General features: G+C 45.3%; 46 protein-coding genes (2 of these 46 cut by a window edge). 35 read left to right on the plus strand and 11 right to left on the minus strand.

Annotated elements, in window-relative coordinates; all coding sequences use genetic code 11:
• The 3 genes from ACSX1A_RS02530 to ACSX1A_RS02540 form a co-directional block, all read left to right on the plus strand.
• Window positions 1-45: the final stretch of an ATP-binding protein gene (locus ACSX1A_RS02530; protein ID WP_439882038.1), read on the plus strand. It extends 1,347 nt beyond the left edge of the window; only the last 45 of its 1,392 coding nucleotides appear in the window; its start codon lies off the left edge, out of view; its stop codon occupies window positions 43-45.
• Window positions 46-176: 131 nt separating this feature from the next.
• Complete coding sequence (locus ACSX1A_RS02535; protein ID WP_439882039.1) at window positions 177-1,739, plus strand: SulP family inorganic anion transporter; 1,563 nt, start codon at window positions 177-179, stop codon at window positions 1,737-1,739.
• A gap of 95 nt (window positions 1,740-1,834) precedes the next feature.
• Window positions 1,835-2,482: a carbonic anhydrase gene (locus ACSX1A_RS02540; protein WP_439882040.1), complete on the plus strand. Its 648-nt coding sequence runs from the start codon at window positions 1,835-1,837 to the stop codon at window positions 2,480-2,482.
• 187 nt (window positions 2,483-2,669) lie between these two features.
• Here the strand turns inward: ACSX1A_RS02540 and ACSX1A_RS02545 are convergent, their stop codons facing one another.
• Entirely contained in the window at window positions 2,670-3,461 is a 792-nt protein-coding gene (locus tag ACSX1A_RS02545) for an SWFGD domain-containing protein (RefSeq protein WP_439882041.1), read from the minus strand.
• Between the two features lie 509 nt (window positions 3,462-3,970).
• Between ACSX1A_RS02545 and ACSX1A_RS02550 the strand changes: the two genes are divergently transcribed.
• Window positions 3,971-4,372 (plus strand): hypothetical protein, encoded by a 402-nt coding sequence (locus ACSX1A_RS02550; RefSeq protein WP_439882042.1) that lies wholly within the window; start codon window positions 3,971-3,973, stop codon window positions 4,370-4,372.
• A 56-nt stretch (window positions 4,373-4,428) separates the two neighbouring features.
• On the opposite strand, the gene ACSX1A_RS02555 is transcribed toward ACSX1A_RS02550, so the two are convergent.
• The gene (locus ACSX1A_RS02555) at window positions 4,429-6,867 is read right to left on the minus strand and encodes a DNA topoisomerase 3 (protein ID WP_439882043.1); all 2,439 of its coding nucleotides are present in this window, start codon (window positions 6,865-6,867) and stop codon (window positions 4,429-4,431) included.
• A 315-nt stretch (window positions 6,868-7,182) separates the two neighbouring features.
• On the opposite strand from ACSX1A_RS02555, the gene ACSX1A_RS02560 reads away from it, so the two are divergent.
• The 4 genes from ACSX1A_RS02560 (at window position 7,183) to ACSX1A_RS02575 (ending at window position 9,821) form a co-directional block, all read left to right on the plus strand.
• Window positions 7,183-8,013 (plus strand): metallophosphoesterase family protein, encoded by an 831-nt coding sequence (locus tag ACSX1A_RS02560; RefSeq protein WP_439882044.1) that lies wholly within the window; start codon window positions 7,183-7,185, stop codon window positions 8,011-8,013.
• 10 nt (window positions 8,014-8,023) lie between these two features.
• Window positions 8,024-8,632 carry a hypothetical protein gene (locus tag ACSX1A_RS02565; RefSeq protein WP_439882045.1) on the plus strand — a complete coding sequence of 203 codons (609 nt, stop codon included), beginning with the start codon at window positions 8,024-8,026 and terminating at the stop codon, window positions 8,630-8,632.
• 52 nt (window positions 8,633-8,684) lie between these two features.
• The gene (locus ACSX1A_RS02570; protein WP_439882046.1) at window positions 8,685-8,906 is read left to right on the plus strand and encodes a DUF2905 domain-containing protein; all 222 of its coding nucleotides are present in this window, start codon (window positions 8,685-8,687) and stop codon (window positions 8,904-8,906) included.
• Between the two features lie 150 nt (window positions 8,907-9,056).
• Window positions 9,057-9,821 (plus strand): YdcF family protein, encoded by a 765-nt coding sequence (locus tag ACSX1A_RS02575; protein ID WP_439882047.1) that lies wholly within the window; start codon window positions 9,057-9,059, stop codon window positions 9,819-9,821.
• A 3-nt stretch (window positions 9,822-9,824) separates the two neighbouring features.
• On the opposite strand, the gene ACSX1A_RS02580 is transcribed toward ACSX1A_RS02575, so the two are convergent.
• A complete protein-coding gene (locus ACSX1A_RS02580; RefSeq protein ID WP_439882048.1) occupies window positions 9,825-11,186 on the minus strand; it encodes an NAD-dependent succinate-semialdehyde dehydrogenase in 1,362 nt (453 codons plus the stop codon).
• Between the two features lie 179 nt (window positions 11,187-11,365).
• Here ACSX1A_RS02580 and ACSX1A_RS02585 point away from each other — a divergent pair, with 179 nt between their 5' ends.
• Both ACSX1A_RS02585 and ACSX1A_RS02590 read left to right on the plus strand, forming a co-directional pair.
• Complete coding sequence (locus tag ACSX1A_RS02585; RefSeq protein ID WP_439882049.1) at window positions 11,366-11,917, plus strand: RNA polymerase sigma factor; 552 nt, start codon at window positions 11,366-11,368, stop codon at window positions 11,915-11,917.
• Complete coding sequence (locus ACSX1A_RS02590; RefSeq protein WP_439882050.1) at window positions 11,910-12,758, plus strand: anti-sigma factor; 849 nt, start codon at window positions 11,910-11,912, stop codon at window positions 12,756-12,758. The genes ACSX1A_RS02585 and ACSX1A_RS02590 overlap by 8 nt, the downstream gene beginning before the upstream one ends.
• Before the next feature lie 106 nt (window positions 12,759-12,864).
• Here the strand turns inward: ACSX1A_RS02590 and ACSX1A_RS02595 are convergent, their stop codons facing one another.
• Window positions 12,865-12,993: a hypothetical protein gene (locus ACSX1A_RS02595; RefSeq protein ID WP_439882051.1), complete on the minus strand. Its 129-nt coding sequence runs from the start codon at window positions 12,991-12,993 to the stop codon at window positions 12,865-12,867.
• An 18-nt stretch (window positions 12,994-13,011) separates the two neighbouring features.
• Here ACSX1A_RS02595 and ACSX1A_RS02600 point away from each other — a divergent pair, with 18 nt between their 5' ends.
• The 3 genes from ACSX1A_RS02600 (at window position 13,012) to ACSX1A_RS02610 (ending at window position 15,151) form a co-directional block, all read left to right on the plus strand.
• On the plus strand, window positions 13,012-13,347 hold the full coding sequence (locus ACSX1A_RS02600; RefSeq protein ID WP_439882052.1) for an arsenosugar biosynthesis-associated peroxidase-like protein: 336 nt from the start codon (window positions 13,012-13,014) through the stop codon (window positions 13,345-13,347).
• A gap of 3 nt (window positions 13,348-13,350) precedes the next feature.
• Complete coding sequence (gene arsS, locus ACSX1A_RS02605; RefSeq protein WP_439882053.1) at window positions 13,351-14,418, plus strand: arsenosugar biosynthesis radical SAM (seleno)protein ArsS; 1,068 nt, start codon at window positions 13,351-13,353, stop codon at window positions 14,416-14,418.
• A 115-nt stretch (window positions 14,419-14,533) separates the two neighbouring features.
• Complete coding sequence (locus ACSX1A_RS02610; RefSeq protein WP_439882054.1) at window positions 14,534-15,151, plus strand: TIGR04282 family arsenosugar biosynthesis glycosyltransferase; 618 nt, start codon at window positions 14,534-14,536, stop codon at window positions 15,149-15,151.
• 11 nt (window positions 15,152-15,162) lie between these two features.
• Here ACSX1A_RS02610 and ACSX1A_RS02615 read toward each other — a convergent pair whose 3' ends face one another.
• A complete protein-coding gene (locus tag ACSX1A_RS02615; RefSeq protein ID WP_439882055.1) occupies window positions 15,163-16,323 on the minus strand; it encodes a L,D-transpeptidase family protein in 1,161 nt (386 codons plus the stop codon).
• Between the two features lie 190 nt (window positions 16,324-16,513).
• Here ACSX1A_RS02615 and ACSX1A_RS02620 point away from each other — a divergent pair, with 190 nt between their 5' ends.
• A complete protein-coding gene (locus tag ACSX1A_RS02620) occupies window positions 16,514-17,197 on the plus strand; it encodes a DUF2461 domain-containing protein (protein WP_439882056.1) in 684 nt (227 codons plus the stop codon).
• 4 nt (window positions 17,198-17,201) lie between these two features.
• Here ACSX1A_RS02620 and ACSX1A_RS02625 read toward each other — a convergent pair whose 3' ends face one another.
• Window positions 17,202-18,539, minus strand: a complete 1,338-nt coding sequence (locus ACSX1A_RS02625) for a hypothetical protein (RefSeq protein ID WP_439882057.1) — start codon at window positions 18,537-18,539, stop codon at window positions 17,202-17,204.
• 112 nt (window positions 18,540-18,651) lie between these two features.
• Window positions 18,652-19,344, minus strand: a complete 693-nt coding sequence (locus tag ACSX1A_RS02630) for a glycosyltransferase family 2 protein (RefSeq protein ID WP_439882058.1) — start codon at window positions 19,342-19,344, stop codon at window positions 18,652-18,654.
• Window positions 19,345-19,495: 151 nt separating this feature from the next.
• Here ACSX1A_RS02630 and ACSX1A_RS02635 point away from each other — a divergent pair, with 151 nt between their 5' ends.
• Complete coding sequence (locus ACSX1A_RS02635) at window positions 19,496-19,987, plus strand: peroxiredoxin (RefSeq protein ID WP_439882059.1); 492 nt, start codon at window positions 19,496-19,498, stop codon at window positions 19,985-19,987.
• A 70-nt stretch (window positions 19,988-20,057) separates the two neighbouring features.
• Here ACSX1A_RS02635 and ACSX1A_RS02640 read toward each other — a convergent pair whose 3' ends face one another.
• A complete protein-coding gene (locus tag ACSX1A_RS02640; RefSeq protein ID WP_439882060.1) occupies window positions 20,058-20,630 on the minus strand; it encodes a hypothetical protein in 573 nt (190 codons plus the stop codon).
• A 609-nt stretch (window positions 20,631-21,239) separates the two neighbouring features.
• Between ACSX1A_RS02640 and ACSX1A_RS02645 the strand changes: the two genes are divergently transcribed.
• The 16 genes from ACSX1A_RS02645 to ACSX1A_RS02720 all read left to right on the plus strand — a co-directional run bounded on the left by ACSX1A_RS02645 (window position 21,240) and on the right by ACSX1A_RS02720 (window position 46,662).
• Window positions 21,240-21,776, plus strand: a complete 537-nt coding sequence (locus ACSX1A_RS02645) for a TetR/AcrR family transcriptional regulator (protein WP_439882061.1) — start codon at window positions 21,240-21,242, stop codon at window positions 21,774-21,776.
• 689 nt (window positions 21,777-22,465) lie between these two features.
• Entirely contained in the window at window positions 22,466-23,386 is a 921-nt protein-coding gene (locus ACSX1A_RS02650; protein ID WP_439882062.1) for a lytic transglycosylase domain-containing protein, read from the plus strand.
• A gap of 194 nt (window positions 23,387-23,580) precedes the next feature.
• Entirely contained in the window at window positions 23,581-24,990 is a 1,410-nt protein-coding gene (locus tag ACSX1A_RS02655) for a DUF1800 domain-containing protein (RefSeq protein ID WP_439882063.1), read from the plus strand.
• 27 nt (window positions 24,991-25,017) lie between these two features.
• Window positions 25,018-26,229, plus strand: a complete 1,212-nt coding sequence (locus ACSX1A_RS02660; protein WP_439882064.1) for a DUF1501 domain-containing protein — start codon at window positions 25,018-25,020, stop codon at window positions 26,227-26,229.
• Window positions 26,230-26,558: 329 nt separating this feature from the next.
• Window positions 26,559-27,815, plus strand: coding sequence for an exo-beta-N-acetylmuramidase NamZ family protein (locus tag ACSX1A_RS02665; RefSeq protein ID WP_439882065.1), 1,257 nt, complete (start codon window positions 26,559-26,561; stop codon window positions 27,813-27,815).
• A gap of 691 nt (window positions 27,816-28,506) precedes the next feature.
• Window positions 28,507-31,611 carry a SusC/RagA family TonB-linked outer membrane protein gene (locus ACSX1A_RS02670; RefSeq protein ID WP_439882066.1) on the plus strand — a complete coding sequence of 1,035 codons (3,105 nt, stop codon included), beginning with the start codon at window positions 28,507-28,509 and terminating at the stop codon, window positions 31,609-31,611.
• A gap of 12 nt (window positions 31,612-31,623) precedes the next feature.
• Window positions 31,624-33,240, plus strand: a complete 1,617-nt coding sequence (locus ACSX1A_RS02675; protein ID WP_439882067.1) for a SusD/RagB family nutrient-binding outer membrane lipoprotein — start codon at window positions 31,624-31,626, stop codon at window positions 33,238-33,240.
• Window positions 33,241-33,249: 9 nt separating this feature from the next.
• Window positions 33,250-34,053, plus strand: a complete 804-nt coding sequence (locus tag ACSX1A_RS02680) for a DUF4397 domain-containing protein (protein WP_439882068.1) — start codon at window positions 33,250-33,252, stop codon at window positions 34,051-34,053.
• An 882-nt stretch (window positions 34,054-34,935) separates the two neighbouring features.
• Window positions 34,936-37,980 (plus strand): SusC/RagA family TonB-linked outer membrane protein, encoded by a 3,045-nt coding sequence (locus ACSX1A_RS02685; RefSeq protein WP_439882069.1) that lies wholly within the window; start codon window positions 34,936-34,938, stop codon window positions 37,978-37,980.
• Window positions 37,981-38,009: 29 nt separating this feature from the next.
• Entirely contained in the window at window positions 38,010-39,503 is a 1,494-nt protein-coding gene (locus ACSX1A_RS02690; RefSeq protein WP_439882070.1) for a SusD/RagB family nutrient-binding outer membrane lipoprotein, read from the plus strand.
• 12 nt (window positions 39,504-39,515) lie between these two features.
• Window positions 39,516-40,304 (plus strand): hypothetical protein, encoded by a 789-nt coding sequence (locus ACSX1A_RS02695; protein WP_439882071.1) that lies wholly within the window; start codon window positions 39,516-39,518, stop codon window positions 40,302-40,304.
• A gap of 7 nt (window positions 40,305-40,311) precedes the next feature.
• On the plus strand, window positions 40,312-41,907 hold the full coding sequence (locus tag ACSX1A_RS02700; RefSeq protein ID WP_439882072.1) for a PKD domain-containing protein: 1,596 nt from the start codon (window positions 40,312-40,314) through the stop codon (window positions 41,905-41,907).
• A gap of 61 nt (window positions 41,908-41,968) precedes the next feature.
• Entirely contained in the window at window positions 41,969-43,012 is a 1,044-nt protein-coding gene (locus ACSX1A_RS02705) for a glycosyl hydrolase family 18 protein (RefSeq protein WP_439882073.1), read from the plus strand.
• Between the two features lie 202 nt (window positions 43,013-43,214).
• Entirely contained in the window at window positions 43,215-44,525 is a 1,311-nt protein-coding gene (locus tag ACSX1A_RS02710) for a glycoside hydrolase family 10 protein (RefSeq protein ID WP_439882074.1), read from the plus strand.
• Between the two features lie 42 nt (window positions 44,526-44,567).
• Window positions 44,568-44,783: a hypothetical protein gene (locus tag ACSX1A_RS02715; RefSeq protein WP_439882075.1), complete on the plus strand. Its 216-nt coding sequence runs from the start codon at window positions 44,568-44,570 to the stop codon at window positions 44,781-44,783.
• A gap of 46 nt (window positions 44,784-44,829) precedes the next feature.
• Window positions 44,830-46,662, plus strand: a complete 1,833-nt coding sequence (locus tag ACSX1A_RS02720; protein ID WP_439882076.1) for a glycoside hydrolase family 9 protein — start codon at window positions 44,830-44,832, stop codon at window positions 46,660-46,662.
• A 56-nt stretch (window positions 46,663-46,718) separates the two neighbouring features.
• Here ACSX1A_RS02720 and ACSX1A_RS02725 read toward each other — a convergent pair whose 3' ends face one another.
• Window positions 46,719-48,206 (minus strand): TolC family protein, encoded by a 1,488-nt coding sequence (locus ACSX1A_RS02725; protein WP_439882077.1) that lies wholly within the window; start codon window positions 48,204-48,206, stop codon window positions 46,719-46,721.
• Window positions 48,207-48,487: 281 nt separating this feature from the next.
• On the opposite strand from ACSX1A_RS02725, the gene ACSX1A_RS02730 reads away from it, so the two are divergent.
• The 4 genes from ACSX1A_RS02730 to ACSX1A_RS02745 all read left to right on the plus strand — a co-directional run bounded on the left by ACSX1A_RS02730 (window position 48,488) and on the right by ACSX1A_RS02745 (window position 55,730).
• The gene (locus ACSX1A_RS02730) at window positions 48,488-50,359 is read left to right on the plus strand and encodes an outer membrane protein assembly factor BamB family protein (RefSeq protein WP_439882078.1); all 1,872 of its coding nucleotides are present in this window, start codon (window positions 48,488-48,490) and stop codon (window positions 50,357-50,359) included.
• 56 nt (window positions 50,360-50,415) lie between these two features.
• Window positions 50,416-51,228 (plus strand): N-acetylmuramic acid 6-phosphate etherase, encoded by an 813-nt coding sequence (murQ, locus tag ACSX1A_RS02735; RefSeq protein ID WP_439882079.1) that lies wholly within the window; start codon window positions 50,416-50,418, stop codon window positions 51,226-51,228.
• Window positions 51,229-51,359: 131 nt separating this feature from the next.
• Entirely contained in the window at window positions 51,360-52,883 is a 1,524-nt protein-coding gene (locus tag ACSX1A_RS02740) for a sodium:solute symporter (RefSeq protein ID WP_439882080.1), read from the plus strand.
• Between the two features lie 18 nt (window positions 52,884-52,901).
• Window positions 52,902-55,730: an FAD-binding and (Fe-S)-binding domain-containing protein gene (locus ACSX1A_RS02745; protein WP_439882081.1), complete on the plus strand. Its 2,829-nt coding sequence runs from the start codon at window positions 52,902-52,904 to the stop codon at window positions 55,728-55,730.
• An 85-nt stretch (window positions 55,731-55,815) separates the two neighbouring features.
• Here ACSX1A_RS02745 and ACSX1A_RS02750 read toward each other — a convergent pair whose 3' ends face one another.
• Entirely contained in the window at window positions 55,816-56,559 is a 744-nt protein-coding gene (locus tag ACSX1A_RS02750; RefSeq protein WP_439882082.1) for a DeoR/GlpR family DNA-binding transcription regulator, read from the minus strand.
• Between the two features lie 196 nt (window positions 56,560-56,755).
• Window positions 56,756-57,671, minus strand: the 3' portion of a protein-coding gene (locus tag ACSX1A_RS02755; RefSeq protein WP_439882083.1) for an acyltransferase family protein. It continues 257 nt past the right edge of the window; only the last 916 of its 1,173 coding nucleotides appear in the window; the start codon falls outside the window, past its right edge; its stop codon occupies window positions 56,756-56,758.

Genomic DNA, 57,671 nt, shown 5'->3' on the forward strand with positions numbered 1-57,671 from the left:
ATCCGTATTCCACAGGCTTACACTTTTATTCCTTACCGCCCCTAATTTTAATTTGATTTTAATGTCGTTTTAATCCCAGCTTAATCTCAGGCAGGTAGCTTTGTGACATCATCAGGTAAATGAGCAACATCTTTCTTATGTAGTACAGGTGTGCTTGAATGCCCAAAAAAATCAAAATGAAAAACAGTTCTATTTATCTGGCTAACCTCAGCAAAGACATACCTGCAGGCTTAGTCGTTTTCTTTGTTGCGCTTCCGCTTTGTCTGGGAATTTCACTGGCCTCAGGTGCACCCCTTTTCTCGGGTATAGTTACCGGTATAGTGGGTGGTGTGCTGGTTGCTTGGTTGAGCGGCTCCCAGTTGAGTGTAAGTGGTCCGGCAGCCGGGCTAACAGTTATCGTTTTAAACGGTATCGAAACCCTCGGTTCCTTTGAATCTTTTCTGCTTGCGGTAGTGATTGCCGGTTTTCTGCAGCTATTGCTGGGCTTCATAAAAGCAGGTGTGATCGGGTTATACTTTCCATCTTCCGTGATACGGGGTATGCTTGCAGCAATTGGCCTCATCCTTATTTTAAAGCAGATCCCACACTTTTTAGGGGCCGATGAAGATTTCTTTGGTGAGATGCAGTTCTTTCAGCCGGATGGGCGTAATACCTTCTCGGAATTAACTTATTCGCTCTCTAAGATACAGGTTGGTGCGTTTATCATTGGCCTGGTCTCTTTAGTTGTGCTGCTTCTGTGGGATCTTCCGGCGCTTAAACGCAATAAGTTTCTGAAGCTTGTACCTGGCGCCCTGGTAGCAGTAGTGCTTGCCATTGGTATCAACTTCTTCTTCATGTCTTTCATGCCGGCACTGGCTGTTTCGTCCACGCACCTTGTTAATCTGCCTGTAATAGGTAGCTTTAGCGAACTATCCAGCGAGTTGCAGTTTCTGAGTCTTGAGCAGTTAGCTAACCCATCGCTCTATATTGTAGCTTTTACCATCGCTATTGTGGCCAGCCTCGAAACATTGCTTAGTGTAGAGGCTACTGATAAGCTGGATCCGCACAAGCGCCGCAGCGACACAAACCGGGAGCTAAAAGCACAGGGTGTGGGCAATATTGTAGCGGGCCTGCTGGGAGGTTTACCCATGACAGCCGTTATCGTACGCAGTTCTACCAATGTTGCCGCAGGTGGACAAACTAGAGTATCAGGTTTTGTACATGGCATCTTACTGGCGCTATCTGTTTTTCTGCTAGCAGGAGTGATGAATATGATTCCGCTTTCAGCACTGGCAGCTGTACTGTTAGTAGTGGGTTATAAGCTTACAAAGCCAGCCTTGTTCCGGGCTCAGTTCAAATTAGGCTTTGAGCAGTTCATACCTTTTGTGGTCACAATTCTGGCCATTTTGTTTACCGACCTGTTAATTGGTATCTGTGTAGGACTCGCTGTCGGCGTATTTTATATTCTGAAGGCCAACTATAAATCACCTTATTTCTATCACAAGGAAGAGCATAAAGACCGGGAGGTCATCCGCATAAAATTAAGTGAGCACGTGTCATTCCTCAATAAAGCAAGTATCATTTTGACGCTGGACCATTTGCCTGATAACAGCCATGTGATAATAGATGGAGAAAACTCTGCATTTATTGATTATGATGTGCTGGAATCGATACAGGAATTCAGCAAAACAGCTCACGAGCGTAACATTCAGGTAGAGCTGCTAAATGTGCAAGAAGTAGCTATCATGGATATGCATTAACTTCATTCAGAAAAGAAAAGAGGGCCTTTTATAAGTCATGTTAATTGATTCATTTTGTGCAGCGTACCTCCGTTTGTAAACCCAAGGAATATTTTATGAAAAGAATACTGGCAAATAATAAAAAGTGGGTTGAGCAGAAGCTTAGCGAAGATAAAGAATACTTCAACAAGCTGGCTTTAGGGCAGGAGCCGCGGTACCTGTTCATCGGCTGCTCAGATAGCCGCGTACCAGCAAACGAAATTTCAGGCACAGGACCTGGTGAGATGTTTGTACACCGCAACATCGCGAACATGGTGGTGCATACAGATATGAACCTGCTCTCGGTACTGCATTATGCTGTAGAGGTGCTCAAAGTAAAAGTTATCATCGTATGTGGCCATTACGGTTGCGGTGGTGTGGCTGCTGCTGCAGGTAACAAGCAGTATGGTATGATCGATAATTGGCTGCGTAATATAAAAGATGTTATCAGGCTGCATGAGCGTGAGATAATGAGTATCTACGATGAGGAGCAGCGCCTGCGCCGGCTCGTGGAGCTAAACGTGATCGAGCAGGTGCACAACCTCTCGAAAACATCCATCATTCAGAATGCCATGCGCACCGATGACCCACCAAAGCTTTACGGATTGGTGTATGACATTCAGGAAGGGCTTTTAAGAGATTTGAATGTAGACGTGCCTTCCTTCAAACGTTACGAGCACATATACAGCCTACTGGAAGAAAATAAACAGGCGACTACTACCTGATCAGCTCCCCTCTTTCCAAACATCTGAAGTCTTCTGTCTGTTTGGGGCTTCGATGTAAACCTACATTTTGTAGAAATGAAAAATCCCTGCTGAAGTATCAGCAGGGATTTTTGTGTGGAGTTCATCCACTATCTTAGGTAAAACTTACCATCGGTAACCGTAAGTATGCGGTCGACGGTAGTTGTTTCTACCACTCATAGTCTCTTCTCGAAGACGATCCGTAAGAGTAGGGAGGTCCGCTATAGGTGTTTCCGTAGGAGGAGGAGCTTCTCCCATATCTGTTGTATTCGTCCCTTTCTCTTCTCTCATCCATTCTTCTTCTGCGTTCGGCTTCATCATCACCAAACCATGACTTTATTTCATCGCCGGCACGATCAAAGAATCCCCGGTCATGTCGGTCTCTGTCATAATCCGTGCTGTAGCGGTTTCTGTCATAATCAGATGAATAACGGTCTCTGTCTGTTGAGCCGTAGCTTGAGCCGTATCCATAACCGGTAGAGCCATATGTGCTATAGTTACGGTTTGATCCGTATCTGTTATAATCGTTGTCACGATCATTGTCATTTGTAGCTCTGTCCCAGGCATTGGAAGCACGGTTCTTGGTACGTTCCCAGGTGTTTTCTATTTTGTCACCGGCCCGGTCCCAGCTGTCACGGCCATAACGGTCAGTATCATCGTCAGAACTCCAGCGTCTGTTGCTGCTGTAGTCAGATGAGCCGTAGCCACTGCCATAGTTACCACTGCCATAGTTAGAAGTGCCTGCAGAACGGCCATACGTAGAGGCATTGCCGTAGCCAGAGTTGGCATAAGAATCACGGCCGGAGCCTAGGCCACTAGACCTATAGTTATCGCTATCGTAGCTTCTGTTACGATTCGAGCTGTCAAAGTCGTTAGAGTAATAATTTCTGTGAGATCCTCTTGATTCGGATCTGTAATTGTCATTGTATGGGTTATAACCCGAGTTCTCATAGCTTCTCATAATATTATTATGGTTTAGGTTTAAAAGAATTCATTTACGCATCGCTGTTATAAGCAGCGACTAAGCAGCGACGTGTTTTTTTACGGTGTCAGTTCTGAATTGTTATCTGCGAATAAGAAAATACCCTGAAAAAAAAGCACATTAATTAACAAGCACTGCCGCCTGATTTAGCCTCCCGGGAAATTAATTAAGTTATAAAAGTGGCAACAAGAGGTGAATGATTTATAAAAATTGTACTTTAAAGTATTTATTAAATGATAGGAACAAGGGCTAAACTGCTAAAATACCCTCAAATATGTTAGTGTATATATTTAAACAGCCTTTTTGAAAAATTAAAAAGTAAATTCGATCGTTAACGAATTGTAAACTTTTTTGCTTATTTTTTTGAAGTTAACTAAATATCAATAATTTTACGACTGGTAGCAACTAGCCATTGCACCCTGGAAGTGCAATTTTTATCGGTAAAGTGTATTTCCAAAGGAATAATTCAACTTTTAGCCCATTACTACATGAATTTGAAAACAACGCTGGCTTCTTTGCTTGTTGTAAGCTTGCTTACTTCTTGTGAAGACCTGTTTGAGGATGGCAGCCTCCAACCAGATGGTTCCACGCCAAGCCTTACAGTACATGCCCCGACAAACAACCAGGCTATTACAGCCGCTCAGGGTATGCACCTCGATATTACGGTGGTTGATAAAGACCTTGTACAGGAACTTGAAGTAACCATCAAAGGCGATAATGCAGAGAAAGCGCTCCTGAACTTCAGGAAAAACCCAGCTAAGAATGTAGTGGAATTGGATACACTACTTTCCTTTACAGGAGTTGCCCCAGGCGCTTATACCTTACAATTGAAAGCAACCGACAAACGCACCAACGTGGAGGAACAGGAAATAAAGTTCACGGTGAAATAAACAAACTTGCAAGACTTAAAAGAGAGGGCGCTGCAGTTTGCAGCGCCCTCTCTTTTTTAAAACTGGTAGACAACCTGCCACTGCTCGTTAAAGATCAGGGAAGCATCAAAAGTATCGCCGGTCTTCTCTGAAGTAAAGCCTTTTATCTTTCCCGTTTTCCCTTTCTGCAAAAGCGCGGCTATTTGTTTTTCAGTTAACTGTTTCCCACCTTTTTCAAATGGTACGATTAACTGGCAGCCTTCCCTGAACCTGCTGCAGCCATAAGCTGCCTTCCCTTTTAGCAGTTTCCCCTGCTTACAGCGTGGGCATTGTTCAAAAGGGTCTGTGGCAGCGGCTTTCTCCAGTATCACCTGCTGCTGCGCATCCAGCTTTAAAACGGCATCAAAACTGTTGCCCTGCTCATCTTTGAAGCCTTTTATAAGAGGTGTTTTACCTTTCGTTAACAAGGCCTGTACCTGCTTTTCGGTAAGCTGCCTGCCTTGCTGCTCAATGGGTATCAGAAATCGACATCCCTCTTTAAAACGGATGCAGCCGAACGCTTTTGAGCCTTTCAGGATATGGCCCTCTTTACAAGTAGGGCAGCGGCCTAGTCCTTGGCTGGTCTCCTTGTCTTTGGTGGCCGGAGCAGCAGGCTTTGCTACTTTCTTTTTGGTGGCTGCAGGCCTGTCTTCTTCCTGCTGTGGCTCAATGGTAACTGTGGCCTTGTCATACTTTACCTCCTGCACCAGGCTGATCACAAATTCCTGGAGTTCCTGCAAAAAAGACTCCGCTTTAAATTCACCGCCTTCTATCTGGCGTAGTTTACGTTCCCACTGGCCCGTCATTTCAGCAGATTTCAGCGTCTGGTTCCGAATAACGCCAATCAGGTCAATGCCCATTTGCGTTGGGATGATCTTCTTTTTCTCTTTCCGGATATACTGCCTCTTATACAGTGTTTCGATGATGGCGGCACGGGTAGAGGGGCGCCCAATACCATTTTCTTTGAGTGCCTCTTTTAACTCATCGTCATCAACCTGCTTTCCTGCTGTTTCCATGGCCCGCAGCAAGGTAGCTTCGGTATACTCTTTGGGCGGGTTAGTCATCTTCTTCTCCAAAAGCGGCTCATGTGGCCCGTGCTCCCCGATGTCAAAATGCGGCAGCACCCCGGATGCCTCTTCCTCTTCTTTCGCTTCCCCGTCTTTTGCAATGCTTTCAATCTTCACATCTTCGGCACCATACAGCACCCGCCAGCCTGGCTCAAGTATCTGCTTGCCTCTTACCCGAAACGGATACCCTGCAGATTCTGCCAGCACAGTTGTGTTACTTACGATACAGTCCGGATAAAAAGCAGCTAAGAACCGCCTGGTAATAATATCATACACATCAGCTTCACGGCCATACAGGTTACCTGCTGCTGCACCTGTAGGTATGATGGCGTGGTGATCGGTTACTTTATTATTATTAAAAACTTTTTTAGTCTTTCGGATCTTGGTAGCCAGTAATGGCTCTACTTCCTGGCGGTAATTACTGAGCCCTTGCAGGATGCCCGGTATTTTGGGGTAGATATCGTCTGGCAAGAAAGTAGTATCTACCCTTGGATAGGAGACCACTTTTTTCTCGTACAGGCTTTGCACGGTCTTAAGTGTTTCATCCGCCGACATGCCAAGCTTGTTATTACACTCGATCTGGAGGGAGGTAAGGTCAAATAGCTTTGGCGCTGATTCGGTACCCTTCTTCGTGTCAACGTCTGTGATCTTGAGTTCATCCGCCTTAATGGCCTCCATGATCTTTTGGGCGTCCTCTTCTTTTTGGAACCGGCCATTGGTGCTGGAAAAAGTTGTTTCCCGGTAAATGGTTTTAAGCTCCCAAAAAGGCTGCGGTACAAAGTTGGCGATCTCGTGGTGCCTGTTCACGATCATGGCCAGGGTGGGTGTTTGTACCCTGCCTATAGAAAGCGTTTGGCGGCTGCCGTTGGCGTACTTCAATGTGAAAAGCCTGGTTGCATTAAGGCCCAGCAGCCAATCGCCGATGGCGCGGCTCTTACCCGCCTGGTACAATGAATCGAAATCGGAACCCGGTTTTAATTGTGCAAAACCCTGACGAATGGCATCTTCGGTAAGTGAAGAGATCCAGAGACGTTTAAAAGGTTTTTTATACTTGGCTTCAGTTAACACCCAGCGCTGGATAACTTCTCCTTCCTGTCCGGCATCCCCGCAATTGATCACTTCCTCCGCTCTCTCAAGCAGGGCTTTGATGATCTTGAACTGCTTCTGCACGCCAGCGTCTTTCATCAGTTTAATGCCATAGCGCTCTGGCAGCATGGGCAGGTCATACAGGCTCCATCGCTTCCACTCAGGGCGGTAATCGTCAGGTTCACGCAGCGTACAGAAGTGTCCGAAGGTCCAGGTTACCTGGTAGCCGTTTCCTTCGTAGTAGCCATCTTTCTTGGTTTTGGCTCCTAACACCATGGCAATCTCACGGGCTACACTCGGTTTCTCAGCAATGCAAACTTTCAAGTTTGTAGGGGTTTAAGTGAACTCAACAAGACTCAAATTTAAGGTTTTTAAGTATGAACTGCGAATTATAAAAGCTATAAAAAGGACTCATTTACAACTAGCAAACTAACTGATATTACCGGAATAGGAAAGGGCAGTTTGTTAGAATATGAACATCATTGTTTGGTTCTGGTGGCAATTGTGGAATGTGTGTCGTTGAAAAATTAAATTTTAGCAATAATCTTTATGAATAAAAATGATGGTACATTATTAACGTACCTCCAAGTAGTGCGAGCTATTATTAATAAATAATAGTGATAGTATACTAGATAAGATATGCTTATAAAATTACATGGAGTTAGCCGGGTACTATTTACTGCATTCATATTTCTTTCATTGGCTTTTTTTACCCAGGCCTGCGAAGAGTTTGAATACAGCCCTTATGAAGTGCGGTTAAACGAGAATGAAAAAGATATAAACCTTCGGAACATACAGCGTATTGAAGCGCTTGACATTTCACCGGAGGGTTCATACAGCTTTATCCTTACAGCGGATGTGCAAGGGTTTTATGAGGAAACAGATGCTTTGGTAAAAGACATTGCCTGGCACCACGCTGATGCAGCATTTGTTTTAGTAGGCGGTGATCTGACAGACTTTGGATTGGCGAAGGAATTCAAAATGATTCACAAAGACTTCAACAGCCTTCCGATGCCATATGTGGCGGTTATAGGCAACCATGATGCTGTAAACAATGGGCAAGAGGTGTTTTCGGCGATGTATGGTGATTATAATACTTCTTTTACCATTGGCAACAGTAAATTCATTCTTTTGAACACCAATTACATCGAGTTTGATAAAAAGGTGCCTGACCTTGACTGGCTGGAGCGGGAGCTGGCCGCTTCAGAGGGGTATGAAAATGTCTTTGTTGTATCCCATATTCCTCCGGAAAATGAGGAGTTTGGTGCTGAAAATACTACAAGATACCATAAGCTGTTAAGCCAGTATAAAGTAACGTACTCACTCCACGGCCATAATCATAATTTCAAAGCATATGCTCCTTACGACGGCACAGTACCTTATGTGCAAACAACTACAGCGGAGAAACGAGAGTACCTGCTTTTTACAGTTGAAGGAGATAAGGCGCACTATGAGCGCATTACGTTTTAGCCAGATCAAGATGAAAATTAGACTGCTGCCATTGCTGGTAGTACTTAGTATAGCCCCGTATGTAGCCTGGAGCCAGGATATACCAGATAGCACTTCCACCAGGAAGTGGTACGCCCCGGATGCGATAACGGTGCAATATGCCGGTAACATTGGCATGTTCGCCATTGCCCCAAGTTATAGTTTTGCCAGGGACAAGTTAAACCTGGAGCTTTTTTACGGTTATGTTCCAAAACTAGACGCTGATGAGGCTTTGCATATCGCTACACTAAAGGGAGTATACAAACCTTTTAATAAGGCTCGTCTGCATGAGGATATTTCACTTACACCACTTCGGGTCGGATTAGGATTGAGCTACTATTTCAGGAGCCAGTTCTCTACAAACTGGTCAAATGCTTACCCATCCAGCGACTACTACTGGTGGACGAGTAGCCTGCGCTTAACGGCAGGAGTAGGCCCGGAAGTTACTTATACTTTACCCTCAAATAATGTTTTTAAGGACGTAAGCTTCTACGGTGAAGTGAATACCTATGATTTGATCGTTACTTCGGCCGTGAAAGACCCGACTCTTTCTGCCTGGGATATCTTAAGTTTTTCAGTGGGTGTGCGTGCAGGGTTTTGATGAATTTGCTAACTTTAGTGTATAACCACAACATACATTAAGCGATAAGTTCATGCAGCCCATTGGTAAAATAATTATTTTAGTTGGGGTAGTACTGGTAGTTATAGGTCTGTTTGTTTGGCTGGCAGGCGACAAGCTTAGCTGGTTTGGGCATCTGCCTGGCGATATTCGGGTAGAGCGGAAAAATATGCGCTTTTATGCTCCGATCACCAGTATGATATTGGTGAGCATCTTGCTATCGTTGCTGCTTTGGGTATTCCGGAAATTCTTTTAGGCTCATTTCCTCACTTGCATATACTTTGTTAACTTGCTTGCTTCAAAGCTAAGCGGCACATGAAAGTCAAGCTCCATAAAGATATAATTGCTATCCTGACCATGGTGCTGGTGTTTTTACTGCTTTGGCTTTTCTTCTGATCCATAGCGCATGTTCTTCCTGTTATCCAAAACGCTTCACTTCCTGCTGATGCCCTATATCTGGGTGTTGCTACTGATGTTCCTGGCACTTTTTCTGCGCTCACAAAAATGGCGCAGAATATCCTTGATTTCCTCGCTTGTAATTCTGGTTGTACTTTCTAACCCGTTTTTATCTAATGAGGCGTGGCGTGCCTGGGAGGTAGAGCCGATGCCTGTAAAAGATGTGGTAGATTATGATGTGGCCGTTATACTTACAGGTGTTACTTCTTACCGCGAAGACGTGCCTGACAGGATCCATACTTCCAAAGGGGCTGACCGTTTTCTTCATCCCCTGATGTTATACCGCATGGGTAAGATCAAGAAGTTCTTCGTGACGGGTGGGAGTGGCTATATTTTGAAAGACAGGATTCCTGAGGCAGACCAGATAAAGAAGATACTTGTTTTGGCAGGTGTACCTGCCACAGACATTATTACAGAGAGCAGCAGCCGGAACACCCGTGAAAATGCACAACACACGGCAGATCAATTACGCAACCACCCCGAATGGAAGAAAGTCCTGTTGGTGACGTCTGCCTTCCACATGCGCCGGGCAGCAGCTTGTTTTAAAAAGGCCGGGGTAAAGGCAGACAGCTTTACAGCTGACTTTTACGGTTATGAGCGCCGCTTTACCCCGGATGAACTTATAATTCCTAATATTGCTGCCTTCAGTTCCTGGCACTTATTGATACATGAAGTATCAGGTTTCCTGATCTACAAGCTATTGGGCTACTGCTAGTTTTTATGCAACCCAAATGCTTTTCTGATTTACAAACTCCCGGATGCCCAGGTAAGATAGCTCACGGCCATAACCTGATTTTTTGATGCCGCCAAAAGGCATTTCAGGAGAGGATGCAACCAACGCATTTACAAACATAGCACCTGTCTCCACTTTTCTGGCAACGCGCAAACCCCGCGCTTTGTCTTGCGTCCAGACAGCGCCACCAAGGCCGAACCTGGAGTCGTTGGCAACTGCGATGGCTTCTTCTTCATCTTTAACGATGATCACCGCCGCAACAGGCCCAAACATTTCTTCTTCGTAAGCAGGCATTCCTGGCTTCACATTTTTCAGGATCATTGGCTTAAAATAAGCATTATCCTTTGCATCACGTCCGCCATCCAGCACTATTTCCGCACCTTTTTCAACAGAGGCTTTCACTTGTTTTTCCAGGTCCTCAGCAAGGTCTATGCGTGCCAGGGGCCCGTAATCCACATCCTGCATGGGGTCGCCTGTTTTAAGGTTTGCCATCTTTTCCTTCATTTTAGAAAGAAACGCATCAGCTATACTTTCAACAACAATAAAGCGCTTGGCAGCTATGCAACTTTGGCCGGTATTCACCATCCTTGATTTTACAGCCACTTCTGCTGCCTGTTCCAGGTCGGCATCTTCCAATACAATAAACGGGTCGCTGCCGCCTAGCTCCAGAACTGTTTTCTTTATTTCACTACCTGCTTTCTCAGCTACTTTAGAACCGGCAACTTCGCTCCCGGTCAGGGTAACTGCTTTTACCAAAGGATTTTCAATAACGGCATTCACTTCCCTGGAGCCTATCAGCAGCGTCTGGAAAACATCGTCAGGGAAGCCTGCTCTGCGCACGATCTCCTCAATAGCCAGTGCGCATTGCGGTACGTTGGAAGCGTGCTTTAAAACGCCCACATTGCCGGCCATCAGGGCAGGAGCCAGAAAGCGGTATGCCTGCCAGAAAGGAAAGTTCCAGGGCATAATGGCCAGCACAACTCCCAGCGGCTCATAGGCGATCATACTTGTAGAGGCCGTTGTTTCAATGGTATCATCAGCTAAAAAGTCAGCAGCGTTATCGGCGTAATACCTGCAGGCTTTGGCACATTTCTTTACCTCAGCTATGGCATCCTTCAAAGGCTTGCCCATCTCCAGTGTAATTATCCTGCCATACTTTTCAGCATCCTGTTCCAGTATATCAGCTTGCTTGTGCATGCAACGCGCGCGCTCCTCAAAACTGGTGTTTCGCCAGTTTTGAAAGGCTGCCTGACCCGCTTCAAGTTTTTTACTGATTTCTTCAGGGCTGTCAGAAGTAAATGATTTGATCTCTTCTCCGGTGGCTGGATTTATTGTTTTTATAGACATGCGTGTGTTTAATAGTTAAGTTGTAAATATACGGATTGCTAATAAATCAGGCTGAGGCAGGAACAGCAGCATAACTACTCAGAACATTTTTTTGATTATAAGGTTAGAGGAGATGTTACAATAAAAATTTTCTATCTTGAGCACTGGTTCATGCAGCCATAGCTGTTAACTACTTTATTTTGCGAAACAATACACTATCCATTACAGAAGAGGAACTGGTAGCCAGGCTAAAGGCTAAAGATGATTCGGCAATGTCAGTGTTGTACGACATGTACAGCGCAACATTGTTTGGGGTGGTTTTGCAGATCGTGAAAGTAGAGGAGGTTGCGGAAGATGTATTGCAGGAAGCTTTTCTGAAAATATGGAATTCCTTTCAAAGTTATGACGCTTCGAAGGGACGTTTGTTTACCTGGATGATAAACATTTGCAGGAATTTAGCCATTGATAAAATCCGGTCGAAGCAGCACCGCGTAAGTCAGAAAACTGATGACATAAGCGCTCCTTCAAGAGCAGACTATGGTTCAGAAAGTTTTAACCCCGAACATATCGGAATCCAGGAGATAACTCAGAAATTGAAGCCGGATCAAAAACAGATCATTGATCTGATGTACTTCCAGGGGATGACGCAAAGTGAGATAGCAGACGAGTTTAATATTCCTTTGGGTACGGTAAAAACAAGGGCACGAAGTGCAATTAAAAATTTAAGCAAATTGTTTAAAGGGCGTGAATAACGAAGAATACATAGCGTCTGGGATGCTTGAACTGTACGCCGCTGGCGCACTGACTCAGGAGGAACAGCAGGAAGTGGAACACATGGCTGCTAATTCGGCCGAAGTGCGTGCCGCTTTGCTGGAGGCTTGCGCTACCATGGAGGAATACGCTCATTTACATGCAGTGAAGCCCAGACCTGAATTGAAGGGAAGAGTTTTACAACAGATCACGGCGCAACAGCCTGCCATGGTGGAGGAACCTGCAGTGGTGGAGGAAGTAGAGACGCCTGTGCGCCCGATGTATGCTGACCTTGAAAAGGAAGGTTCGCCTTATAAATGGATGTTTGCTGCCAGCATCGTGCTTTTCCTGCTGTCCGGGTTTATGAGTTTCCGGTTTTATCAAAACTGGAAAGATGCAGAAAGCAGGCTAGCCGTAGCGCTTGCTTCAGAACAAACACTGGCCCAGAACTATAATACTGCTGCTTATAAAATGGAGCAACAGGAGCAGCTCCTCGGCATCATGCGAAATGACAGTTTCAGGCCCGTGAAGTTAAAAGGTGTTGCCGCCCATCCCGAAGCTGCAGTAATGGTGTACTATAACCCTGAACGCCGTCAGGTATACCTCGATGTGCTTCAGCTACCTGCACCACCTGCTGGTAAACAATATCAGCTCTGGGCACTGGACCAGGGCAAACCTGTAAATGCCGGTATGATAGCCATGGGCAAAACAAGGGAGTCGATCCTGCAGCAAATGAAAGAGATTGGCAGCGCGCAGGCATTTGCCATTACCCTGGAACCTGCCGGTGGAAGTGTGAACCCTACCATGGATCAGATGTATGTGATGGGAGAAATTAACTCCTAAGCGGTGCAACCGCTCTTATTTTAGTCCGTACCTTGTTAAAGTTGTTAACGGAATACGGTGCAACCTTATATTCCCCCTCTTCCGCAGAACCTGTTTTTATGGGTTTCTAAGTAAACTTTTCAGCCAGTTTTAGGTTGGGCTTTAGAGAAGTATCGTTGCCAGCCACATTATTTGCAGCTGCTTTCCCGGCACAATCCGGTGTTAGCTGCTTTATCGTAAGTTCTGCTAGTCTCAATATTTAAAAAACACACAAATGGAAAAATCATATTATAACCCTGCCGACTTACCTAAGTTTGGTGAGATAACTGAGTTACAGCCTGAAATGGGCCGCAAATTCTTTGATTATTATGGAGAAGTATTTAAAGAAGGCGCCCTTACGGAACGTGAGAAGTCGTTGATAGCACTTGCCGTGGCGCATGCCGTTCAGTGCCCTTATTGTATTGATGCTTACAGCACGGATTGTCTGCAAAAAGGAGCGGATGAAAACCAGATGATGGAGGCCGTGCACGTAGCCGCCGCCATCAAAGGAGGTGCTGCACTTGTACACGGCGTTCAGATGATGAACAAAGTAAAAGAGTTGACAATGTAGCCTATGGGGTCCACAACGAGATCATTATCAGCACAGCACCACGAACTTGCTGACCCATACTTTCAGTTAACCGTTTTACAGCAGCCGACAAAGCATGGAGATCAGTTTCCTGCTTTTGCCGAAAGACTACAGGAGCACGGGCTCTACCCCCTGAGGCCTACCGGCACCACGATCCTGCAGATAAATGTGGGGAAGATGTGTAACCAGACCTGTAGGCACTGCCACGTGGATGCGGGTCCGGACCGAAAGGAGATCATGACACGTGAAACCATGCAGCTTTGCCTGGATGCGTTACAGTGCTCTCCTGACATTGGAACTGTAGACCTGACCGGCGGCGCCCCTGAAATGAACCCGGAGTTCCGTTGGTTTGTGCAACAGCTTTCTAAGCTGGGGCGGCAGGTGATAGTGCGCTGCAACCTTACCATTATACTGGCCAACAAGAAGTATCATGACTTGCCTGAGTTTTTCAAAGCACACAATGTACATGTAGTCTCCTCCCTGCCTTATTTCCAGGCTTCCCGGACCGATGCGCAACGTGGTGACGGTGTGTTTGATAAATCTGTGAAAGCCCTGCAAATGTTAAACGAAGTGGGTTATGGGAGAGAAGGGTCAGAACTACTGCTTGATCTGGTGTATAACCCTTCAGGCGCCTTCCTGCCAAGTGCCCAGAAATCTTTAGAAGCTGAATTTAAGCGCAGGTTAAAGGGAGGGTATAACATAGACTTCAACAGCCTTTTCTGTATCACGAACTTACCTGTAAGCCGCTACCTCGACTACCTGGTGGAGAGTGGGAATTATGAAAGTTACATGCAGAAGCTGATTGATAGCTTCAATCCGGTGGCTGCGGCCGGGGTTATGTGCCGGAACACAATCTCTGTGGGCTGGGACGGGTACCTCTATGATTGTGACTTTAACCAGATGCTGGAGCTAAAAGTAGCGCAGCGAATGCCGCAACATATCCGTGACTTTGAAGTGACTGCCCTGGACCAACGGGATATTGTACTTAACCAGCACTGTTATGGCTGTACCGCAGGAGCAGGATCCAGCTGTGGCGGAGAAACGGTGAAGTAAGGAATAGCGTAGTCTGTATGTCAATGTGCCTGCGGGTTTATACTTATGGCACATGTTCTTTGCTATATGTCTGTACCTCGTCCATTGAAATACATATTACAAAAGGAGATAGCTTATGAACGATAAAAAGCTGCTGATGCTCTTTGTTCGCAACCCGGAGTTAGGCAAGGTAAAGACACGTTTAGCTGCTTCTGTTGGCCCAGAAGAAGCGCTCGAGATATACATGCACCTCCTGCAACACACCAGACAGGTAACTGAAAATCTGCCGCAAGATAAACTGGTTTATTATTCAAATGCAGTAGAGCAGCAGGACCTGTGGCCGAACCAGAAGTATAAAAAACGATTGCAGCCAGCCGGTGACCTTGGTGAAAAGATGTCAACTGCCTTTGCCGATGCTTTTAAAGAAGGATATACCTCTGTTGTTATTATTGGCAGCGACTGCCATCAGCTGACGCAGGAGATCATTGAGCGGGCCTTCAAAGCCCTGGAAACCCATGAGGTAGTGATTGGTCCGGCATTGGATGGCGGGTACTACCTGTTGGGAATGAACCAGCTGCACCCCGAGCTTTTTCTGAACAAGCGCTGGAGTACCGAACACGTTTTCCCGGATACGATTTATGATGTGGAGAAGCTGCACCTTTCTCATGTGGTGTTACCTGAGCTGTCGGATGTGGATTATATTGAAGACCTGGATGATGATTTTTGGGGAGATAGGGAAACCGACACGGAATAATTAATTGCATCTTACTCAGAACTGAGCGCGGAAGGTGTTACAAAGTCATACATGTCGTCTCTGAATTGTATTTGCATGTGCTCATCAACCCAGGCCGTCTGGTAAATAATAAACAAAGGCAGCGGGTCCTTTAACTTTATATAATGGTTTGGTTTGTCCTTAAACCACAGTTTATCTACTTTTTCGGTATCAAACCCAGATCCTTTCTTCAATAGGTAATACGCAAGTTCAACTGGTTTCTCTAAGCGGATACAGCCGTGGCTAAATGCCCTGTTAGGGTAATCGAACAGCTCTTTATGAGGGGTGTCGTGCATGTACTGCGGTAATTTGTTTGGGAAAAGAAACTTAACTTGTCCCAGTTCATTTTCAGGACCCGACAGCTGCACAATTCTATAGTTAAAATTTGTTTCATCAATATTCTGCCAGTCTACGCGCCATGGGTTCACGCGGATCCATCCAATACTGGTGTTTTTTTCCAGGCGCATGTTCTTTTTTGCAAGATAACCGGGGTTTCGGCGCAGTAGGGGCACTATCTCCTTGATGGCTATGGAAGTGGGAACATACCAGTAAGGGTGGAGCACAACCATATTAAGTTCGCTTCGGATCGGGAAGGTTTTCAGTTCCGGCTTCCCTATGATCACGCGCATTTGTAAAACGTCCTGGTTATTTTCTACCACATGCAACGTATAGTCAGGCAGGTTGATGAGCACATACGGCTGTGCAGCAGCTGAAAGGCTTGTATCCCAGCGAGCCAGGTTCTGATGAAGTTGTTGTAAGCGCCTCGTGAGAGGTATGTTGAGTGCCGCTACAGTGTTAGGCCCAAGCACCCCATCCGTCGTTAGTCCGTGGCGGGCCTGAAACCGCTTTACTGCGCTTTCTATAGCTGAAGCGTAAACAGGTGCTTTAGATACGGAGTCTAAGGCAAGGTCGCCGGTGAGTAACAGGTTCTCCTGTAGCAGAGGCACGAAATGGCTTGTATCGTTTGGGCGCAGGAGCAGATTTGGCGGAAAAGTATGCCAACTGTTTGCATCAATTAAAGATTGGTACCCTACGATGGCTTCTTGTAAGCGGGTTTTACTATAAGGCACATTCTGCAGTTCCTGTTGCAGATCCTGCGCGCACACTGTTCCTGCAAAAAGGAAGAGTAAAAATATGCGCAAACAGTGTATCATTGTAAAAAAGAAGTGCCTTTTTATTGTACGATTCTTTTAACCCTTCGTGCTTGCTGAGCGACAAAAATAATTACAACATTATAGCTTTCCGGATCTTTTCGGCAGAATTATAACAGAGATTATTTTAACTTTCCGGTAAGTAGAATAGTACAGTATAAGAATCTGTGAACAGGACGATCAAAAAACAGCTATGCCCACAACAATAGATAAAAGTACCTTAGAATTTCTTGCTGAACTCTCGGAACACAATACCCGTGAATGGTTTGCAGACCATAAGAAACGCTACGAATCAGCCCGTAAAAATTATATTACTTTTTTAGGAGAACTCCTGGACGAGATGCAGCATTTTGAGCCTGCAACACAAGGGCAACAAGGCAAAGACCTTGTTTTTAGAATTTACCGCGATGTACGTTTTTCAAATGATAAGCGGCCTTACAAAGATCATTTCGGTGCTTACCTGGCCGAAGGCGGCAGGAAGTCTATACTGCCAGGTTACTACCTGCACCTGGCAGGCAATGGCAAATCCTTTTTAGCTGGAGGCCTTTGGATGCCTCCCTCAGACTACCTGAAAGCTGTGCGCCAGGAAATTGATTATAATCTGGATGCACTAAAATCCATTGTGGAGGCTCCATCCTTTAAAAATAAATTTGGAGACCTGCAGGGCGAAAAACTCAAGACAACACCAAAAGGTTACGACAAAGAGAATCCTGCGATTGAATACCTGCGCTTTAAAAGCTGGAACGCCGTTATGCCGCTCTCAGATAATACGGTGTTAAGCAAAGACTTTATGAAGGTGGTACTGGATGGTTTTAAAGCAGTTAAGCCACTGAACGATTTCCTGATGGAGCCACTGAAAGAAGTGGGAGCAGAGTAACTGTTTAGTCCTGGCTTTTCAGGTTTTGCAGGTGGTGGCGTTGCCGGTATAAGTATAGCTCTGCCAGTAACCACAGCGTTACAAGCGTATACTCCAGCGTTACCAGAACAAGGTCTTCGTGGTATGCAGAAGTGCGGTAAGTGGAATAGGTTAGGATGATAAGGCCTGACCAGACTACAGCATACCTGAACTGGCTCATAGCTGTGAGGGCCAGTACGGTACAGATGTACCATGGATGCACCGTGGTGGCAAGAAACAGGTAAATAGTTAAGGCGGCTGCCATATATCCGGAAAGCCTTCGGATGGAGCCTAATTTTTTAACAGACGCCAGTATTACAAGTAGCCCAAAAGTAATAACTGAAAGAGCGGGCCCTAATACAGCAATCTGGTTATATCCTGTAAAACGGAAGCCAAGCCACCGCAACAGGTAATAAACACTGGCGTTAAATTCAAAACGCTGAAAGTAAAGCTCTATACTTTGGTAGATGTGCTGTATAACCTCCAATGAAAACAGCGGATAAAAAACTGCCAGTATAGTAAGGCAGGTTGCACTAATAAATGTAATAAACCCTATCAGTCCAAGTTTGCGGAGCACAAATGGGAGGAACATCAGGGGGATTAGTTTTGTGCCGATTGCCAAGCCCATAGTAATACCGGAAACGATCAGCCTGTGGTAGAAGAGTTGATACAGCACGAGCAACAGAAAAAATATCATGAGTGCTTCAAAGTGCAGGTTACCCGTCAGTTCAATGATCACAAGTGGGTTCAGGGCATACAGGAACAGGTGCTTTTCTGAAAGCGCTATTTTGCGGAGCAACCGGAGCAGTAAAAGTATACTGCCAACCTCCGCTAGAATGATAATTGTTCGCATCACCACCAAGCTCCCCAGTATACTATCAGGAGAAATTTTTACGGATAACCAGAAAACACCCTGCAGAACAGGCGGATAAACACTATAGTAGTTCTGGGAATTGAGCTGCCGGTAGAGCGTGTCAGTGATGCCAGCTATTTGTGGAGCAGCTGCAGAAAGGTAATAGTCAGGTAGTTGCAGGTAAGGATTGATGCCTGCAAGTAACAACCTGCCATCCCATACAAACCTAAAATAATCATCAGATAAGGCGGGTGTTGCCAAGAGGAAAAGCAGGCGAAAAATGATCGCCGCAGTAATGCCGTGCCATGTCTTTATCTTATTGTTCTGAACATACACATAGGCGGCAAATGTAAAAGTATACAGCAGGAGTAACTGCGTGAATTCCGTTCGGGGTGTAGCATAGCCAAGAGCCAGGTATGCTACTGCAGATAAAATTAATAGAGTATAGCTGGCAAGTTGGCTTCTCGACATATCTGGTACCAGAAATTACAGGTCCTGTTTTTTACTTTTAAAAACTACGATTGTCAGGTTTTATAAGCGCATGCACTTCAAACACCCTGGCGGTAAAGTTAATGTACTGCCCTTACAGGTTTTTAAAGATGGTGAAAATAATCTTATATCCTGCCAGTATGGAGCCTTTAACTGTACCCGACACTTTTGAAATACCAATGCGGCGACGGTAAGTTACAGGTACCTCCAGGTAAGGTATTTTCTTTTGGGCTGCTTTAACCTGCATTTCTACCGTCCAGCCATACGTACGGTCGCGCATATCCAGGTCCAGCAGCGTTTGGAAGTTTATAGCCCTGAACGGGCCAAGATCGGTAAAGTGGGCATTGTAGAAAAGCTTCAGTAAAGAGGTGGCCAGCCAGTTACCAAAGATCTGCTGTGGCATCATGGCCCCTGCCTCCCTCTTGCCAAGCGCCCTGGATCCGATTACCATCAGTGCCTTGCCTGCCACAATTGGCTCTACCAACTGGGGCATCTCTCCAGGGAAGTCTGAAAAGTCACCGTCAAGAAAAACAATGATATCAGGACGGTTGTGCAGCGGCTTGGCCGTTACATAGCTAATGCCTCTAAGGCAGGCGTTTCCGTAACCAGGTGCGGGCTCATCCAGCACAGTGGCGCCAGCTGCGGCAGCGGTGGCACCTGTACTATCACTGGAATTATTATTTACTACGATCACCTCCTGTACATAGCCTTCCGGGATAGCCTGAATTACCTTTGCAATTGATCTTTCTTCGTTGTACGCAGGAATAATGACGTTAATAAGGGGCATAAGCAGTTTTAGTAGGTACAAATATCCCTAAAAAGTTAATTCTAAACTATAATTGCTGTTTTTCTTTGCCTCCTAGCCGGATAAGCCCCAACTTGCAATCGAACTTTTTAAACCACTGCTGGTTTATATACAGTGTAATTGAGACAATAAGATGAGTAAAGAATCAGTGAAAGTTGGCGATAAAGTACCGGATTTTGAATTGGAGAGACAGGATGGAGGATTCTTTCGACTCTATGACCTCTTAAAGGAGAAGAACGTGGTGCTTTATTTTTATCCAAAAGACAGAACCCCAGGTTGCACAAAACAAGCGTGCGAATTCAGGGATCAGTATGAAGCCTTCAAAGAACAAGGGGCCGAAGTAGTTGGTATCAGCTCTGACAGTAAGGAATCGCACAAACGTTTTGAGCGTATTTACCATTTGCCTTTTGTGTTGCTAAGTGATAAGGGAGGACATGTGCGTAAGATATTTGGCGTACCCCGTAAACTTGGTATCTTACCCGGGCGTGTAACTTATATCATAGATAAAAAAGGAACTGTGCGTTATATCTTTAACTCTATGTCAAAGCCTTTGGAACATGTCAGTACGGCTATCAGAGTGCTTCAGGAAATAGAAGAGGAGGAACACCACCACCAAAAAGTTTAGTTTATTTCTTATAAAAGCAGAAGGGGTGGCCAAATAGATGGCCACCCCTTCTGCTTTTATAAGAAATAGTTTACTGTAACTGAATCGACTTTCCTCCAAAGTAGACTACTTTAATATAGCCGTTTTCCTTGTTAAAAAGAATTTGTTTTACATCACCTACCTTAGTGGTGCTGGAGGTATCTTTTTTGATCTCAAACACATCCTTATAGTTTAATCCGTTAATAGGCAGGGTAGGGTATGTTGGGTTGTTCTCATCAATTTCAAAAGAGCCATTTCCTTGTAAAACCAGGCTTACGATCAGGTTGTTGGGTCTTTTGATTACATACGTTGCCATGCCAGGCCACTTTTGAGACACATTCTGTATAATGCGTCCGGCCTGCGTATCCTGCTTGTCAATACAGTCATCTGTTACAGAGTAGCCTTCTCCTGGTATTTGCTCCGTAAACGCATTTGATAATACAAATTTTACTGTTTCTTTAGTGTTGCTTGTATATTTAATTGTATCAGGGGTATCATATACCAGCCACTCTGCATCGCTTTCGGTGATAGGAGTAATTGTAGGGTCGCCGCACTTTTCAGTACATGAGCCTAACAAGGAGGAGGCAAACAAAAGGAAGAGTATAGTTTTAAATGAAGCTTTCATGTATAGTGATTTAATTATTTGCTGTAAAAATAAGCAGAATTGGCTTTTATAAATAAGAAAGGAATATTTTTTCTTAAATAGGAGATGTAATCTGGTTTCTGATACAGGTGTAAATATTTTTTCAGCGATTGCGAATTCTATATTTCAATGAAATACTTACTTTCTACTTTTACACTAAATTTAATTAACGATATAATAACATATAATTGCCAGTTAAACTTGATTGGAGCTGTTTAAAAAGATAAATTTGAGGCTTACCGTTTAAAGATTCACTTTTTGTTGCTTGTGTGTAGATATCCAAAATATCTGTAGGCAAAACCAGTTTATCGGTGAAGTTCGATCAAGGTACTCCTTCCTCAGTCGGGCAACTATTACAGGAACCATTTTTTAGAGTATAATTTACCCATTTCTGGTAGTGGGGTAGAATTAACGCATATCTAAATTCACGGACAGCTGATCTGGCCGGATACTGGAAACCAAAATTTGTTTAAGAGTTTCCTGTTTGATCAACTACCAACTATATTTGTACCCGGTGTTACCTTTTGTTACTTTTTCCTATCAAAGAAAACGGGTAGAGTGGCTTAAGGTAATTATAAGCGCTAGAATCATATGCTTAAAACAAAGAAAGAGATCATCTTAGAAACAGCTTTAAATTTATTTGCTGACAGAGGTTACGAAGCTACTCCAACCAGCCTGATCGCAAGAGAGGCAGGAGTGTCAGAGGGGCTTATTTTTAAGCACTACCAGAACAAAGTTAATTTACTTGAAGAAGTTGTTAAAGCTGGGTACAGGCGTATCACGGATAAGAGCAAGGGACTTGTAACTGAAAACGACCCTGCCAGGCTGATTGAAAATGTGCTGGATATGCCTTTAAAGTTAGTTGAGGATGAGCGGAATTTCTGGCGCATGCAGTTCCGGCTGGTTGATGAGGAGATAGCGCAAAAACACCACAACCGCTATACACACTCTGTTATGCAGAAACTAGTGGAGGCCTTTACCAAGCTGGGTTATAAAGAGCCTGTACTGGAGTCTGAAGTACTGATGTTGATGGTAGAAGGACTTTGGAGACTTTTCCTGACTAACGGTGACAAGAACCATTTTAAGATGATGGTAGAACTGATCAAGTCAAAATATACAAAGCGCTGAGGCCTGTACCTTACAAACCTCAGCCCCAGACCATCAACAAGGTAATGCTGCACCGATTTATCAGCACCTGAAATAGCGGCTGTATCGTAGCCAAAGAGCAAACCACCCAAAGTGGCTGTATGTGTTTTACTGGCGATATAGGGGAGGTTCTGACCTGCCGCTGCTTTTTCGTGCGGTATCATGCTGAACTGGGAATGGTTGGTTTTAGAAATCAGTTTTCTAAATGTAGCGGCTGAGTAGGTCCTCCAGGCTTAATTTACCATCCTCAAACTTTTTTTTGCCACTATCGAAAGAGGCGTAGCGCTGGTCCCTGATCTTTCTGTAATCCGAGTGCTGTAAAATATTGTCAGCCGTAATGAGGCACGTGTAAATGTGTCGGCCCCGCCGATGTGGGCATAGATCATGAATTATTTTGAGGTAGCAACTGAAAAACCTTTCGCTTGCTCTCTTCGCCGGCTTGCTCAGCCAGTAGATTAAGGTGGTTGAAATACGCACTACTTGCACACATAGCCGAAGCTATAGCGTTTATCAAATACCAGTCTATAAGAGCAGAAGCCGGATTCTCGTAACATAAGATAAATTAATCCTTTGTTCTTAAAACCTTCTGCAGTATTTTACTTATCATATAGAATAAACCAGATAGAGATCTGTTATTCTACCAGAGAGTAATAACAAGAAAGGAGAGCGGAATGGCGCAGCAGATATGGAAATACGTGTGGGTTACTGTAATAATTATTATTGCCATGCAGCTGTGCAGCCAGCAACTGGCTTATAAAACCCCTGACATATCAGACAAGAATGTAAACGTAGATCTGAACAGGCGTGTTTACGCGCCCCCGGCCTTGCCCGCCTCCATGACTTTTGCTGGTGAACCTGTTCCTTTGGAAGTGCCGGATGTAGCGGAACGACTTGATCGGGAGCTCCTTGTGAATTCCTATTTACATGCTACCACTTTGCTCGGCCTGAAACGTATGCAGCGTTATGTGCCGGAGATAAAAGCTATACTTGTGGAGCATAACATGCCTGAAGACTTTATTTACCTTGCACTGGCCGAAAGCCTTTTCGGGCAGGTTACTTCTTCGGCCGGGGCTGCCGGATTCTGGCAGCTGATGCCGGACACTGCCCGTGGGTATGGCTTGTTGGTGAACCAGGAAGTGGACGAACGGTTCCATGTGCGTAAGTCAACACTTGCTGCCATTCAATATCTTAAAACAGCTCACAGGCGCTTTAACTCCTGGACAAATGCGGCAGCCTCTTACAACAGAGGCATGGGCGGGATTGACCGTGCACTGGAACGCCAGGGGGTAAACTCCTACTATGACCTTTACCTGAACGATGAAACCTCCCGGTATATGTTCCGCATCCTTGCTTTGAAAGAAGTGTTGGGTAACCCTCAAAAGTATGGCTTTGAACTTTCAGAAGATCTGGGGTATAAACCTTTGCCAACCCGCCAGCTTACCGTTACGTCAACTATTCCTGACCTTCCCGCATTTGCTCTGAAACAAGGCACGAACTACAAGACCTTGCGCTTCTATAACCCATGGATCAAAAGCTATAGGCTGACAGTACCCAATGGTAAAGAATTTGTGCTGGAACTGCCAAAGGAGTAGTACTACCTGCTCATAAAAGAAGTCCGGCATTTGAGGCTGTAGCGTTTGTGCCGACCCTACGCGGTTATTTTATTTCATCCTGATTTTTTGAAAAAAGGCTTTTTCGGCTATTTATATTGCCCCTTCAATATATTTATTTCCTTCCCATTAAACCTACCTGCTAAAGTTGCATCTAAGGGGTATAATACGGTTTTATGGAAAAGATATCCCACGAACAGAAACTGCAACACCTGTACTGGAGGGCAGGTTTTGGCCCTGGCTCTCAAAATACGCCAGATAAGTATACTATAAAGAAGGCGGTAAAACACCTTATGAAGGAGTCGGAGCCTGTCAGGCTGCTGGAGGCTGCACTTCCGAGGCCGGTGAGCGTGCAGGCGGCTATGAAGAACGGTGAACTCAGGAGGCAGTTGCAGCAGGAGAGGAGGCAAGCTTTTGAAGAACTTAACCAGAACTGGCTTAACCGCATGGCTACTGCTCCAGAACAGTTGCGTGAGAAGTTGACCTTGTTCTGGCATGGGCATTTTGCCTGCAGGTTGCGTGACCCGCGCATGGCTCAGGTGCAGCATAATACCCTTCGGAAACATGCCCTGGGCAAATTTTCGGATTTGCTTTTCGCTATCTCCAAAGACCCTGGCATGTTACAGTTCCTGAATAACCAGCAGAACCACAAACAACACCCGAACGAAAATTTTGCAAGAGAAGTACTGGAGCTGTTTACTCTTGGCCGTGGCCATTATACTGAGCAGGATATAAAAGAGGCAGCGCGTGCCTTTACCGGATGGGGTTTTAACCTGAAGGGTGAATTTGTGTTCCGGGAACGGCAACATGATAAGGGTATGAAAACCTTTATGGGGCGCAAAGGAAATTTTAAGGGCGAAGATATACTGCAGCTAGTGTTGGAAAACCCGGCAACAGCAGAGTTTCTTACAGGTAAGCTGTATGCTTACTTTGTTAGCGATGTACCGGATACAGAAAGGCTACGGGAGTTGAGCAATCAGTTTTATACTTCAGGGTATTACATAGCTGGCTTGCTTGAGAATATTTTCACCTCCGAGTGGTTCTATTCTCCGGAAGTTATTGGGTCCAGGATCAAGTCTCCGGTAGAGTTGTTAGTAGGGCTTCAGCGTAAATTCGATGTCACTTTTGCTGACACCAGAAGCGCAATTATACTTCAGAAAGCACTTGGTCAGGTGCTTTTCCAGCCACCGAATGTAAGCGGATGGGCAGGTGGCCGCAACTGGGTAGATAGCTCCACACTGGCATACAGGTTACGCATTGGCCCGGCCCTGTTACAGGATGCTGCCTTTGAGGTATCTGTAAAGCCCGATGACGATGCCGAACCTACCAAACCTGTTAAACAACAAAGTGACGGATTACGGATCGCCAGAGCTAAAGCCAGCCTGACAGCGTTACAGACAGCCATGGAAAAAGTAAAGGACACGGATCTCACAGAAACTTTAAGCAAACAATTGCTGCAGTTGAATTTAAAGGCGGATGTGCTCCGGATGCTGGAACAAAGTATACCTGCTTTCACCTCACGTCCAGAAAAGATCCGGGTGCTGACTTTGCGCTTTTTGTCATTACCGGAATACCAGTTATGCTAACCTTCCTTCACGCTACAAATCGGGATCATGTCTAATTCATCAAGAAGAGATTTTTTAAAACTGTCCGCTTTGGCCTCAGGTATGCTGCTGGTGCCGAACTTTCTGCACGGCCTCGATAAAAAAGGAGTGCCGTTACTTGGGAACTCTAACGGCAAACGGCTGGTGGTAATACAACTTACCGGGGGTAATGATGGCCTGAACACAGTAGTGCCCTTCCAAAATGACCTATACTACAAAGCCCGTCCGACATTGGCTATTCCCGCAAAGGATGTGCTGGCGCTGGACAAAGGACTGGGGCTGAACCCATCGATGGAGAAAATGCGCCAGTTGTACAAAGAGGGCTATGTGTCGGTGCTTAATAGTGTCGGTTACCCTAACCCTGACCGTTCACACTTCCGCTCCATGGATATCTGGCACTCGGCCAGTGCCTCAGATACGTATTTAAATACCGGCTGGCTAGGCCGTTACCTCGATGCGATGCCCGGCACAGCGCCTGCACATGCAGCCATTGAAGTAGATGATACTTTAAGCCTCGCTCTGAAAGGGGAGATACAGTCCGGGTTGGCTGTGCAGAATATACAGCGCTTTTACCAGGCTTCTAACAATGATTTTCTAAAGCAGGTAGCCCATCAGCATCACGAACACCACGGACACCAGCATGTAGATTACCTGTATAAAACCCTGATCGATACACAGCAGTCTGCCGCATACCTGCACGACAAGGCAAAAACTTACCATTCGCAACAAAGTTATCCGAATGGCCTGTTTGCCCGGAACCTTAAAACTATTGCAGAGCTGATCACTTCAGGTATCGAATCAAGAGTGTATTATGCCTCGCTTTCTGGCTTTGATACGCACGTGCGGCAGGCAGGGCAGCAGGCAAACCTGCTTGAAGAACTTTCGGAAGGGGTTTACAGCTTTGTGCAGGACCTGAAAAAGCAAGGTGAATTCGAAAATACAATGATCATGGTGTTTTCTGAATTTGGGCGTCGTGTGGAACAGAATGCCAGTAACGGTACTGACCATGGTACTGCAAATAATTTGTTCCTGATAAGCGGTGATTTAAAAAAGCCCGGCATCTATAATGATGCGGCAAACCTGCAGGATCTTGATCAGGGAGATCTGAAACATAGCATTGATTTCCGGAATATATATGCCTCTTTGTTACAAAATTGGTTGCAGGCAGATGCAAAGCTGATCGTAGGAAGTGATAGCAAAATATTAGCTGGTTTACTATAATGTTGGCTACCTAGGGTTACTGTGTAGCCCCTTTTCTAAAGTTTAACGCTCTAAAAATACAGCAAGTCCAGACATCATTTCTTTGTCTGGACTTGCTGTATTTTGCGTTTTTAATAAAAAAAATAGCAAATACACTTGCAAGTGATGTGATTAATTTATTATTTCATGCAGTAATCACTCACTCATATGCATATTTATGCAGGTTGGTAGCGTTTGCCTCGCCGCAATTGGAGTTGGTAAGGTGTGTAGATGCGAAATTATGGTGCTGATGGCCTGCATCATTTCTATTAATCAGGTTAGAGTTAATTAAAAGTATAACGTTCGCTAAGATGAATACTAGATCCATCTTTTGTTTTCCTGCGGTTTTGTCTGTCCTGCTTCTTTGTGGGTGTTACAAGCAAGCTCCTGTTCAAAGTACTGCATTTCTGCCAGCTCCTAAAAGTGTTGTAGCTAAGGACAACAGTATTGTTACAGGTGCAGACCAGGTAAAAACTTATCTTCCTTACCTGCTAGGAAAAAGAGTAGGAATGGTAGTGAACCCCACATCTGTAATAGGTAAAGCTCCCAGTGTTGACAGTTTGCAGTCGCTTGGTGTTAATATCGTGAAGATATTTGGGCCGGAGCATGGTTTTCGTGGTGATGCAAGTGCGGGTGTAAAAGTTGCCGATGCAATTGATTCAAAGACAGGTATCGAGGTAGTGTCCTTGTATGGCAAGAACAGCAAGCCCACAAAAGAGCACCTGGAGAATATCGATCTGATGATCTTTGATATACAGGATGTTGGTGCCAGATTTTACACCTATACTATCACGATGCACCGGGTAATGGAAGCGTGTGCTGAAAATGGGGTTGAGCTAATGATACTGGACAGGCCTAATCCAAACGGTTACCTGGTAGATGGACCCATTCTGGATATGAGCTTGAAATCCGGCATTGGTATTCATCCTGTGCCAATAGCACATGGCATGACGGTAGGAGAGTATGCCCAGATGATAAACGGTGAAGGCTGGCTTGCTAACGGGAAGATATGTAAGCTTAACATCATAAAAATCAAAAACTATTCTCATGACATGGCCTACACTTTGCCTGTAGCCCCGTCACCTAATCTTAATACGCAGCAGTCCATCTTGCTGTATCCATCACTTTGTTTGTTTGAGGGGACCATTATCAGTCAGGGGAGAGGCACGCACTTTCCCTTTACTGTTTTGGGCAATCCGGAGCTGAAGGGTAAGTATGAATTCAGTTTCACTCCTGAGAGTATCAAAGGAATGAGTGAGACGCCATTGCACCAGGATAAAGCTTGTTATGGTTTAGACCTGAGGGAATACAGTGCAGAAGCATTGCGAAAGGAGGGGCGGCTTAACCTGCAATGGTTGATCGGTTTGTATCAAGCCTATCCGGACAAAGAGAAGTTTTTTGATTACAAACAAAGTAATCAGATCGGGAATTTTGATAAGCTTGCCGGAACGCGTCAGTTGAAGGAGCAGATCATTGCAGGTGTGCCGGAAGCAGAAATAAGGAAAAGCTGGGAACCAGGTTTAAGCCAGTACAAAGAGATGCGACGCAAGTATTTACTTTATCCTTAGTTACTAATTCATGCGAAGGCTGCAATATAGATAATCTGTGTATCGGGTATAATAAGGTATGAGTTGCTAAATTGTAGTTTGTAGTGATTGGCCACTCATCCTAAATTAAAAACCAAACTACTGGTTAAAATAAGTGTGGTAACATTGATAGTGAGCTCGATCTCTAAATAGTCAGTGGTAATAAAAAATTTTACTTAAAGGTGGTTAACGACTTTCAATAGTAAACTGCAAAAAATGGCTAAATATGGCAATATGTTTGCAGAACCCGGCAACAAGCTATCAAGGTGCGTGAAAGGCCTTAAGGCAGGATTTTTTGGGTGGTTAGTATTCTAAATTGTATCTATTTAATTTTTTAAAGGCTTTTTATGTCTATGCTTTACAGAACTTTTAGTGCAATAACCGCTTGGTAATAATTGTGCGTTGATGTGTCTGATTATGCATGTTTATCTTTATTTAAAATAAATTACTGCATTAACGCGCTAGTGTTTTCAAAATTTTGTTTAGATTTAATTAGCGATCAGAAAGAGGCTGGTAGTACGGGTTGAGAGTAGGAGGGTGTAATTGTACTATTACAAGTAACTGGCAGATTTTTGACAATGCTTTTCACAGGATAAGAGTAATAATTTATTTAGCGGGTTTGGCCCTGCAATTGATATTAAATCTATATTATCTAACTATTAGCGAAGCTGTTATGAAGAAAAGTGTACGATGTTTTTTATGGGGGATATGTTTTCTCCTGTTTCACTTCCAGAGTTTTGCCCAAAGCAAAACAGTTACTGGTAAGGTAACATCAGCTGAGGATCAGTTTGAGTTACCTGGTGTTTCTATTGCAGTAAAAGGCAAGGCCCAGGGTACAGTTACTGATGCCACTGGTAAATACTCTATTAATGTAGAACCTGCCGATGTACTGGTGTTCACCTTTATTGGTATGAAGACTGCAGAACGTAAAGTAGGCGAGGCTTCCACTATAAACGTGGCGCTGCAAACAGATTCTAAAGGCTTAAGCGAAGTTGTTGTGACAGCCCTTGGTATCAAGCAGGAGAAGAAAGCACTCGGATATGCTGTTACTGAAGTTAGAGGAGCGACAATTGCCCAGACGCAACGTGAAAACTTCGTTAACGGTCTCGCAGGTCGTGTAGCGGGTGTGGAAGTGAATGCCACTTCAGGCCTTCCTGGTTCTTCGTCTTCCATTGTGATCAGAGGTATCAGCTCATTAAGTGGAAATAACCAGCCGCTTTTTGTTGTGGATGGCTTGCCGATCAGTAACAACACTACCTCTACAAACGTGTTCGCGACAGCTGGTACCAACAAATCTTTCGAGAACAGAGGTGTTGACTTTACCAACAGAGCCGCGGACATCAACCCGCAGGATATCGAAACGATCACTGTACTGAAAGGCCCTGAGGCTGCTGCTCTTTATGGTATAGAGGCTGCATCAGGTGCTATTGTAATTACTACGAAACGTGGTAAAGCCGGTGAATCTCGTATCGATTACAGCAACAGCTTCAGACTAGACAGAATCGTTCGCTACCCGGAAACTCAGCAGGTTTACGACAGAGGCGTGAACGGCTATCCGGGTGATGGGGAAGAGCTATACTACTTTGGTCCGGCTTATCCAGAAGGAACACAGTTCTATGACAACGTGAAGAACTTTTTCCAGGATGCCAGAACACAGAAGCACAACCTTGCTTTTACAGGTGGTAGCGAGAATGCGCAGTACCGTATCTCAGGTGCTTATACTAACGCAGAAGGCTTTGTGCCTGGAACAGGCCTGGATAAACTAAACCTGTCTTCAGCTATCACAGCTAAGCTAAACAAGTATATCTCAACGGATGTAACATTTGACTACACCCGCTCTGACAACGATCAAACATTCAGAGGTTCTGGTGGTCCGCTTCTTCACCTTCTTTTATGGCCAAGCACAGATGATGCAAGTAACTATCTGACGCCTGGTGGCAAAAGAAGAGACTATGCTGATTTCGCGGATGCAAACGATGTTGAAAACGCTTTCTTTAATGCAAACAAGAATGTTTTCAATTCCCTGACAGACAGATACAGGCTTAACACACAGCTTACCGCTACTGCTACAGACTGGTTAAAGCTTGTTGGCCAGGTGGGTGTAGATTACTATACAGAGAAGAACACGATCGTTCGTCACCCGGAGTCTAACTCAGGTAAAAGCTATGGTGGTGTATTCGACCAGGCTTTGATCACGAACAGGAACCTGACGTTCCAGTACTACGCGCACATTACTCCTCCGGCATTCTTAAATGATAAGATCCGTACCGACCTTAAGTTAGGTAGCGCTGTTTATGACTATAACACGTTCAGTGCTGCGGCATCAGGAGAGAATTTCCAGGCGCCGGACCTATGGTCGATCAATAACACGGAGCTTACGACACAAAGAGCCTTTAACAACCTGACGCAAAGACGTTTGATCGGTGTATTTGGTAGTGCTAACATCAGCTATGATGACATGCTTTACCTAACCTTGACAGGTCGTAATGACTGGAGCTCTACACTTCCAGTTCAGAACAGGTCATTCTTCTATCCTTCTGCAGGTCTTAGCTTTATCTTTACTGAGCTGGAGCCATTTGCCGGGATTAAGAATGTATTGTCTTACGGTAAGTTAAGAGCTTCCATTGCGCAGGTAGGTAAAGATGCCAGACCATACAGCATCCGTCCGTACTATGAGACGGCTACTACAACAGGAGGCGGTTACCGCTATGGCTTTACCGGCCCAAGCCTGAACCTGCGCCCTGAGATGACAACTTCTTACGAGTTTGGTACTGAGTTAAAGTTCTTCAACGACCGTTTAGGTATAGATGCAACATACTTTAAGAAGAAGTCTGTTGACCAGATCGTACAGAACCTGCGCTTAAGTTATGCAACAGGTTTCGTTCTGATGACCTTCAACGCCGGTGAGATGTACAACGAAGGTGTGGAGCTTCAGTTAAACGGTACTCCAGTTTTAACCTCTGATTTCTCATGGGATATCCTGGCGAACTTTACAAGCAACAACAGTAAGCTTACAAAGCTGCCTGGCGATGTGCAGGAGTTCTACAACTCTGATACCTGGTTATATGGTAACGTAAGAGGTGGTGCAAGACTGGATGGTCCGCTTACTACGTTCACCGGCTACGATTACCAAAGAAACGAGAATGGCGAAGTACTCATCAACCCATCATCAGGATTACCATTATTGAATACAACTGACTGGGAAATTGTTGGTGATAGACAGCCTGACTTTAATGTTGGCTTGACAAACACGTTCACTTATAAGAACCTGTCGCTTAACTTCCTGCTGGATTTCAGAAAAGGCGGGGATGTTTACAACGCTACAGAGCACTACCTGGTAACGCGTGGTTTAAGCCCTAAAACGCTTGACCGTGACACACCAAGAATTGTGAAAGGTGTGCTGAAAGATGGATTGGAGAACACTGCTAATCCAACACCAAACAACATTCCGATTGACCTTGCAAGAAACTCTAGTTACTGGAAATCTATTTACCCGGAGAGTAGCTTCATTGAGAAGGATATCAACTGGGTGCGCCTGAGAGACGTGACGTTGAACTACAGGCTTCCTTCAGATGTGTTGTCAAGAGCTAAGTTTATCAAAGACGCAAGCATATTTGTAACAGGCACAGACCTGTTCCTTCTTACAAACTACTCTGGTCTTGACCCTGTTGCAAACGGTAACTCTGCCGCTGTTGGTGGTGCTGGTGGTACAGGTTTCGACTATGGTAACTTCCCGTTACCAAGAGGATTGAACTTTGGAATTAGAGCAGGATTTTAATTAAAAGAGAATATGAGAAAGATAATTTGTGCCTCTTTAATGGCAGCCAGTTTATTTGCTACTACTGGCTGTGAGAGCTACTTAGACGTTAATACAAACCCGAACGGCCCTGATGCTTTGTTGCAGCCAGAGTTGTTCTTGCCACAGATACAGTCAGAGCTTGCCGTTGCTACACAATGGGACGGAAGGTTTGCCGGATTCTATACTCAGAACTGGGGTTATACTACACCTGAGGATTATCCTGTTGTGTTGCATGCTAATCCCTTATCAGACAGCTACGCGCAGCTTTGGCGTGCAGTTTACTGGAGCATGGGCTATAACCTTTCCGACATGATCGAGAGCGGTGAGAAGAGCAAGAAGTATGATTTTGTTGGCGTAGGTTATATCCTGAGAGCGCTTGGCTGGCAGAACCTTACCGACTATCACGGTCCGGTAATTATGAAGGAAGCCTTCAACTCTGAACAGAGAGTGTTTAGTTATGATGAGCAGAAGGAGGTTTATGTTGAGATTCAGCGCCTACTAAACTTAGGTATAGAGAATCTGGAAAGAACAGACGGTCTGGATGCTGCTAACTCAGGTTTAGCAAACAGCGACCTGATCTATGGCGGTAACCGTGAGCAGTGGAAGAAGTTTGCGTATGGTTTGCTGGCTATCAACGCACACCGTTTGACTAACAAATCTACTTACGATCCAAACAAAGTTATCGAGTATGTAGACAAGTCATTTACAAGCAATGCGGATGATGCTTTGATTCGTTTCCAGGGTGAACTGAGTTCAAACACAAGCTTTTTCGGCCCAAGAAGAAACAATATTAGCAGATACCGTCAAACAAAGTTTATTCTTGGCCTGCTTGATGGTTCAAACCCTGAGTTAACTGATCCTGTGCTGGTTGGTGCAGACCCTGCAGCAGCTTTTGAAGGTCAGCACCTGAAAGACCCGCGCCTGGTTGCTATGCTGGCGCCGTCTCCGGATGGTCAGTACAGAGGTATTACACCAGAAGTGGGTACCTATGAGTGGACGAAAGCAGAGGCTGCTTTCGTTCCGAAGAACCTTTGGAATGCAGAAGGTACTTCAACAACTCCAGGCGAACAGATCTACTTCTTTGCAAACGATGCAAAGTTCCCGCTTATGACTTATGCACAGCTTCAGTTTATCAAAGCAGAGGCAGCCTGGATAGCAAACAAGAAAGGTGTTGCCCTGGATGCTTACAGAAAAGGGGTTATGGCACACATGGATTTTGCCCGTGGTTATGTAACCGACAAAGCCATGTTTGATCAGAGAAAAGCTGCTTACTTAGCCAGCGAAGAACTAATGCCAAATACGGAAGCAGGTTTAACACTTTCTAAGATCATGCTTCAAAAGTATATCGCTACCTGGGGATGGGGCTTCCTGGATACTTGGTCAGATATGAGAAGATACCACTACGATCTGGGAAATGAAGCTAATCCTGTTTATGTAGGTTTCACGTTGCCAGAGGAACTGTACCCATCTAACCAAGGAATGCCAGCTTACAGAGCGCGTCCTAGATACAACTCTGAGTATATGTGGAACAAAGAAGCACTAGAGAAAATAGGTGGTTTCGATGAAAACTATCATACTTACGAAACATGGTTTAGCAAGCCTGAATAATCTAAGAACATGAGAAATATATTAAATAGAACATTAGCAATTCTTGCAGCAGGCCTTATGTTAGGTGCCTGTGAGAAGAACTCTATACCTGAAATGGCTGATCCTGTTACGGAAGGAGCCAGAGTGAAATTCTTCTTCCACGTGGATGGAGCGCCTGGAACAAATTTTTACCTGGGTAACAATAAGGTAACGGGCGTTGCCCCAACTACTGATGATGTTGTTTTAGGTAACTTATATGGTTCGGTTTATCCAAGCAACGCTTATGCGGTTCTGCCAACAGGTAACTATACCTTAAGCGCTATTGATACAATGGCAGCAGGTGGTTCAGCCGATTTGCTGGCTTCTACTCAGGTAAATCTTCAGAATGAAAAGAACTATTCTGTTTACTTGGTAGGTACCACAGCTAATTATGAGGCCTTTATGATAGAGGATAAGCTGCCTCCTGCAGATAACTCTACAATCTGGTGGAGATTTGTGAACACCATGGCGGAGATGCCTTTTGAGGTAGATGCTTATGCCGTACGTGCTGCTGTACCAGAAACTGAGACGACTCCTGCGGAGCCGCTTGAAGTTGTTGAGTTAGGCAAGAACATAGGGTTTAAAGAAAACGGTGAGTATACCAATTTAAAACCAGGTAGTTATACCTTTAAAGTTTTCGAATCCGGCTCAACGTATGATCCTGAAACTTCAACACCTTACTTAAAAAGTACAGTTGTTTTAGCAAGTCTTGGAAGGGTTTATACTACCCAGATCAGAGGCACCTATGCAGTAACACCTAAAACCAGTAACATAGACTACTGGAGAGATCGCTAATTATTGGGTGAGTTAATAGTTAGTAGTAGAGAAGCCCTCCGTTTATTTTATAAACTGGAGGGCTTCTTCTTTTTATATAGTCCTGTTCTCTACTGTCATCCCTAACGATTCTTTCCTATTGGGATATTGTTGCTAAGCCAGATTAAGTCAAAGCCATATCTCCATCATTTCTTAGATGTTACCCCCTTATTATATCCAGCATTTTTGGGCTGAGCCGTCCACTTATGGGGTCACATTTTTTGTGGTCACTTTCTCTTCATCAAGACGAAAAACACCTGTTAAAAAGCAAATTGTTTTGCGGGCTAGAATTATATATATCGTTGATTTTGCACGTTTGGGCGAAGCGTTTTTATAGTAGTTGTATTACGAAGTACAGGTATAAAAGCAGCAAAAAAAAGCATTTATATATTACGATGTAGTAGTTGTATATAATAGGTGCAAGAGTCCATGAATCCTTTCAAAATAGCAGTTAAAACTTATCAAAAGCCATATTGTGCATTTTAATCAATAATGTACTAAAGATTAACAATATTCGGCAATCATTCTGTGTGTGCGTTTTTAGTCTTTTTTATGGCATATTGTTGCAAAAACCTGTGGTATATTTTAAAAATTTAGTTAGTTTTAAAATACGCTTTTTGAGATGGAAACAGGTAATTGTTTGTCAAAATGAGTCTAATTGTACTTTGGTGGTATTTTGTAATCTGTTTGCTTGCTTCCTCTCTTCAAAGATGCAGATACTAAAAGCCAGGTAGTTCGCTAACCTCTTTTTTCACTGCTGCTAATAAATGATTTTCTTTTTAATTAATCCGACTGGTGACGAATGTTGATCCGGCCAGCCGATACCATTAGTTTATTTTAACCTAAATAATTAGCCTAGCTGTTATGAAGAAAAAATTACAATGTTTTTTATGGGGGATATGCTTTCTCCTGTTTCACTTCCAGAGCTTTGCACAGGGTAAAGCGGTAAGTGGAACCGTAACTTCTGCCGAAGACGGTTTGCCACTGCCGGGAGTTACTGTCAGAGTGAAAGGGGGGAGCACAGGCACTTCAACAGGTGCTGAAGGTAGCTATACTATAAATGTTGAAAAAGGACAGGTGCTTGTCTATAGCTTCATCGGGTTTTTAACCCAGGAGAAAACAGTAGGTGACGAAAATGTAGTCAATGTCGCTCTTAAAACTGATACCAAAACTTTAAGCGAAGTTGTTGTAACAGCTTTAGGTATCGAAAGCGACAAACGTACTCTAACGTATGCTGTTCAGTCTATTGCTGGTGAAAATCTGCAGAACTCCAATCAACCGAATATCATAAATGCCCTTCAGGGGCAAATCGCTGGTGCTCAGATCTCTTCTTCGGGTGGTTCTCCGGGCCTTCCTTCTGAAATTATTTTAAGAGGGGTTTCTTCATTAACCGGGGATAACCAGCCGCTGATTATCGTGGACGGTATTCGGGTAAGTAATGCTTCGGTAAACGGAACAGCAAACAGGTTGTCAGATTTCAACCCGGATGATATTGAGAGTGTTTCCGTGCTGAAAGGTGCTTCTGCCTCTGCATTATACGGTATCGATGCCGCTTCAGGAGCCATCATTATTACTACTAAAAAAGGCAAGGCTGGTGCCATGTCTGTTAATGCCTCATACAACACATTTGTTGAGACAGTAGGCCGCTTGCCTGAGCAGCAAAAACTATACACTACTGGCTATGGAGGTACTTTTGATCAGAGCACTACTTCTTCATGGGGCCGGAAATACAGAGTGGATGAGCCTATCTATGATAACCCGCAACGCTTCTTCCAGACAGGTATCACGCACGATGCTAACATGAATATCAACGGGGGTACCGATAACTATACTTACTACCTCTCTGGTAATTACAGAAACGGATCAGCTACTATCCCAAACACAGAAACTGAAAAGTTGTCTTTGTTAATGAAAGGTACAGCAAAGCTGTCGGAGAAGCTATCGCTTACAGCCTCTGCTAACTACATTGCCAACAGCATTCAGGAAGGTATGGTAGGAGGGCAGTCAGGTGGCTGGGGTAACAGCCTTTACCGTTTCCCGCTACGTTACGACATCCTTGCTTATCAGTATCCGAATGGTGACCCTAATTATGTGTACCTGTATGATAATGGTACGCCTGATACCAACATCGATGATACCGGTATTATCTCTCCGCTTTGGGGTGTGTACAGGAATCCAAGAAATACGGATGTAAAACGAATCGTGCTGAACGGTTTGTTAAACTACAAAGTAAACAACTGGTTAAACTTATCTTACCGCCTGGGCCAGGATTTTTATAACCAAAACTACGGCTACGCGAATGTGCCAGGCACACCGGGTGCATGGCAGGGGAGTTTATATCATAGTGAAGGGAATTATACGAACCTCACATCAACTTTTAATGCCGCGATCGATAAGGATATCACACAGGATATTCATGCAACTGTTGTGTTGGGATCAAACCAGGAATATTACGAGGCAAAAACTATCTCCTTCTCCGGAGAGACATTCCAGAATCCTGATATCCATAGTGTAAACGTGATTGATCGTGCTAATATAAATCTTACGGAAGGTTTCCCGAGACGCAGAAGGTATGGCCTTTATGGTGATGCCAAGATAGAGTATAAAACTCTTTTCAGCCTGAGCTATACTGGGCGTAACGACTGGAGCTCAACGCTTCCAAAAGAAAACCGCTCTTTCTACTACTCTTCCCTGGGTGCGGGCTTCTCTTTTTCTGAATTGTTTGCTGCGCATAACTGGTATGGTAAACTGCGTGCCAGTTACGCCAAAGTAGGTAAAGATGCCCCTATTTATAGTACAGATGCTAATTTGATCAAGTACCAGGGTATTGGCGGTGGATTTGTGAAGGATGCTATTGCAGGAAACCCAAACCTGAAACCTGAAACAACTACTGAAAACGAGTATGGCTTGGAATTGCGCCTTTTCGGAAATCGTCTGACACTTGATGCAACATACTACCAGGCTAAGAGTGAGGACCAGATCATCCGGGCACGTGTGCCACTTACCACTGGTTACGTTATCCAGACATTCAACGCTGGTAGCATCCATAACAAAGGTATTGAGGTTTCTTTAGGCGGAACCCCGGTTAAAGCCGGTGATTTTACCTGGGATCTGACCCTGAATGCCTGGGGCAACCGCTCTAAAATGCTGGAGTTGCCAGACCAGGTGCGTGTATTCCCTTACACTTTCGGCCAGCCTTACTCTTCTGCCTTTGCAGGATCAGCGCTTAACCAGCCTGTGTTAGGTATCATCGGTACTGACTACAAGCGCAACGAAGACGGCTACGTGATCATCGGCGAGAACGGTTACCCAGTAATCGACTCTGAGCAAAAGCAAAAATACATTGGTAACAGAGAGCCAAGAGTGAATTTCGGTCTGCTGAACAAATTCAAATACAAGAACTTCAACCTTTCCTTCCTGTGGGATTTCAGAATAGGTGGCGATGTGTATAACGCTACCCGCCTGGGTATGATATCGGCAGGTATTGCCGGTGACGTTGGCGAGTGGAGAGATAAAGAGTTCGTGTTTAACGGAGTAGTAGAGCAAGGTGACGGTAACTATGTAAAGAACACGAAATCTGTCGTGCTGGATTACAACTACTTTACAAGCAACTATACTTCTGTGGGTACCAATTTCGTGGAGAAAGTTAACTGGGCCAGAATGCGCTACGCTACCCTTAGCTACAACCTGCCAAAGAATCTGACGCAGCATCTGAAAGTGAAAAACATGCAGGTAGAACTTTCTGCTCAGAATCCTTTCCTGATTACCAACTACTCTGGCGGCGACCCGGAAGTGAACAGTGCCGGACCTAACGCAGGTGGCGCTGAAGGCGGAAGTACCATTGGTGTAGATTATGGTGCAATTCCGCTTACCAAAGGCTACTCACTAGGAATTTCTGTTGGTTTTTAAGTTTAAGTCCGAAATCTAGAGACACACTCATGAAAAAGATATTTTATATTGTTCCGGTTTTGCTGTTGATGCTCTTCTCGTCCTGCGAGGATAAGCTGGACATTAACCAGAACCCAGTACAACCTGTCACCACATCATCAAACCTGATGCTGCCGGGTATTCAGGGTAACATGGCGTATCACCTGTATTCACATGCCCGCTTTTCAACTTACCATTCCTTCTACCTGACCTCCCGCTACGGCACAAAGTCGATGGAAGACCGTTGGGATTACAACCAGATCACGCGAATGGGAGCCTGGCGCTGGCACTACTTTGATGTAGGTAGCAACGCAGTAGGCTTGATCGAACGTGCAAAGGAAGAAGGTTCTAAAAACTACGAAGGTGTCGGCAAGATCATGCTGGCATATTCTTACCTGACCGCCACAGACTCTTTTGGCGATATGCCGGTGCTGGAAGCTTATACCGGTGACTTCAGCCCATCTTATGACACACAAAATGTAGTGTATGCAGAGATAGGAAAACTGTTAGAAGATGGTATACAGGACTTACAGAACGTAGGGGACGGTGCTAAAACGATGAATGCCGCCTCAGATCTTATCTACCAGGGTGACCTGAGTAAGTGGGTAGCTTTTGCACACGCGATCAAAGCTAAGATGCGCCTGCGTACGGCCAATTTCGATAACGGCTATGATGCAGTGCTAAACGAGGTGAACAGTGCACTTGCCAACTGGAAAGATGCGATCTACTATTACAGCAACAACCCGCAAAGAGACTGGGAGCGCAACATGTGGGGACCTTCTACGCCAAACCCGCAGTGGAACTTTGCTGATATCACCAACTACCTTACTTATAGCGTTCCTACTGACTTCTTTATAAACTACATGACAGTAAACGGGAACAACATCAAGTATGACCCAAGATTGTATAAGCTTACCACCCCGGGCAAGAAAAACACTTACAATGGAGCCAAGGCTTCAGAAGGTTTGAACGGCCTGACGATGGATGACTTCCCTAACCTTTACAACGGCTTCTGGACTGCAGATAACTCTCCGCTGCCTTATGTGCTGAAAGAGGAACTATACTTTATCAAAGCGGAGGCCTCTTTCTATAAAGGTAACAAAGGAGATGCTTATGATGCTTACAAAGCAGGTATACTTGAAAACCTGAACCGCCTGAATGTATCCCAGGACAGTATTGCGAACTACATGGCATCAGACAAAGTGAAAAAGTCTTCTGCTACGCTTGAGATCAGCGACATTATGATGCAGAAGTACATTGCGCTGTACCTGCAGCCGGAGACATGGGTGGACATGAGAAGATATCAATACAAAGGGTATGCTTACCCGGGTATCTACTATCCAAAAAATGTGCTGTCAGAGTTTGGGGGCAAATGGATACAGCGCTTCCCGTACGATCCGCAGACAGAGTACATCTACAACCCGCAGGAAATTGAGCGCCTGGGTGCCTCAGCCAGAGACTGGGTCACCAGGAAATTCTGGTGGGAAGAAAACTCTCAACTCTAATTCTTAAACATCATGATGAAGATATATAAGACATTGCTTTTAGGCCTTGGGGTTTGTGCTCTGGCAGCCTGTGAGAAAGACGAACCAATGGCCGAACTCGGTAAAACGAGTGGCTTGTATAGTCCGGAAGTACAGATGACGGCCAGTAACCGTGCCCCTGAAACTGGAGATACGGTGGCCTTTACCGTAACCACCTGGCAGCGCAACGACGACATAGCGAAGGTAGAGTTACTGCACAAACTGTACGAAGACTTCGGCTTATACTTTGAGCTGGACAAAACTGTAGTGGAAACCTGGGATCCGGATGCTCCACTCATGGTTGTAAGCGACACGATTGCCAATAACGTGACCTGGAAAACTTTCCCGGAAGACGGAATGAGCCTGAATGACTACTACGTTACATCCAACAACGCTTATGTATTACGGGGCGAGTACAAGCAGTTTAAGCCGGAATCAGGCAAGTACAGCCTGGAAGGGGAGGAGCTGCTGGACCAGTTGCCTGATGAGCCTTATCAGATTCTGCTTAACCAGCTGTCATATGCCATTACTGTGGCAGAATATGAAAAACTTTTTCCTGAGGCTGACGACACCAAGTATAAAATGACCGGCGGTGCCAGAACAGGCATTTCCAGTGCAGGGCAGGCATACTTGCGCAACAACCTGACTAAGGAGCTTTTAAAAGAGAAGGGCTTCAAGGAACTGAAGAAAGTAGGAAACATCCACACGGTTGTAACAGCCAGAATCACTACTTCATCAGGGGTAGTAGCTGAGCGTACCAACGAATTTAAATCAACTTACTAGACAACGTATGAAACTATATAGACTATTTTTTCTAATGATCTTGTTTCTTGCAACAGTAAGTTGTGAGAAAGACGACATAAGCACCATAGCCCCGGATGGCCAGTTCGTGGCGAATTTTGATTTCCCGAAAGATGAAATTTTTGCACCGGCAAAGGTATTTCTGCTTAACAGAACCAAAAACGCTGACAAGTATGAGTGGAAATTTGAAGGGGGCAAGCTGTTAAAGGAGAATGGCGAAGTGATGGACACCAGCGCTACTACAGGTGTAGTGCCCGATACGATCGTATACGACCTGCCAGGTACATACCAGATCACGCTAACGGCGCATCAGGGTGATAAAGTTGAAACAGTTACCAAGCAGCTTGTGATCAAAAAAATGCAGCCGCGCATAAATGTACCTGAGAACATACTGTACCAGCAGGAGGTAGAATTTTCTGCTACTGTATTCCAGTATCCTGGAAAGGATGTTACTTATTCCTGGGACTTTGGTAATGGCGTAACATCTACTGAGGCCAGTCCGAAGATTACCTTTACAGACGCAGGTACCTATACCGTAACGCTCACCATTAACGACGGGCAGGAAACGTTAACAACTTCTGCTGAAGTAGTTGTGAAGGGTGAACTGGTGAAAACCTTATACTTTACAGATGCCCTTACAGGTAAACTATATAAGTACAGGTTTACACAGGTGCAGCAGAGCAATCCGAAGCAGTTACCTGTAAGTGTTGGCTTACACCCTCTTTCTATCAATGTGTCCAACAACAAAGTGATCATTTCTGACGCAGGTGCAAACCTTGCTTATTCTGCCTGGGGTACACCTGCAGACGGAAAAGTGTTTGCTGTTGACCTGGAAGGCAAGAACCCATACATCATTACGCAGCCTGTACCAAAACCGGCGGGCACTGCACAATACGGTGATGATCCTTTTGTAAGCACAGTAGATGCGAACGGTAATGTGTACTGGGTAAGCAGATTTTCAGGGGTACGTTCGTTGCCAGCTTCTGCCATGGATGCCATTTATCCTGCTGTCAAATTCGGTGTAACTGCCGCAGACATTGGCGTTTCCTCAACTTACGGCTGGACAGACGGAGCTATTCAGGTCATTGATAATACGATCTGGTACTCAAAGCATGGTACCGGCAAGGGCCTCTACAAATACACGCTTGCAGGGCAGTACATTGAGGCCATTCCTGGTTTGAGTGAACTAAAGATCAGAAGCTTTGCCGTGGATCAGGTGAATAGCAAGATCTACTTTGCGATCAGTGTAACTGGTGGTGGATATAACAAAGGTCTCTATGTGAGCGATCTGAACGGAAGCAACATTCAGTTGATCGATGATACTGCCGGCTTCTCGGATGAAGGGGGCGCTTCAGAAAACACTTACATTACAAGTATCATGATCGACAATACACCTGATGATGGTAGTGCCGGATATGTTTATTACAGCTTCCGCAGCAACACCGATGTAAGCTCGACAGGTGCAATTACAGGTGACGGCAGTAATTCAGGTGTTAAGCGCTATCCGCTGAATGGCGGATCGGCAGAGTTTTTCCTGAGAGGGTTTATACCTTATGGTCTTTCAATAGACCCTGTTAAACGTTAAGTTTTTGATTCACTGTTGCGCCCCGGCAACCACCGGGGTGCAACTAAATTCCCATACATATATGAAACGATTTCTATACTTAGCTATACTTTCTGTATTCGCTTTACAGTCTTGTGAGGAGGAAGTGGATTGGGTACCGGATAACTATAGTGCCGGAGAAAAGCAGGAGCAACTTACGCCACCAACCGGAACTTATAATTCTGATAAAAGTTTTAAGATCATAGCATACTATTCTGCCAGTCGCAACCCCGACTCAATAGATGTTAAAAAGTATAAGATGATCACGCACCTGAACTATGCTTTCTTATACCCGAATGCTGATGGTACATTAAAGCCACTCAGTCAGCCGGATCGTTTTGAGCAGGTAATGGCTACGGCGCGTGAGAATGGCGTTAAAACAGCTATTTCGCTTTCTGGCGACGAGGCTATATACTCTGCCCTTGCAGCCAACCCGGGTTACCGTACAAAGTTAGTGGGCAACATTGTAAAGTTTGTGCTGAACAATGACCTGGATGGTGTGGACCTGGATTGGGAATACCCGAGAGCCAATAAATCGAATAATATTACGCACACGGCTCTGGTAAAAGAGCTATCAGACTCGTTACATACCTGGCACAAGTTCCTGAGTGTTGCCGTAACTCCCGCTTTATACGCGGGGTCTGTTCGGGATGGTATCGCAGAGGAGTCTATCCAGTACATCGATTTTTTCAACATCATGATGTATGATGGCATTAACTGGGATTCAGAAGATCCGGGTCAGCATTCGACATACCGCATGGCAGAAGAAAGCCTGAATATCTGGCTTGATATGAAAGGTTTGCCAAAAGAGAAAGCAGTAGTTGGGATTCCGGCTTATGGTAAAAATACTTCGAACGGAGCGCTGACGTACAGAGACCTGATCTGGGCTGGTGCCAACTCTACCGAAGACTCTTTTACTGTAAATGGTGTAAAGTATTATTACAACGGTACAGCTACAGTGAAGCGTAAGGCAGCCCTTGCTAAAGAGCGGGCAAACGGTGTAATGATGTGGGAGTTCTACCAGGACACAAATGGTAGCAACTCTCTATTAAAAGCTGTGAATGATGAATTAGGAAGAGCCTATTAATAAAATTGCCAGGAGTGAAACACGGGTAGTGGGTGAGTGAGAATCTATCCTGTGTTTCAGGCTCCTGGTAATTGTTACCAGCTATTTTAAAGTTTTGAAAATGCTTTATGTGATAGTGGTTACTTCATAGTAATTTAAAGCCCTCCATTTGAGATATAAACCGGAGGGCTTTCTTTTTTACAATCAAAACAAACTTTCAGCTATGGTTAATAAATCTACGCTACTACTTTTTTTACTGCTTCTAACATCCACCACTCTTTTTGCACAGGAAACGAAGTATTTTCCGAAGAGGGAGTTCAGGGGAGTATGGATAGCAACCGTGCAGAACATCGACTGGCCCTCTAAAGCTGCAGTGGGAGTGGATCCAACCGTACAGAAGCAGGAGTTTGTCCAAATACTGGATGAGCACCAGAAAACAGGTATCAATGCGGTGATGCTACAGGTTCGTCCTTCCACGGATGCTCTTTATGCCAAAAGCCGTGAACAATGGAGTATGTTCTTGACGGGTAAGCAAGGACTGGCGCCCATAGACCCGCAATACGACCCGCTGGAGTTCGCGATACAGGAAGCGCATAAACGAGGGATGGAACTGCACGCCTGGTTTAACCCGTACCGTGCTACAAACAACCTCATCGATTCCCTGACAAGTGCAGACCACATTACCCGCACAAAACCGGATTGGTTCTTTACGTATGCCGGCAAAAAATATTTTAACCCCGGGCTGCCAGAAGTAAGAGCGTATATTGTGGATGTGGTTATGGATGTGGTTAAAAATTACGACATAGATGGCGTACACTTTGACGATTACTTCTATCCATATCCAGGCAAAGAACCTCTGCCGGACTCTGTTACTTACCAGCTCTATGGGCAGAATTTTGCTACCATCGAAGACTGGCGAAGAAACAACGTGGATGAATTGATCCATACTTTATCAGATGAAATCCATGCTGAGAAGAAGTTTGTAAAGTTCGGTATCAGCCCATTTGGTATCTGGCGCAACAAAGCACAAGACCCGAACGGCTCTGAAAGCAATGGCTTATCGGGCTATAGTGCTTTGTATGCTGATGCCCGCAAATGGGTGCAGGAGGGGTGGATCGACTACGTTAATCCGCAGGTATACTTCCCGTTTAACTACCCTGCCGCACCCTACGAAAAGCTGGTAGACTGGTGGAGCGCCAATGCCTTTGGCAAGCATGTGTATGTTGGGCAGGGAGTATACAGAGCCATGGAAGATCGTGAGGGCTGGCGCGACAAGCAACAGCTTCCGAACCAGGTGCGCTACCTTCGTCAGAATCCAAAGGTGCAGGGTAGTGTTTACTTTAGCTCAAAATCACTTACAAATAACCTGGCAGGCTTCCGTGATTCTTTGCAGTATGAGTTCTACCGTTATCATGCCCTACAGCCACAGATGCAGTGGCTGGATGATGAGGCTCCGGCGGCTCCGTCCGAACTGGATGATGTTCGGGAGCGCAGGTTCCTGATCTTCCGTGCCAATGATAAGGCGAAACTGTAGTGGCAGACAGCGGCAGGTGAACAGGAAGCGATATATGGTTATGTGATCTATCGCTTTAACAAGGATGAAAAATTAGACCTGCAGAATCCTGGCAAGATCATTAAGATCAGTTTTGATAAAGACCTGCATTACTTCGAAGATGAAACTATCACACCAGGAAAAACCTACAAATATGTAGTAACCACGCTTGACAGGCTTAAAAATGAGAGTGCTCCATCTAATGTTCTGGAAGTGCGGTTCCGGAAAGGTTGGCTATAAAAAGGCACTTTTTGTGTAAATCATACCTGTACGTTTAACAATGAGCATGAAAAAGTCACTTTTGATCTGTGTACTGACAGCGCTGGTTCTGGCAGCTAACGCCGTTGCTTTCACAATTAAGGCAGTGCCAGGCGTTGCGAAAAATACAGTGGCAAAAAATAACCAGGCCTGGATACGCATAAACCAGTTGGGGTATACACCCGAAGGTATAAAAGTGGCTGTGTGGGCAAGCAAAGTAGATCAGCGAATCAGAAAATTTGAACTGAGAGATGCTGCTACTAACAAGGTGGTATTCAAGGGTAAAGCTGGTAAAGCATTTGGGGCATATGGACCATTCAAAGAATCATACAGGCTGAATTTCACTACCTTTAACACGCCCGGAAGCTATTACTTAAAAGCAGGCGCTGCCACATCGCCGGTGTTCCGAATAGATGCCGACGTCTACAAAGGAGCCGCTGATTTTGCCTTACGGTACATGCGGCAGCAGCGCAGCGGCTACAATCCATACCTGCAGGACTCTTGCCATACTTCGGACGGTTATACTATGTATGGCCCAATGCCAGACAGTACTAAAATAGATGTTTCCGGAGGCTGGCACGATGCCTCAGACTATTTGCAATATGCCACTACCTCTGCCAACGCCACATATCACCTGCTGGCGGCATACCGCGATTTTCCAGGTGTTTTTTCTGATCAGCACCAGGCAAATGGACTAAAAGGAACTAATGGCGTAGCCGACGTGCTGGATGAAGCAAAATGGGGACTTACCTGGCTCCTGAAGATGCACCCGCGCGAGCATTGGCTGTTCAACCAGTTAGCTGACGACCGGGACCACCAGGGGATGCGCCTGCCTACAGAAGACCCGGTGGACTATGGCATGGGAAAAGGGAAAGCCCGGCCAGTGTACTTTGCCACTGGCGAACCACAAGGCCTGGGGAAGTATAAGAACAGGGCGACAGGCGTTGCCTCCACGGCAGGCAAGTTTACGAGTGCCTTTGCCCTGGCAGCTCAGATCTATAACGGTAAGGATGAGGAGCTGTCTGACTTATTCAGCCGAAAAGCACGCTCCGCCTATGCCTTAGGGCTGGCAAAACCAGGTGTGAGCCAGACAGCTCCAAACCTGGCGCCATACTTTTATGAGGAAGACAACTGGGTGGATGATATGCAGTTGGCGGCCGCAGCGCTTTACCAGCTCACGGGAGAGAAATCATACTTTGATCAGGCTTACCAATACGGCTTACAAGAAAAAGTTACCCCTTGGATGGGAGCAGATACGGCCCGGCATTACCAGTGGTACCCGTTTCATAACTTCGGCCATTTTGAACTGGCCAAAAAAGCAGACGAACAGACAAAAGCTGAGCTGATCGGCTTTTACAAAGCGGGTATTGAAAAAGTATATGCCAAGGCTAAGCAGAACGCTTTTTACCGTGGGGTGCCTTTTATCTGGTGCTCCAATAACCTCACCACTTCTTTTGCCATTCAAAATTACCTGTACCGTGTGCTCAGCGGCGACCAGACTTATGCAGAGCTGGAGCAGGCAAACATTGACTGGCTTTTTGGCTGCAACCCATGGGGTACAAGTATGGTGTATGGCTTACCGGCCGATGGGGATACACCCACAGATCCGCACTCAGCCTTCACGCATTTAAACCAGTTTCCGATTGATGGCGGTTTGGTAGACGGACCAGTGTATGGCAGTATCTTTAACAATCTCAAAGCTGTGCACTTGTCCAGGGAAGATGACTATGCAGCGTTTCAGTCGGACCTGGTGGTATACCACGATGACTTCGGAGACTATAGCACCAACGAACCAACCATGGATGGCACAGCCTCACTTATTTACCTTTTAGCTGCAAAGGAATATAGCTCACGTCATTAAGGCAATCTGTGAATAAGACAGGTTGAGTTGCTATGGGATATCTATGATACTCTAAATTATCCTTCGGAAGGTATAACTAAAGGCTCATTCCTTTCAAAATCATAGAGTGTAAGACTACGGAGCGTATAATAAGCCAGCCAGAAGTTGCGTAATGCACTGATATAACTTCGGCTGGCTTTATCTCTTTCTTCAGTGGCTATGTTCAGGTCTAATAAACTGAGGTTGCCATCTAAGTAGCGCGCTTTTGTGATAGAGTAGCGCTTTTCTGCTATCTCATCCGCACGCTTGGCACCAGCCATTTGCTTTCGGAGTACTTTAAACCGTTTTACATGCAGGTAGATCTCCTGATCAAAATTTATCCTCTGTAACTCCACGTTTGCCTTTACCAATGTTTGATTTGCCTTTGCAGTACCTACAATAGCATCGGTGCGACCCCAATCCATTACCGGAATGTTAAAACCCATTCGTACCCGCTGTTGCTGGGATGGGTTATTGTAAGCTTCCTGCACTTCCAGGGCTTGTTGTGTCAGGCCAAAGGAAGCGAACAGGTTTGCCGTAAACCCAGTCTCTCCCTTTGCTTTTGCCATGCGCATATCAGCCTCCAGCAACTCTCTCTTAAAACTGATGATCTGTTGCCTGTTTTTGTGCGCCTGTGCCAGGGCCACTTCCTCATCAACTTCAAACTGGGGGATCTCGGTTGGGGGCACCAGTTCGATCGGGTAATCTTCGGTAATACCCAGAAAAACCTTTAGTTTAAGTGTATTGGCCTCTACGTCAAGAGCAGCCTGGTCAAGGTTCTGAACCGAGTTGAGCAGGGTCAGCTCCATTTGGAGAAGTTCGTTTTCTGGTATTTTGCCGGCTTCGTACCTCCTTTCAGCTATTTTATAGAGGGTGTCGTTGTTGGCCACGTTTTTTTCAGCTATCTCATACCCGATCTGGCTGATCAGCAGGTTGAAAAAATAGCTGGTGGCCTCTTTGGCAATATCTTCCATCTCCTCCCGGTAATCACGTTTGGCTTCTTCGTAACGGAGCGGCGATATCTTCCTGTCCCAGGCGCGGTTGTTAAAACCGAATATGGGTTGGGTAAGGGTAATAGTGGCAGGTACTGAAGAATACCTGGTGCGGTTAATATCGGCCTGAAAGTCATCGATTCGTTTCATTTGGCTGTTTATGGAAATGTAGCCACCTGTCGGCCATATTTCCTGCCCAAGTGAAAGCTGCATGGATGAACTGGCGTTGTGGGTATTGATAAAGATCAGGCTGCCGCTATCGGTTAACCGAGGCTCTATGGTTTTATTATATTCCGGTAAAACTCCGCTCAGGTTTAACTGTGGTAGATAATTAGACTGGTAGGTTCTATACTGCCACTGCCGGTTTTCAAACAGCACAGCAGCATACCTGTATTTAGGAGACTGTTCCTTTGCCAGTTGAATAACGGCATCAAAAGTAAATAGCCTTGCATCAGGTCGGGGTTTGGCTGTTACAGGCTGGCAAAACGGAAATAAAGCCAGTATGTATAAAACTGCGATAAAAAATTTATTCATTATACCAGGAAAGTTCAAAATCAGGGTGGCCAAAATTCAAGGTCATTAATTTCTGAAATACATTACTGAAATCAAAAATTAGGATGCGTGAATTTGCAGCCTTTCGCATAATTTATTGCATAAATATGTGAAACAAATTTTATTTATTATATTTAGATGTTCATTTGTATGCGCGTTTGTGCGCGTTTGCTGTTGACCTTTATCCTGTAAGTATAAAGTTAAAGACGTACCAACAGCTGGAGAAGTATTAATTTGTTCCCTGATTTAGAAACTATACTACTATGACTGTCCGAAACTATGTGGGAGTATTCATATTGATGCTATTTGCTGGCCGGGCAAATGCGCAAGCTTTTAAGTTTGCGTTTGTTTCAGATACCCACATAGGCAACCCCACCGCGCAAGAAGACCTGCAGCGAACAGTTACGGATATAAATGCAGATACAGCGCTCAGCTTCGCACTATTTACAGGCGATATTACCGAGTTTGGCTCAGACGAAGAGCTAAAGCTGGCGAAGCAGGTACTCAGCGGCTTGAATAAGCCCTGGTATATAGTTGCCGGAAACCATGATTCCAACTGGTCAGAAAGTGGGAGCAATACCTTCAGGACTGTTTTCGGGGCTGAGACTTTTGCTTTTGAACACAAGGGCTACCTGTTTGCCGGCACCAGCTCCGGACCTAACATGCGCATGGGGCCAGGGCAGGTACCACGGGAGAATATCGTATGGCTCGATTCTGTGCTGACTAACATGCAGGAGCCCGGTATGCCGGTTATTTATATCAACCACTACCCGCAGGACTCCTCACAAAACAACTGGTATGATGCTATTGATTTGCTGAAAAAGCGCAATGTACAGCTGATCCTGCACGGGCATGGGCACAACAACCGCCGCTTTACTTATGATGGCATACCGGCAGTGATGGGGCGGTCCAACCTGCGTGCAAAAGCAAGCACGGGAGGTTACAACATCGTTACGATACAGGACGGCGTGGCAAGCTTTGAAGAGAGAAGACCGGATGTGGCTACGCTTGAAAAATGGGTAGAGGTGCCACTAGAGAACCATCACTTTGCTAAAGATACTGCAACATATCATCGTCCGTCTTTTGCTGTAAACGATAAGTATAGCCACGTAAAAGTAGTATGGCAATATCAGGATGACAGTGATGTGGGGGCGGGTACTGCTACGGGCAAAAACTTTGTTATTGCTACCAATACGGGAGGTTGGGTTTTCGCGCTTGATAAGCATACCGGCAAACGAAAATGGGCTTACAAAACGGACGGAAAGATCTATTCTACTCCTGCCGTTGCCGGGAAATATGTGGTAGTAGGTTCTTCAGACAACTACATTTACTGCCTTTCTCTTCGTAATGGCAAGTTGCTCTGGAAAACAGCTGCGAAGCGACCTGTTTTGGGCGCTCCTGTTATCCGGAACAAAGTGGTATACATTGGAGCTTCTGATGGGCATTTCAGGGCGCTGAACCTGAAGAACGGTAAACTGATCTGGGATTTTGACCAGGTGAATAACTTTGTCGTGACCAAGCCACTGCTCTACCAGGGCAAAGTATACTTTGGTAGCTGGGGAAATGAGTTTTATGCCCTTGATGCAGCTACAGGTAAACTCGCCTGGAAATGGAGCAATGGCTCTACGAACCGGATGTTTTCTCCGGCTGCCTGTTACCCTGTTGCGGCCAATGGCCGCGTATTCATTGTGGCCCCGGATCGTTACATGACATCTTTAGACGCTACTACAGGCAATGTGATCTGGCGAAAACAAATGAAAGATGTTCGTGTTCGCGAATCGATGGGATTGTCAGCAGACAGCGCATTGGTGTATGTAAAAACAATGGATGGAGAGTTGTACGGGGTATCTACTGCCGCTGATTCGATGCAGCTTACCTGGAAGTCTGACCTTCAGTTACCGTATGAGTTAGCGCCATCTGCCATTGTTGAGCATAATAATATCGTTTACGTGCCTAGTCATTCGGGTATGGTAAGTGCCATAGACAGGCAAAGCGGCAACGTTATCTGGAAGTATAAAACCTCAAACAGCCTCATGAATCCGGTAATGCCTCTGGGTGATAACAAGGTAATAGTGAGTACGATGGATGGTAAAATTGTGTGCCTGGAGTATAAACCTGCTCTATCGGAGCGATAGGATTTTAACAAACTGTTTCCCTTTTAAACAAGCTTATTTTTATTAATTACATAGGAATGGAAATTACAACCGAGAAAGACTCAAACTATAACGATCTCGAGAAGATGTCTGTGAGGGAGATCCTGGAGAATATTAACAAGGAAGATAAAACCGTACCCCTTGCCGTAGAAAAAGCTATTCCACAACTGGAGGAGCTTGCGCGCATCGTAGCTGAGAGAATGAAAACCGGTGGCAGATTGTTCTATATCGGAGCCGGAACAAGTGGCCGTTTGGGTATTCTGGATGCCTCAGAGTGTCCGCCTACATTTGGGGTTCCGTTTGATTGGGTGCTGGGCATTATCGCAGGAGGCGATACAGCGATACGGAAAGCGGTTGAATTCGCAGAAGACGATCCTACGCAGGCCTGGAAAGATCTGCAAACGTATGAAGTTGATAGTAACGACGTGGTGGTTGGCCTTGCTGCTTCTGGTACCACCCCGTATGTGATAGGCGGTTTGGAGATGGCAAACGCGAATGGCATTACAACAGGCTGCATTGTGTGCAACACGGGTAGCCCTGTCGCAGCCGTGGCGCAATTCCCTGTAGAGGTAGTAGTTGGTCCGGAGTTTGTGTCAGGTTCAACGCGCATGAAGTCCGGTACGGCACAAAAACTGGCGCTAAACATGCTTAGTACAACAGTAATGATCCGGTTGGGCCGCGTGAAAGGAAATAAAATGGTAGATATGCAGTTAACAAATCATAAGCTCTACAACCGTGGCGTAAGGATCATCATGACGGAAACCGGTGCAGATGAGCAAACAGCAACTGCTCTTCTGGAAAAATATGGCAATGTGCGACAGGCAGTAGAAAGTTTTTTAATATCTTCATAAAATTTATGTAGCCGCCACAGCGGCAGTTTGCCTGTTCTGAATTATTTTAAAAACATTTTAGACTGTCTACGGCGGATATTTGCCCTTGTGCATGCACCTGCCGGAAAACTGTTCTAGTGAAACACCTGCTTATGTCTCCAATAGTTCTTTTATCCTTTTTGATCGGTTATTTCGCCGTACTGATCGGTATCTCTTACTATACCTCTAAAGGCGCGTCGGATAACTCGAGCTTCTTTATCGCTAACAGAAATTCGAAGTGGTATTTTGTAGCATTTGGTATGATCGGTACAGCCTTGTCTGGTGTAACCTTTATTTCGGTGCCAGGTGCTGTAAGCAGTAGTAATTTCAGTTATTTCCAGTTCGTCCTTGGAAACGCAGTCGGTTTTATACTTATCGCATTCGTGCTGCTGCCGCTTTATTACCGCATGAACCTGATCTCGATCTATACTTACCTCGAAAAAAGGTTTGGCTACTGGAGCTACAAAACGGGATCTATGATCTTTTTGGTATCCCGTACCATTGGCTCAGCTTTCAGATTATATTTGGTAGCCATCGTGCTGCAGAAGTTTATCTTCGATGCCTGGAATGTGCCTTTCGGCGTTACTGTGGCAATATGTCTAATCCTGATCTGGATATATACACATAAAGGAGGCCTGAAGACCATTGTGATCACAGATACTCTTCAGACCACTTTCCTGCTTTCATCCGTATTGCTTTCCATCTGGTTTATTTCCAGAAGCCTGGACATGGACCTGATGCAGACATTTGAAGCCGTGAAGGAAAGCTCTTATTCTAAAATGTTCTACTGGGAAGATTTCATGGGTAGCAAAAGCCACTTTCTGAAGTACTTCTTCGGGGGAATTTTCGTGACCATCGCCATGACCGGACTGGACCAGGACCTGATGCAGAAGAACCTGAGTTGCAAGAATATCGGGGAGGCGCAAAAGAACATGCTCACCTTTACGGTTGTGTTCGTTGCGATCAACATTTTCTTTTTGAGTGTAGGTGCGTTGCTTTACATGTATGCGAATGCAAAAGGAATTGACGTAACAGCGCTTCGTACCCCTGACCACCTGTTCCCTGAGATCGCCCTGAACCACCTGACGCTGTTGCCGGCAGTTATCTTTATGCTGGGCCTTACGGCAGCTACCTTTGCAACCACTGACTCCGCTTTAACCGCACTGACCACCTCTTTCTGCGTGGATTTTCTGGGCTTTACCAAAAAGCAGAACCACGACGATATCAAGCTGATCCGGACACGCCACCTTGTTCACATTGCCTTTTCGGTGATAATGCTGTTGGTGATACTTGTGTTCCGGGTGATCAATGATGACTCTGTGGTAAACGCTATCTTTAAGGCGGCAGGTTATACCTATGGCCCACTGCTTGGTCTGTTTGCTTTTGGTATGGCTAACAAGCGTGCTGTAGCCGATAAGCTGGTGCCCTATATCTGTGTGGTATCACCTATCCTTACCTATGTCCTGGACAGCAACTCCGTAGACTGGTTTGGCTATGCGATGGGCTTTGAACTGATCGTGGTGAATGCGGCCATCACGTTTATACTTCTCCTGGTTACCAGCAAGCCTGGTGGCGGAGTGATGATGGATGCCCTGGAGGAAGCGGAAGAGATAAGACTGAAGCAAGCGACACACTAACATTTAGCTCCTGTTTTTATGGAAATAGTAAAGCTTTTGGAAGCAGTTTTGCCAAAAGCGCGCATACGCTCACGGCTTATTGATGTCGTGTCGTATGCTTCTGATGCCGGATTTTATTACCTGAGGCCAAAGGCTGTTGTGCAGCCGGTTTCGGAGGAGGAGGTAACAAAGCTGTTCCGGCTTTCACAGCAACATAAGATTCCGCTTACCTTCCGAACCGCTGGAACGAGTCTATCCGGTCAGTCTATAACAGATGGTATACTTATAGACTTGAGCCAGTTCTGGAACAAGGTGCAGGTAGAGGAGGAGGGAGAGCAGGTACGTGTGCAGCCTGGCGTGATCGGCGCTATAGTAAACGCGCACCTGCGCAAGTATAAACGCAAGATCGGTCCGGATCCTGCCAGTATCAATTCGGCCATGGTAGGCGGCATACTTTCTAACAATGCCAGCGGCATGTGCTGTGGCGTTAGCAAGAACTCCTACCATACTACCAAATACATCCGGTTCATCCTGCCAAATGGCAAAACCTATTCTACAGAAGCGGAGACAGATTATAACCGCTTTGCCGAAGAATGCCCGGAGCTGTTCCAAACACTGCAGCAACTGAAGCAGCAGATCCGAAGTAATCCGGAGCTGCACGACATCATCCGGCACAAGTACCGCACGAAGAACACCGTAGGCTACTCTGTTAACTCCTTTATCGATTTTGAGCATCCCCTGGATATCATGGCGCACCTGTTGATCGGTGCGGAAGGAACATTAGGATTTATTGCGGAGGCGGTACTTAAAACTGTACCCGATTATCCTGCTAAGTCTACAGCACTTTTATACTTCCCGGATATCTATGCTGCCTGCCAGGCCATTGTGCCTTTAACAGAATCAGGTGCAGAGGCGGTTGAGTTGATGGATCGGGCCTCGCTGCGTTCTATTGAACACATGGCTGGTGTGCCGGTAATCTTTCAATCCTTGCCTGAATCAGCTGCTGCTTTGCTGGTCGAGTTCCAGGGGAATAACCCGGAGGAGATACAGGAGAAGATACTTCAGTTTACATCTTTATCGCCTGGACTTTCTTTACTCGAAGAGCCTGTATTTACAACGGATGCCATTGAACAGGCACTTCTCTGGAAAATACGGAAAGGCATGTTCCCCGCTGTTGGTGCGGTAAGGGCAAGTGGTACTACGGTTATACTCGAAGATATTGCCTTTCCGGTAGAACGTTTAGGCGATGCCATACTTGACCTGCAGGCATTATTCAAAAAACATGGCTATGCCAATGCCATCATCTTCGGCCATGCCAAAGATGGGAACATTCACTTTGTGGTTACCCAGGCCTTTGATACCCCTGCTGAGGTAGCACGCTATGACGGTTTCCTGCAGGAGGTGGTTGAACTGGTGGTGAAAAAGTACAAAGGCGCTTTGAAAGCTGAGCATGGTACAGGCCGTAACATGGCTCCGTTTGTAGAAACAGAATGGGGAACGGAAGTGTACCAGGTCATGAAGACGCTGAAGCAGGTAATTGATCCTGACAACTTGCTCAACCCCGGGGTGATCATAAACCAGGATAAGAATGCCCATATTCAGAACCTGAAGGATCTGCCGCAGGTGGAGGAGGAAGTAGATAAGTGCATTGAGTGCGGCTTCTGCGAACATAAGTGCCCGAGCCGTAACCTTACCTTAACGCCCCGCAGGCGAATTGTGGTGCGTAGGGAATTGCAGATGCTAAAACGTGCTGGCAACAAAAAACAGCATGACGAATTGCTGGATCAGTTTCAGTACGATGGTCTGGATACCTGTGCCGTAGATGGACTCTGTGCCACTGCATGCCCGGTAGATATCAATACCGGCGACCTGGTTAAAAGGCTCCGTAGAGAGAGCCACAGTGAACTGGCTAATAACCTGGCTCTGCTGGTTGCGAAGAATTTCAAACCCGTAGCATCCACTGTTAAATTTGGTTTACAGACAGGTGCGGGTGTTAATAGATTATTGGGTGCGCATACGTTGGAGCGTTTCACGAAAGGTGTGAAAAATATCGCACCAGCTTTCCCACTCTGGACGAAACAACTGGCTCCGGCTCCAGGTATAGCTGCTGCATTAACAAGAAATGGAAATACACCAAAGCAGGACGCTGCAGTTGTATACTTCCCGACCTGTATTTCCCGCACAATGGGAGGTCCAGAGGGTAATAAAAAGAATATCATCGACACCTTCAGGAGCATATCGGATAAGGTAGGCGTGAAGTTTCTGATACCAAAGGATGTGCAAAGTGCCTGCTGCGGTCAGATTTTTTCTTCTAAAGGCTACAGCAAAGCTTTTGCCTATACAGCCAATGAAACAATCCGGAAAGTATGGGAATGGACAGATGGAGGCAGGTTACCGCTGGTGCTGGATATTACTTCCTGTACCTATACTTTGCAGAACTGCCGCCCGGTACTCACGCCTGAGAACAAGCAGAAATTTGATGCCATCCGCATCATCGACAGCATCGATTATATCGCTGACTTTATACTTCCTAAAGCGAACGTGCTGAAGAAGAAGGGGCAGGTAGTGGTGCACCCGGTATGCTCGCTTCAGAAGATGGCTTTGGAAAGTAAGTTTGTAAGTATAGCGAAGCAATTAGCCGAAGAAGTTACTGTTCCGATGCATGCAGGCTGCTGCGGCATGGCCGGCGACAGAGGGTTCCTGGTACCGGAATTAACAGCTTCAGCCACTTTGCCTGAAGCGCAGGAGGTGAAGCAACATGCATATGAGGGTTATTACTCCAGTGCCCGAACCTGTGAAATGGCCATGTCAGAAGCTGTAGGCAAGAACTACGAGTCCATTGTCTATATGTTGGATGAATGTATTTGAGTTAACATTAAGAATCACAAAGCCGCAGCGCCCACTACTTTTGATAGTGGGCGCTGCGGCATTTGGTGCTTAACGGAAAACTAACTTATATCACTGTTATTGATCGTGCATATTCTTTAAGATCAGAGTCGCCCGGGTGTAAGTCTGTAACCAGGTAATGGATGGAGTGAAGGTCACATACTTTCATATTCTGGTCAGAGCCCAATTTCTCCGCAATGCTCATGATAGCCGTTCTTTTGGAGGAACGGATCATGGCTTTCTTTACCTGTACTACTTCCCAATCAGAATCAGTGAGGCCGTCTTCTACGGAGAGGCTGTTAGTGCCAAGGATACAAAGGTCAACCTTAATTTCGTTTAGCTGGTTCACGACTTGAGCCCCGGAAATAATGTGGGAGCTTTTTGATAACTGGCCACCTAAAAGTATAACATTCAGATTAGCGCGTTCGGCTAGTTCCAGTGCAACCAAGGGGCTAACCGTAAAGAAAGTACTTCTTAAGCTATCCGGTATCATGCGGGCCACTTCGATCATGGTGGTACCACCACCAACCAGCACTGTCATGCCATCCTGCAGCATACCAATTACTTTACCTGCAATCTCCTTCTTCGCTTCCTTGGCATATACTTCTATCTGCTGAAAAGGATAATGAAATGATTTGGATAAAGCTCCTCCATGTACTTTAAGTATCTTACCACTCTCTGCCAGTTCGTTCAAATCCCTGCGAACAGTATCTTCCGATACATTCAACTTTACACTAAGGTCCGAGGAAAGTACTTTATTGTGCAGGTTGATCTGCTTTATGATAAAAGCCTGCCGTTCTTCTTTTAGCATTCTATGGTTCTCAAAAGGTAAGATTCAAATATAAGATAAATTCTATTAATAAGGTAGATACATTGATTCTACGAAAGGTAAAATTTGTAAAGACGTTGTATAGAACTTTAAAAGTATGTCTGCTTTCTGGCCATTTCTGAAACAGGTTGTAAAGCAGGCTTACTTGAATGGTGTAGCATCAGGTTAAAATGCGATGCTATACTTTCACATAGATTTTTTTCCTATCCATCCAGAAGCCGATCAGCCACATCACGAGCATGTACGACAGGGCAAACGCCAATGAGGCAGTTTTACCTTCAGACCAGCTCAGGAAGAAATGCTCATAGATCCACTTCTGCAAACTCACATCACCTACCTGGATAAAGCTCAGCGTTTTAATCAAAAGCGTAGCCAGTGCAAAGATGAAAAGCGGGTTTTTGCCGAATGCCTCAAAGAAATAGGTCCACTTCACGTAGCCTGCAATTTCAATGATGAGAATAAGAGAAGCCAGAATGATCAGACTAAGCCCGACAGAGTGCAATACATAAGAGCTGGTCCACAAGGGTTTGTTGATCGGGAAACTCATGTCCCACACCAGGGCAATACACACCAATACTGCACCCGCCACACTTAGCTTTAGCACAGAGTTAAAGTTGTTGCCATTTTTCTGAATGAACATACCGGCAAAGTAACCTGCTATCACATTAACCACGGCTGGCAGGGTGCTCAACAATCCCTCCGGGTCGAATGGGATGCCAAAGCCTTTGTATAGGTTTGCTTCAGGTATAAACAAGCTATCGAACCTCAAAGCTGCATTGCCTTCTAAGCTGTAAGGGTCTGTAGGATAACCAAAGAAGTACATAACGGCCCAGTAACCCAATAAGGTAATGATACTGAAAGCCAAGGCACCTTTATATTTTAAATAGTGCACAACCAGGGAGGCAATAAAATAACAGAGGGCGATGCGCTGCAGCACACCCATGATGCGCACAGCGGTAAAATCCTTCAACACAATTTGACCTTCTTCACGGGTAACAAAAGGAAACAGGTGCAGGAAGAATCCGATCAGGAAGATCAGGGCAGTGCGTGTCAATACTTTCTTTAAAAAGGCACTGTCAGGCTTGTTTTCGAAC

Source organism: Pontibacter sp. MBLB2868, assembly GCF_051904785.1.
GTDB lineage: Bacteria > Bacteroidota > Bacteroidia > Cytophagales > Hymenobacteraceae > Pontibacter.

Coding starts and splice junctions, on each gene's coding strand:
- ACSX1A_RS02535 (WP_439882039.1), top strand. CDS start 177: ATGAAAAACAGTTCTATTTATCTGGCTAACCTCAGCAAAGACATACCT.
- ACSX1A_RS02540 (WP_439882040.1), top strand. CDS start 1,835: ATGAAAAGAATACTGGCAAATAATAAAAAGTGGGTTGAGCAGAAGCTT.
- ACSX1A_RS02545 (WP_439882041.1), bottom strand. CDS start 3,461: ATGAGAAGCTATGAGAACTCGGGTTATAACCCATACAATGACAATTAC.
- ACSX1A_RS02550 (WP_439882042.1), top strand. CDS start 3,971: ATGAATTTGAAAACAACGCTGGCTTCTTTGCTTGTTGTAAGCTTGCTT.
- ACSX1A_RS02560 (WP_439882044.1), top strand. CDS start 7,183: ATGCTTATAAAATTACATGGAGTTAGCCGGGTACTATTTACTGCATTC.
- ACSX1A_RS02565 (WP_439882045.1), top strand. CDS start 8,024: ATGAAAATTAGACTGCTGCCATTGCTGGTAGTACTTAGTATAGCCCCG.
- ACSX1A_RS02570 (WP_439882046.1), top strand. CDS start 8,685: ATGCAGCCCATTGGTAAAATAATTATTTTAGTTGGGGTAGTACTGGTA.
- ACSX1A_RS02575 (WP_439882047.1), top strand. CDS start 9,057: ATGTTCTTCCTGTTATCCAAAACGCTTCACTTCCTGCTGATGCCCTAT.
- ACSX1A_RS02580 (WP_439882048.1), bottom strand. CDS start 11,186: ATGTCTATAAAAACAATAAATCCAGCCACCGGAGAAGAGATCAAATCA.
- ACSX1A_RS02600 (WP_439882052.1), top strand. CDS start 13,012: ATGGAAAAATCATATTATAACCCTGCCGACTTACCTAAGTTTGGTGAG.
- arsS (WP_439882053.1), top strand. CDS start 13,351: ATGGGGTCCACAACGAGATCATTATCAGCACAGCACCACGAACTTGCT.
- ACSX1A_RS02610 (WP_439882054.1), top strand. CDS start 14,534: ATGAACGATAAAAAGCTGCTGATGCTCTTTGTTCGCAACCCGGAGTTA.
- ACSX1A_RS02615 (WP_439882055.1), bottom strand. CDS start 16,323: ATGATACACTGTTTGCGCATATTTTTACTCTTCCTTTTTGCAGGAACA.
- ACSX1A_RS02620 (WP_439882056.1), top strand. CDS start 16,514: ATGCCCACAACAATAGATAAAAGTACCTTAGAATTTCTTGCTGAACTC.
- ACSX1A_RS02625 (WP_439882057.1), bottom strand. CDS start 18,539: ATGTCGAGAAGCCAACTTGCCAGCTATACTCTATTAATTTTATCTGCA.
- ACSX1A_RS02630 (WP_439882058.1), bottom strand. CDS start 19,344: ATGCCCCTTATTAACGTCATTATTCCTGCGTACAACGAAGAAAGATCA.
- ACSX1A_RS02635 (WP_439882059.1), top strand. CDS start 19,496: ATGAGTAAAGAATCAGTGAAAGTTGGCGATAAAGTACCGGATTTTGAA.
- ACSX1A_RS02640 (WP_439882060.1), bottom strand. CDS start 20,630: ATGAAAGCTTCATTTAAAACTATACTCTTCCTTTTGTTTGCCTCCTCC.
- ACSX1A_RS02645 (WP_439882061.1), top strand. CDS start 21,240: ATGCTTAAAACAAAGAAAGAGATCATCTTAGAAACAGCTTTAAATTTA.
- ACSX1A_RS02650 (WP_439882062.1), top strand. CDS start 22,466: ATGGCGCAGCAGATATGGAAATACGTGTGGGTTACTGTAATAATTATT.
- ACSX1A_RS02655 (WP_439882063.1), top strand. CDS start 23,581: ATGGAAAAGATATCCCACGAACAGAAACTGCAACACCTGTACTGGAGG.
- ACSX1A_RS02660 (WP_439882064.1), top strand. CDS start 25,018: ATGTCTAATTCATCAAGAAGAGATTTTTTAAAACTGTCCGCTTTGGCC.
- ACSX1A_RS02665 (WP_439882065.1), top strand. CDS start 26,559: ATGAATACTAGATCCATCTTTTGTTTTCCTGCGGTTTTGTCTGTCCTG.
- ACSX1A_RS02670 (WP_439882066.1), top strand. CDS start 28,507: ATGAAGAAAAGTGTACGATGTTTTTTATGGGGGATATGTTTTCTCCTG.
- ACSX1A_RS02675 (WP_439882067.1), top strand. CDS start 31,624: ATGAGAAAGATAATTTGTGCCTCTTTAATGGCAGCCAGTTTATTTGCT.
- ACSX1A_RS02680 (WP_439882068.1), top strand. CDS start 33,250: ATGAGAAATATATTAAATAGAACATTAGCAATTCTTGCAGCAGGCCTT.
- ACSX1A_RS02685 (WP_439882069.1), top strand. CDS start 34,936: ATGAAGAAAAAATTACAATGTTTTTTATGGGGGATATGCTTTCTCCTG.
- ACSX1A_RS02690 (WP_439882070.1), top strand. CDS start 38,010: ATGAAAAAGATATTTTATATTGTTCCGGTTTTGCTGTTGATGCTCTTC.
- ACSX1A_RS02695 (WP_439882071.1), top strand. CDS start 39,516: ATGATGAAGATATATAAGACATTGCTTTTAGGCCTTGGGGTTTGTGCT.
- ACSX1A_RS02700 (WP_439882072.1), top strand. CDS start 40,312: ATGAAACTATATAGACTATTTTTTCTAATGATCTTGTTTCTTGCAACA.
- ACSX1A_RS02705 (WP_439882073.1), top strand. CDS start 41,969: ATGAAACGATTTCTATACTTAGCTATACTTTCTGTATTCGCTTTACAG.
- ACSX1A_RS02710 (WP_439882074.1), top strand. CDS start 43,215: ATGGTTAATAAATCTACGCTACTACTTTTTTTACTGCTTCTAACATCC.
- ACSX1A_RS02720 (WP_439882076.1), top strand. CDS start 44,830: ATGAAAAAGTCACTTTTGATCTGTGTACTGACAGCGCTGGTTCTGGCA.
- ACSX1A_RS02725 (WP_439882077.1), bottom strand. CDS start 48,206: ATGAATAAATTTTTTATCGCAGTTTTATACATACTGGCTTTATTTCCG.
- ACSX1A_RS02730 (WP_439882078.1), top strand. CDS start 48,488: ATGACTGTCCGAAACTATGTGGGAGTATTCATATTGATGCTATTTGCT.
- murQ (WP_439882079.1), top strand. CDS start 50,416: ATGGAAATTACAACCGAGAAAGACTCAAACTATAACGATCTCGAGAAG.
- ACSX1A_RS02740 (WP_439882080.1), top strand. CDS start 51,360: ATGTCTCCAATAGTTCTTTTATCCTTTTTGATCGGTTATTTCGCCGTA.
- ACSX1A_RS02745 (WP_439882081.1), top strand. CDS start 52,902: ATGGAAATAGTAAAGCTTTTGGAAGCAGTTTTGCCAAAAGCGCGCATA.
- ACSX1A_RS02750 (WP_439882082.1), bottom strand. CDS start 56,559: ATGCTAAAAGAAGAACGGCAGGCTTTTATCATAAAGCAGATCAACCTG.